This window comes from Arthrobacter celericrescens, from assembly GCF_003614925.1.
GTDB classification, from domain to species: Bacteria; Actinomycetota; Actinomycetes; order Actinomycetales; family Micrococcaceae; genus Arthrobacter; species Arthrobacter celericrescens.
Map to the genome: position 1 here is coordinate 1 of NZ_QYLP01000011.1, position 55,481 is coordinate 55,481.

The 55,481-nt window shown below is 68.0% G+C and carries 55 protein-coding genes and 3 tRNA genes (1 of these 58 running past the window's edge); 19 read left to right on the forward strand and 39 right to left on the reverse strand.

Going from position 1 to position 55,481, the window contains the following annotated elements; all coding sequences use genetic code 11:
- Nucleotides 1-98 precede the first annotated feature (98 nt).
- A complete protein-coding gene (locus tag D3654_RS00865; RefSeq protein WP_120519654.1) occupies nt 99-1,484 on the reverse strand; it encodes a pyridoxal phosphate-dependent decarboxylase family protein in 1,386 nt (461 codons plus the stop codon).
- 72 nt (nt 1,485-1,556) lie between these two features.
- Between D3654_RS00865 and D3654_RS00870 the strand changes: the two genes are divergently transcribed.
- The gene (locus D3654_RS00870) at nt 1,557-2,267 is read left to right on the forward strand and encodes an alpha/beta fold hydrolase (protein WP_120519655.1); all 711 of its coding nucleotides are present in this window, start codon (nt 1,557-1,559) and stop codon (nt 2,265-2,267) included.
- Nucleotides 2,268-2,281: 14 nt separating this feature from the next.
- On the opposite strand, the gene D3654_RS00875 is transcribed toward D3654_RS00870, so the two are convergent.
- Complete coding sequence (locus tag D3654_RS00875) at nt 2,282-3,073, reverse strand: sulfite exporter TauE/SafE family protein (RefSeq protein ID WP_120519656.1); 792 nt, start codon at nt 3,071-3,073, stop codon at nt 2,282-2,284.
- Entirely contained in the window at nt 3,070-4,881 is a 1,812-nt protein-coding gene (locus D3654_RS00880) for a proline--tRNA ligase (RefSeq protein WP_120519657.1), read from the reverse strand. The genes D3654_RS00875 and D3654_RS00880 overlap by 4 nt, the downstream gene beginning before the upstream one ends.
- A gap of 192 nt (nt 4,882-5,073) precedes the next feature.
- Between D3654_RS00880 and D3654_RS00885 the strand changes: the two genes are divergently transcribed.
- From D3654_RS00885 to D3654_RS00895, 3 genes are read left to right on the forward strand one after another with little or no spacing between them, the layout of a single operon-like run.
- Nucleotides 5,074-5,856, forward strand: a complete 783-nt coding sequence (locus tag D3654_RS00885) for an ABC transporter ATP-binding protein (RefSeq protein WP_120519733.1) — start codon at nt 5,074-5,076, stop codon at nt 5,854-5,856.
- An 11-nt stretch (nt 5,857-5,867) separates the two neighbouring features.
- Nucleotides 5,868-6,611, forward strand: coding sequence for an ABC transporter permease (locus D3654_RS00890; protein WP_120519734.1), 744 nt, complete (start codon nt 5,868-5,870; stop codon nt 6,609-6,611).
- Nucleotides 6,608-7,282: a TetR/AcrR family transcriptional regulator gene (locus D3654_RS00895; RefSeq protein ID WP_120519658.1), complete on the forward strand. Its 675-nt coding sequence runs from the start codon at nt 6,608-6,610 to the stop codon at nt 7,280-7,282. The genes D3654_RS00890 and D3654_RS00895 overlap by 4 nt, the downstream gene beginning before the upstream one ends.
- Before the next feature lie 61 nt (nt 7,283-7,343).
- Here the strand turns inward: D3654_RS00895 and D3654_RS00900 are convergent, their stop codons facing one another.
- From D3654_RS00900 to dxr, 6 genes are all read right to left on the reverse strand, one after another.
- Nucleotides 7,344-8,087, reverse strand: a complete 744-nt coding sequence (locus tag D3654_RS00900) for a hypothetical protein (protein WP_162943582.1) — start codon at nt 8,085-8,087, stop codon at nt 7,344-7,346.
- Between the two features lie 75 nt (nt 8,088-8,162).
- On the reverse strand, nt 8,163-9,047 hold the full coding sequence (locus D3654_RS00905) for a GNAT family N-acetyltransferase (protein ID WP_120519735.1): 885 nt from the start codon (nt 9,045-9,047) through the stop codon (nt 8,163-8,165).
- A complete protein-coding gene (gene ispG, locus D3654_RS00910) occupies nt 9,010-10,176 on the reverse strand; it encodes a flavodoxin-dependent (E)-4-hydroxy-3-methylbut-2-enyl-diphosphate synthase (protein ID WP_074589139.1) in 1,167 nt (388 codons plus the stop codon). The genes D3654_RS00905 and ispG overlap by 38 nt, the downstream gene beginning before the upstream one ends.
- Before the next feature lie 40 nt (nt 10,177-10,216).
- Nucleotides 10,217-10,510, reverse strand: a complete 294-nt coding sequence (locus tag D3654_RS00915; protein WP_120519660.1) for a YciI family protein — start codon at nt 10,508-10,510, stop codon at nt 10,217-10,219.
- Nucleotides 10,511-10,607: 97 nt separating this feature from the next.
- Entirely contained in the window at nt 10,608-11,939 is a 1,332-nt protein-coding gene (locus D3654_RS00920) for a M50 family metallopeptidase (protein ID WP_120519661.1), read from the reverse strand.
- Nucleotides 11,940-11,975: 36 nt separating this feature from the next.
- Nucleotides 11,976-13,160 (reverse strand): 1-deoxy-D-xylulose-5-phosphate reductoisomerase, encoded by a 1,185-nt coding sequence (gene dxr, locus D3654_RS00925; protein WP_120519662.1) that lies wholly within the window; start codon nt 13,158-13,160, stop codon nt 11,976-11,978.
- A 57-nt stretch (nt 13,161-13,217) separates the two neighbouring features.
- Here dxr and D3654_RS00930 point away from each other — a divergent pair, with 57 nt between their 5' ends.
- Nucleotides 13,218-14,675, forward strand: coding sequence for a lipase maturation factor family protein (locus tag D3654_RS00930; protein ID WP_120519663.1), 1,458 nt, complete (start codon nt 13,218-13,220; stop codon nt 14,673-14,675).
- 76 nt (nt 14,676-14,751) lie between these two features.
- On the opposite strand, the gene D3654_RS00935 is transcribed toward D3654_RS00930, so the two are convergent.
- From D3654_RS00935 to D3654_RS00965, 7 genes are read right to left on the reverse strand one after another with little or no spacing between them, the layout of a single operon-like run.
- Nucleotides 14,752-15,624: an HpcH/HpaI aldolase/citrate lyase family protein gene (locus D3654_RS00935; RefSeq protein WP_120519664.1), complete on the reverse strand. Its 873-nt coding sequence runs from the start codon at nt 15,622-15,624 to the stop codon at nt 14,752-14,754.
- A complete protein-coding gene (locus D3654_RS00940) occupies nt 15,611-16,141 on the reverse strand; it encodes a MaoC family dehydratase (protein WP_120519665.1) in 531 nt (176 codons plus the stop codon). The genes D3654_RS00935 and D3654_RS00940 overlap by 14 nt, the downstream gene beginning before the upstream one ends.
- Entirely contained in the window at nt 16,138-16,905 is a 768-nt protein-coding gene (locus tag D3654_RS00945) for a CoA transferase subunit B (RefSeq protein ID WP_120519666.1), read from the reverse strand. Before D3654_RS00945 ends, D3654_RS00940 begins: the two co-directional genes overlap by 4 nt.
- On the reverse strand, nt 16,902-17,687 hold the full coding sequence (locus D3654_RS00950) for a CoA transferase subunit A (RefSeq protein ID WP_120519667.1): 786 nt from the start codon (nt 17,685-17,687) through the stop codon (nt 16,902-16,904). The genes D3654_RS00945 and D3654_RS00950 overlap by 4 nt, the downstream gene beginning before the upstream one ends.
- A 36-nt stretch (nt 17,688-17,723) precedes the next feature.
- Entirely contained in the window at nt 17,724-18,887 is a 1,164-nt protein-coding gene (locus tag D3654_RS00955; protein ID WP_120519668.1) for an acyl-CoA dehydrogenase family protein, read from the reverse strand.
- Entirely contained in the window at nt 18,874-20,991 is a 2,118-nt protein-coding gene (locus D3654_RS00960) for an acetyl/propionyl/methylcrotonyl-CoA carboxylase subunit alpha (RefSeq protein ID WP_120519669.1), read from the reverse strand. Before D3654_RS00960 ends, D3654_RS00955 begins: the two co-directional genes overlap by 14 nt.
- Before the next feature lie 5 nt (nt 20,992-20,996).
- Entirely contained in the window at nt 20,997-22,604 is a 1,608-nt protein-coding gene (locus D3654_RS00965) for a carboxyl transferase domain-containing protein (RefSeq protein WP_120519736.1), read from the reverse strand.
- 222 nt (nt 22,605-22,826) lie between these two features.
- On the opposite strand from D3654_RS00965, the gene D3654_RS00970 reads away from it, so the two are divergent.
- Both D3654_RS00970 and D3654_RS00975 read left to right on the forward strand, forming a co-directional pair.
- Entirely contained in the window at nt 22,827-23,459 is a 633-nt protein-coding gene (locus tag D3654_RS00970; RefSeq protein ID WP_245413025.1) for an SACE_7040 family transcriptional regulator, read from the forward strand.
- 154 nt (nt 23,460-23,613) lie between these two features.
- The gene (locus D3654_RS00975; protein ID WP_162943583.1) at nt 23,614-24,816 is read left to right on the forward strand and encodes an MFS transporter; all 1,203 of its coding nucleotides are present in this window, start codon (nt 23,614-23,616) and stop codon (nt 24,814-24,816) included.
- Between the two features lie 38 nt (nt 24,817-24,854).
- On the opposite strand, the gene D3654_RS00980 is transcribed toward D3654_RS00975, so the two are convergent.
- Genes D3654_RS00980 through pdhA form a run of 3 tightly spaced genes read right to left on the reverse strand, consistent with a single transcriptional unit; the run spans nt 24,855 to nt 28,425 of the window.
- A complete protein-coding gene (locus tag D3654_RS00980) occupies nt 24,855-26,252 on the reverse strand; it encodes a dihydrolipoamide acetyltransferase family protein (RefSeq protein WP_120519672.1) in 1,398 nt (465 codons plus the stop codon).
- Nucleotides 26,249-27,259: an alpha-ketoacid dehydrogenase subunit beta gene (locus D3654_RS00985; RefSeq protein ID WP_120519673.1), complete on the reverse strand. Its 1,011-nt coding sequence runs from the start codon at nt 27,257-27,259 to the stop codon at nt 26,249-26,251. Before D3654_RS00985 ends, D3654_RS00980 begins: the two co-directional genes overlap by 4 nt.
- On the reverse strand, nt 27,259-28,425 hold the full coding sequence (gene pdhA, locus D3654_RS00990; protein ID WP_120519674.1) for a pyruvate dehydrogenase (acetyl-transferring) E1 component subunit alpha: 1,167 nt from the start codon (nt 28,423-28,425) through the stop codon (nt 27,259-27,261). Before pdhA ends, D3654_RS00985 begins: the two co-directional genes overlap by 1 nt.
- Nucleotides 28,426-28,619: 194 nt before the next feature.
- On the opposite strand from pdhA, the gene D3654_RS00995 reads away from it, so the two are divergent.
- Both D3654_RS00995 and D3654_RS20700 read left to right on the forward strand, forming a co-directional pair.
- On the forward strand, nt 28,620-29,087 hold the full coding sequence (locus D3654_RS00995; protein WP_120519675.1) for an Lrp/AsnC family transcriptional regulator: 468 nt from the start codon (nt 28,620-28,622) through the stop codon (nt 29,085-29,087).
- A gap of 150 nt (nt 29,088-29,237) precedes the next feature.
- Nucleotides 29,238-30,002: a hypothetical protein gene (locus tag D3654_RS20700; RefSeq protein ID WP_245413023.1), complete on the forward strand. Its 765-nt coding sequence runs from the start codon at nt 29,238-29,240 to the stop codon at nt 30,000-30,002.
- 77 nt (nt 30,003-30,079) lie between these two features.
- On the opposite strand, the gene D3654_RS01005 is transcribed toward D3654_RS20700, so the two are convergent.
- Both D3654_RS01005 and D3654_RS01010 read right to left on the reverse strand, forming a co-directional pair.
- Complete coding sequence (locus tag D3654_RS01005; RefSeq protein WP_120519738.1) at nt 30,080-31,702, reverse strand: solute symporter family protein; 1,623 nt, start codon at nt 31,700-31,702, stop codon at nt 30,080-30,082.
- Between the two features lie 5 nt (nt 31,703-31,707).
- On the reverse strand, nt 31,708-32,124 hold the full coding sequence (locus tag D3654_RS01010) for a DUF485 domain-containing protein (RefSeq protein WP_120519676.1): 417 nt from the start codon (nt 32,122-32,124) through the stop codon (nt 31,708-31,710).
- Between the two features lie 185 nt (nt 32,125-32,309).
- Between D3654_RS01010 and D3654_RS01015 the strand changes: the two genes are divergently transcribed.
- The 5 genes from D3654_RS01015 to D3654_RS01035 are packed head-to-tail and all read left to right on the forward strand — an operon-like array spanning nt 32,310 to nt 36,291.
- The gene (locus D3654_RS01015; protein ID WP_120519677.1) at nt 32,310-33,476 is read left to right on the forward strand and encodes a sensor histidine kinase; all 1,167 of its coding nucleotides are present in this window, start codon (nt 32,310-32,312) and stop codon (nt 33,474-33,476) included.
- Nucleotides 33,477-33,505: 29 nt separating this feature from the next.
- Entirely contained in the window at nt 33,506-34,225 is a 720-nt protein-coding gene (locus D3654_RS01020) for a LytR/AlgR family response regulator transcription factor (protein WP_120519678.1), read from the forward strand.
- Nucleotides 34,222-34,593 carry a DUF485 domain-containing protein gene (locus D3654_RS01025; RefSeq protein ID WP_120519679.1) on the forward strand — a complete coding sequence of 124 codons (372 nt, stop codon included), beginning with the start codon at nt 34,222-34,224 and terminating at the stop codon, nt 34,591-34,593. The genes D3654_RS01020 and D3654_RS01025 overlap by 4 nt, the downstream gene beginning before the upstream one ends.
- Entirely contained in the window at nt 34,590-36,053 is a 1,464-nt protein-coding gene (locus D3654_RS01030; RefSeq protein ID WP_120519680.1) for a sodium/solute symporter, read from the forward strand. Before D3654_RS01025 ends, D3654_RS01030 begins: the two co-directional genes overlap by 4 nt.
- Before the next feature lie 31 nt (nt 36,054-36,084).
- A complete protein-coding gene (locus D3654_RS01035) occupies nt 36,085-36,291 on the forward strand; it encodes a hypothetical protein (RefSeq protein WP_120519681.1) in 207 nt (68 codons plus the stop codon).
- A gap of 7 nt (nt 36,292-36,298) precedes the next feature.
- Here the strand turns inward: D3654_RS01035 and D3654_RS01040 are convergent, their stop codons facing one another.
- The 6 genes from D3654_RS01040 to rpsB all read right to left on the reverse strand — a co-directional run bounded on the left by D3654_RS01040 (nt 36,299) and on the right by rpsB (nt 41,173).
- Nucleotides 36,299-36,883: a DivIVA domain-containing protein gene (locus D3654_RS01040; protein ID WP_120519682.1), complete on the reverse strand. Its 585-nt coding sequence runs from the start codon at nt 36,881-36,883 to the stop codon at nt 36,299-36,301.
- 23 nt (nt 36,884-36,906) lie between these two features.
- The gene (locus tag D3654_RS01045; protein ID WP_120519683.1) at nt 36,907-37,830 is read right to left on the reverse strand and encodes a phosphatidate cytidylyltransferase; all 924 of its coding nucleotides are present in this window, start codon (nt 37,828-37,830) and stop codon (nt 36,907-36,909) included.
- Nucleotides 37,830-38,387 carry a ribosome recycling factor gene (frr, locus tag D3654_RS01050; RefSeq protein ID WP_120519684.1) on the reverse strand — a complete coding sequence of 186 codons (558 nt, stop codon included), beginning with the start codon at nt 38,385-38,387 and terminating at the stop codon, nt 37,830-37,832. Before frr ends, D3654_RS01045 begins: the two co-directional genes overlap by 1 nt.
- 113 nt (nt 38,388-38,500) lie before the next feature.
- Nucleotides 38,501-39,238, reverse strand: a complete 738-nt coding sequence (pyrH, locus tag D3654_RS01055; protein ID WP_120519685.1) for a UMP kinase — start codon at nt 39,236-39,238, stop codon at nt 38,501-38,503.
- 144 nt (nt 39,239-39,382) lie between these two features.
- Entirely contained in the window at nt 39,383-40,219 is an 837-nt protein-coding gene (gene tsf / locus D3654_RS01060; protein ID WP_120519686.1) for a translation elongation factor Ts, read from the reverse strand.
- A gap of 120 nt (nt 40,220-40,339) precedes the next feature.
- Nucleotides 40,340-41,173: a 30S ribosomal protein S2 gene (gene rpsB / locus D3654_RS01065; RefSeq protein ID WP_120519687.1), complete on the reverse strand. Its 834-nt coding sequence runs from the start codon at nt 41,171-41,173 to the stop codon at nt 40,340-40,342.
- A 408-nt stretch (nt 41,174-41,581) separates the two neighbouring features.
- On the opposite strand from rpsB, the gene D3654_RS01070 reads away from it, so the two are divergent.
- Nucleotides 41,582-42,103, forward strand: a complete 522-nt coding sequence (locus D3654_RS01070; protein ID WP_120519739.1) for a M23 family metallopeptidase — start codon at nt 41,582-41,584, stop codon at nt 42,101-42,103.
- 20 nt (nt 42,104-42,123) lie between these two features.
- Here the strand turns inward: D3654_RS01070 and D3654_RS01075 are convergent, their stop codons facing one another.
- The 6 genes from D3654_RS01075 to D3654_RS01100 all read right to left on the reverse strand — a co-directional run bounded on the left by D3654_RS01075 (nt 42,124) and on the right by D3654_RS01100 (nt 47,422).
- Nucleotides 42,124-43,317, reverse strand: coding sequence for an acyl-CoA dehydrogenase family protein (locus tag D3654_RS01075; RefSeq protein ID WP_120519688.1), 1,194 nt, complete (start codon nt 43,315-43,317; stop codon nt 42,124-42,126).
- Nucleotides 43,318-43,514: 197 nt separating this feature from the next.
- Nucleotides 43,515-43,588, reverse strand: a tRNA-Ile gene (locus D3654_RS01080).
- A gap of 117 nt (nt 43,589-43,705) precedes the next feature.
- Nucleotides 43,706-44,902: a glycosyltransferase gene (locus D3654_RS01085; RefSeq protein WP_120519689.1), complete on the reverse strand. Its 1,197-nt coding sequence runs from the start codon at nt 44,900-44,902 to the stop codon at nt 43,706-43,708.
- A gap of 103 nt (nt 44,903-45,005) precedes the next feature.
- Entirely contained in the window at nt 45,006-45,911 is a 906-nt protein-coding gene (locus tag D3654_RS01090; protein WP_120519690.1) for a DMT family transporter, read from the reverse strand.
- Complete coding sequence (locus D3654_RS01095) at nt 45,911-46,543, reverse strand: CDP-alcohol phosphatidyltransferase family protein (protein ID WP_120519691.1); 633 nt, start codon at nt 46,541-46,543, stop codon at nt 45,911-45,913. Before D3654_RS01095 ends, D3654_RS01090 begins: the two co-directional genes overlap by 1 nt.
- Nucleotides 46,544-46,585: 42 nt before the next feature.
- Nucleotides 46,586-47,422, reverse strand: coding sequence for a phage holin family protein (locus D3654_RS01100; RefSeq protein WP_120519692.1), 837 nt, complete (start codon nt 47,420-47,422; stop codon nt 46,586-46,588).
- A gap of 191 nt (nt 47,423-47,613) precedes the next feature.
- On the opposite strand from D3654_RS01100, the gene D3654_RS01105 reads away from it, so the two are divergent.
- From D3654_RS01105 to D3654_RS01115, 3 genes are all read left to right on the forward strand, one after another.
- Entirely contained in the window at nt 47,614-48,843 is a 1,230-nt protein-coding gene (locus tag D3654_RS01105) for a multidrug effflux MFS transporter (RefSeq protein ID WP_120519693.1), read from the forward strand.
- Nucleotides 48,844-48,907: 64 nt separating this feature from the next.
- Complete coding sequence (locus D3654_RS01110; protein ID WP_120519694.1) at nt 48,908-49,132, forward strand: hypothetical protein; 225 nt, start codon at nt 48,908-48,910, stop codon at nt 49,130-49,132.
- A gap of 68 nt (nt 49,133-49,200) precedes the next feature.
- Nucleotides 49,201-49,608, forward strand: a complete 408-nt coding sequence (locus tag D3654_RS01115; RefSeq protein ID WP_120519695.1) for a hypothetical protein — start codon at nt 49,201-49,203, stop codon at nt 49,606-49,608.
- A gap of 53 nt (nt 49,609-49,661) precedes the next feature.
- Here the strand turns inward: D3654_RS01115 and D3654_RS01120 are convergent.
- The 5 genes from D3654_RS01120 to dusB all read right to left on the reverse strand — a co-directional run bounded on the left by D3654_RS01120 (nt 49,662) and on the right by dusB (nt 54,564).
- Nucleotides 49,662-49,734, reverse strand: a tRNA-Asn gene (locus tag D3654_RS01120).
- Nucleotides 49,735-49,874: 140 nt separating this feature from the next.
- Nucleotides 49,875-49,947: transfer RNA gene (locus tag D3654_RS01125), tRNA-Asn, on the reverse strand.
- Between the two features lie 131 nt (nt 49,948-50,078).
- A complete protein-coding gene (gene dnaG / locus D3654_RS01130; RefSeq protein WP_120519696.1) occupies nt 50,079-52,007 on the reverse strand; it encodes a DNA primase in 1,929 nt (642 codons plus the stop codon).
- 24 nt (nt 52,008-52,031) lie between these two features.
- Nucleotides 52,032-53,342, reverse strand: coding sequence for a deoxyguanosinetriphosphate triphosphohydrolase (locus tag D3654_RS01135; protein ID WP_120519697.1), 1,311 nt, complete (start codon nt 53,340-53,342; stop codon nt 52,032-52,034).
- A gap of 40 nt (nt 53,343-53,382) precedes the next feature.
- Nucleotides 53,383-54,564, reverse strand: a complete 1,182-nt coding sequence (gene dusB / locus D3654_RS01140) for a tRNA dihydrouridine synthase DusB (protein WP_120519698.1) — start codon at nt 54,562-54,564, stop codon at nt 53,383-53,385.
- A gap of 170 nt (nt 54,565-54,734) precedes the next feature.
- Between dusB and D3654_RS01145 the strand changes: the two genes are divergently transcribed.
- A complete protein-coding gene (locus D3654_RS01145) occupies nt 54,735-55,337 on the forward strand; it encodes a dihydrofolate reductase family protein (protein WP_120519699.1) in 603 nt (200 codons plus the stop codon).
- 9 nt (nt 55,338-55,346) lie between these two features.
- Here D3654_RS01145 and D3654_RS01150 read toward each other — a convergent pair whose 3' ends face one another.
- A protein-coding gene (locus tag D3654_RS01150) for a YibE/F family protein (RefSeq protein ID WP_120519700.1) crosses the window boundary here: on the reverse strand, nt 55,347-55,481 show its final stretch. The gene runs 1,332 nt beyond the window's last position; 135 of the gene's 1,467 nt are visible here — the last part of the coding sequence; its start codon lies beyond the right edge, outside the window; the stop codon is at nt 55,347-55,349.

Consider the following 55,481-nt stretch of genomic DNA (forward strand, 5'->3'; position numbering starts at 1 on the left):
TACTACAACACTGAACGCATCCACGCCGCCATCAAGGACACCCCGATCACACGAGTGTCACCAACCTAATGGCCGAGTACAGCTAGCCGCGAGCCAGCCTACGCCGTCGCGGCCATCGCGTCCTTGATCGTCTCGACGGCGGTGTCCAGGTCGCTGCTGTCGGTGGACCAGTTGCTGACCGAGACCCTGAGGATGTCCCTGCCGTGCCAGCGGGAACCGGACATCCAGACCCGGCCGTCGGCCATGATGTAGTCGGTCACGGCCCGCGTGCGGGCGTCGTCTTCGAAGGCCAGGGACAGTTGCGTGTAGACGACGTCGTTGAGCACCTTGACGCCGGGCACGCCGGCGAGGCGGGCTGCCAATTCGCTCGCGCAGGCCGCGCGTCCGGCAACCAGGGCGCGGACGCCGTCGGCCCCCAGGGCGCGCAACGCGGCCCAGACCGGAACACCGCGGGCACGGCGCGACAGCTCCGGCGACTTTTCCATCGGGTCGCCCGGCCCGTGGCTGTCCTGCGGCAGGTACTCGGCGTGCATGCCGATGGCGGGACGCAGGGCGGCGACGTCGCGCACCACCACGATCCCGGCGTCGTAGGGGGCATTCAGGGTCTTGTGGGCGTCGGTCCCCCAGGAATCGGCCAAGGCCACGCCGTCCCACAGTGCCCGCAGTTCCGGGACGGCGGCCGCCCAGAGCCCGAACGCGCCGTCCACGTGCACCCAGGCACCGTGGTCCTTCGCGGCAGCGATGGCTTCGATGAATGGATCGAAGGCGCCGGTATGAATGTTCCCGGCCTGCAGGCACACGATCGCGGGCCCGCTGCCGGCTTCCAGCGCACGGCGCAGCGAAGGGGCCTCGATCCTGCCCTGGGCATCCGCGGGCACCACTTCGGGTGCGCCGAGGCCGAGGAAACGCAGCGCCATGTCCAGGCTCTCGTGGCGTTCGGCCCCGACCAGGACCCGCAACGCGGGGGCACCATTGAGGCCCTGCGCATTCACGTCCCAGCCGGCGGCCTCGAGCTGGCGCCAGCGGGCCGCCGCCAGCGCGGTGAAGTTGGCCATGCTCGCCCCGGTGGTGAAGCCGACGTCGGACCCCTCCGGGAGTCCGAGGAGTTCCAGCAGCCACTGGCCTGCGGCGTCTTCGATCCCGGCCGTCGCGGGCGACGCGAAACGCAGGCCTGTGTTCTGGTCCCAGGCGGAGACGAGCCAGTCGGCGGCCATGGCCGAGGGCAGGGTTCCGCCGATCACCCAGCCGAAGAAGCGGCCGGACTGCATGGCCATGAGGCCGGGTTCGGCGTTCCGGGCAAGGAAGTCGATGAGCTTCTCGGGGTCCATGCCTTCGGCGGGCAGCGGACCGCCGAACGCCGAGCTGACCTGTTCCGCCGTCAGCGAGGGCCTCACTGCCCGCGCCGGCAACGCTTCCAGCCATACCCGGGCGTGCTCCGCCGCTCGCCCAAGAACCCGCTCATATTCACCGGAATCGGCCCACATGGGAGCATGCTACGCCTGCGGGCCCCGGGAAAACATGGCTTCTTGTCGGTGGCCCGTCGTAGGGTACGGACCATGGAAATCATCCTTGTTCCCGGGTTCTGGTTGGATGCCTCGTCATGGTCGGAGGTGACCCCGCCGCTCGTCGACGCCGGCCATCGGGTCACGCCGTTGACCCTGCCGGGCCTTGAGTCTGTTGATGCCCCGCGCGCCGGAATCGGCCTGCGGGACCACATCGATGCGGTGACCGCTGTGGTGGACATGGCGGAGGATCCGGTGGTGCTGGTGGGCCACTCGGGCGGCGGCGCGATCATCCACGGCGTGCTCGATGCCCGTCCGGAGCGGGTGGCCCGGGCGATCTACGTGGACAGCGGACCGCTCGGCGAAGGCGGCGTCATCAACGACGAACTGCCCACGGAAGGCGACGACATCCCGCTGCCGGCATGGGACGTGTTCGACGACGCCGACCTCGTGGACCTGGACGCAGGGCTCCGCGAGATGTTCCGGAACCGTGCCATCCCGCAGCCCAAGGGCGTGGCCTGCGACAAGCAGCACCTGCAGGATGAGCGGCGGTACGGTGTTCCGGCCACGATCATCGCCTGTGAGTTCCCCTCCGCGATGCTCCACGAATGGATGGCGGCAGGTTCGCCGTTCACCGCAGAACTGGCCCTCATGAAGGACGTGAAGTACGTGGACCTGCCCACGGGCCATTGGCCGCAGTTCACCCGCCCGGCGGAACTCGGCGCGGCGATTCTCGCCGCCGTCGAAGGCAGTGCCGCCGGCTAACGCCGTGGTGCCGCCTAGGCCAGGTCCTGCCAGACGTCGATGCTGAGTTTGATGATCAGGGCGGCCACCACCAGCAGGAAGACCACGCGGACGAACTTGCTGCCCTTCTTCACGGCAGTCCGGGCGCCCAGGTAGCCGCCGGCCATGTTCGCCGCGCCGAGCAGCAGGCCGACGCCCCAGAGCAGGGAACCGTGCGGCAGGAAGAACAGCAGCGCGCCGGCGTTGGTGGCCATGTTGACGATCTTGGCCTTGGCACTGGCTTCGAGGAAGGCGTAGCCCATCGCGGAGACGAGGGCGATCACGAGGAAGGAGCCGGTGCCGGGGCCGATCAGTCCGTCGTAGAAGCCGATCACCGCGCCGATCAGGCAGGCCACCACGTAGTGCCGGTGGCCGTCGTGCCGGAGGGCGGTGAGCTCGCCGGCGTTGGGCCGGAGCGCGGTGAAGAGCGCGACGACGACGAGCGCCACCACGATGATCGGCTTGAACACCGAGGCGGGCAAGTTGGCGGCGAGCAGCGCCCCGCCGAAGCTTCCGGCCAGCGCGATTACGGCCATTGGCACGGCGGTCTTCAGGTCCGGGCCCACCCTGCGGTAATAGGTGGTGGCGCTGGTGGCGGTGCCGAAGATGGAGCCCATCTTGTTGGTGGCCAGCGCCTGGACCGGGGTGATGCCCGGGACCAGGAGGAGGGCGGGGAGCTGGATCAGTCCCCCGCCTCCCACCACGGCGTCAACCCATCCGGCGGCGAAACCGGCCACCACGATCATGACGAGCGTGGCGGCCTCGATCGATTCGAAGCCGGAAATCACTTCTGGCGGACGGCGTTGACCACGTAATCCACGGCCTTTTCGACGGCGATGTCCTCGGCCTCGCCGCTGCGGCGGTCCTTGATTTCCACCACGCCGTTCGCCAGGCCCTTGCCGACGGCCAGGATGGTGGGCACGCCCAGGAGCTCTGCGTCGCCGAACTTCACGCCGGGGGAAACCTTCGGGCGGTCGTCATAGATGACCTCGAGGCCAGCGGCCTCCAGTTCGGCGGACAGCTTCTCCGCGGCGGCGAAGATTTCCTCGCCGCGGCCGACGGCGACAACGTGGACGTCCGCGGGTGCCACGGAGCGCGGCCAGACGAGGCCGCGGTCATCGTTGTTGGATTCGGCCAGCGCGGCCACGGCGCGGGTGACGCCGACGCCGTAGGAGCCCATGGTCACCACGACCTGCTTGCCGTTCTGGTCCAGGACCTTCAGGTCGAGGGCTTCGGCGTACTTGCGGCCGAGCTGGAAGATGTGGCCCATCTCGATGCCGCGGGCCAGCTCCAGAGGGCCGCTGCCGTCCGGGGCGGGGTCGCCTGCACGCACCTCGGTGCATTCGATGACGCCATCCCAGGTGAAGTCGCGCCCGGCTACAAGGTCGTAGACGTGCTTTCCGGCCTGGTTGGCTCCGGTGATCCAGGCGGTGCCGCTGACAACGCGGGGATCAACGAGGTACAGGAGCTTGGTGGAGCTTTTGCTGCCCAGCAGGGGTTCGTCCAGCGTGAGGCCGGGGCCAAGGTAGCCCTTGACAATGAGGGGCTGCTTCTTGAGGTCGTCCTCGTTGGCCGCTTCCAGGCCGATCTCGCCGGCAACCGGCAGGAAGGCCCCGATATTGGCTTCGACGCGCTTGAGGTCCACGGCGCGGTCGCCGGGGACACCGATGACGACGAGCTGGCGCTCACCGGTGGGCAGGGTCACAGCGAGGACCACGTTCTTGAGCGTGTCAGCGGCAGTCCATTCGCCGCCGTCGGCCTCGCTGCGCGGGGCGAGCTCGTTCGATGCGGCGACCAGGGTTTCGATAGTCGGTGTGTCCGGGGTGTCCAGGACACGGGCCGTGGGGGCGTTGCTGAAGTCGATGGCCTCAGGGGCTACCGTGGTGACGGCTTCCACGTTTGCCGCGTAGCCGCCGGCGGAGCGCACGAAGGTGTCTTCGCCGATCTCCGTGGGGTGCAGGAATTCCTCGCTCTTGGACCCGCCCATGGCACCGGCGGTGGCGGTGACCGGGACGACCTCCAGGCCGAGGCGTTCGAAGATCTTCACGTACGCGGCGCGGTGCGCGGCGTAGCTGGCGTCCAGGCCGGCGTCGTCCACGTCGAAGGAGTAGGAGTCCTTCATGATGAACTCGCGGCCGCGGAGGAGTCCGGCGCGGGGGCGGGCCTCGTCGCGGTATTTGTTCTGGATCTGGTAGATGCTCAGGGGCAGGTCCTTGTACGAGGAGTACAGGTCCTTGACCAGGAGGGTGAACACTTCCTCGTGCGTGGGGGCAAGCAGGTAGTCGGCCTGCTTGCGGTCCTTGAGCCGGAAGATGCCCTCGCCGTATTCGGTCCAGCGGTTGGTGGCCTCGTAGGGTTCCTTGGGCAGCAGGGCCGGGAAGTGGACTTCCTGGGCGCCGATCGCGGCCATTTCCTCGCGGATGATCCGCTCCACCTTACGCAGCACGCTCAGGCCCAGCGGCAGCCAGGTGTAGATGCCCGGAGCGGCGCGGCGGATGTAGCCCGCACGGACCAGCAGCTTGTGGCTGGCCACCTCGGCGTCGACGGGATCTTCACGCAAGGTGCGCAGGAACAGCTGGGAGAGGCGAACGACCACGGGCAGAATCCGTTTCTGTGGCAAGGATGGCAAAAAGTACTGACTACTAATCTACCGGCTGGCCGCCTGCGTCTTTGCCGCGCGCTGCCGCCGCGGCCACCGCAGCAGGCACCATACGGGATCCATTGACGGTGGCCGGCGGCAGGTCTACCTTGAATTCATCAGGTGATGAATTCATTCCTGGAGGCTGCAATGCACCAGCACACAGCAGAACCCGCCGCCGTTGCCCCGGCCGTCCGGGCCAGTGGCCTGCACGTGAACCGCGGCCGGACCAAGATCCTGCGGGGCCTGGATTTCACCATCGACGCCGGCCGGATCACCGGCCTGCTCGGCCCCTCCGGCAGCGGCAAGACGACGCTCATGCGCGCCATTGTGGGGGCGCAGCGGCCGTCTTCCGGAACCGTGACCGTTCTCGGCAAGCCGGCCGGGGCCGCCGCCCTGCGGCACGAGGTCGGCTATGTCACCCAGTCCCCCAGCGTCTATCCGGACCTCAGCGTCGAAGCGAACGTCCGGTACTTCGGAGCCATGCATGGCGCGACGGCGGCCGACACCGCCGAGGCGATCGCCGCCGTCGGGCTGGAGGACTTCGCCCGGCAGCGGACCATAGACCTCTCCGGCGGCCAGCTGAGCCGCGTGTCCCTGGCCTGTGCCCTGGTCGCGCGCCCCAGCCTATTGGTCCTGGACGAACCCACCGTGGGCCTGGACCCGGTGCTCCGCGCGGAGCTCTGGGAGCGTTTCGCCACGATGGCGGCCGCCGGAACCACGCTGCTGGTCTCCAGCCACGTAATGGAGGAAGCCTCGCACTGTTCCTCGCTGCTGCTGCTGCGCGAAGGACTGCTGATGGCCAGCCTCACCCCGGCCGAACTCGGTGAACGCGGGCACAGCGTAGATCTCGAACAAGCGTTCCTGCACCTGATCCGGGAAGCGGAAGGCAAGCCCTCCCGCCGGAACCGCAACGAAAGCCAGGTGGCGTGATGAACCCCCGCATGATGCTGGCGACAAGCCGGCGGGTCCTGGACCAGCTCCGGCACGACCGGCGCAGCATCGCGCTGATCCTTGTGGTTCCGGCACTTCTGCTGACCGCCGTGTACTACCTCTACGAGAACGAGACCCTGCCGCCGGGGGTGCCGCGGACCTTCGACCGCGTGGGCCTGATGATGCTGGCGATCTTCCCCTTCGTGGTGATGTTCCTGGTCACCTCGATCACCATGCTGCGCGAACGGACGTCCGGGACGCTGGAGCGCCTGCTGACGACGCCGATCCACAAGGCGGACCTGCTGTTCGGCTACGCGATCGCGTTTTCGATCATGGCGGCGCTGCAGTCGCTCGTGGCCACGGCGGTGGCGTACTGGATTTTCGACCTGGACATCAAGGGCAGCCCCGGATACGTGGTGATGATCGCCGTCATCAACGCCGTGCTGGGGGTCGCGCTGGGCCTGCTCTGCTCGGCGTTCGCCCGGACAGAGTTCCAGGCCGTTCAGTTCATGCCCGTGGTGGTGGTTCCGCAGATCCTGCTGTGCGGCCTCTTCGTGGCGCGTGAGCGGATGAACGATGTGCTGGAGAACATCTCCAACGTGCTGCCGCTGACGTTCTCGGTGGAGGCGTTGAAGGAGATTGCGTCCAACAGCGAGGCCACCCGGCTCATGTGGGATGACGCGACGGTCATCGGGATCATCGTGGTCGGGGTCCTGGTGCTGGCCTCGCTGACCCTCCGGCGGCAGACCCGATGAACGGGCTTCCGTCCCTTCGCAGCTCCGCGGCGGCACAGCGCAGCTCCGGGGCGGCACAGCGCAGCTCAGTGCCGTCGTCCCGCCGGGGCCGCCGCAGTGGCACCAACGATTCGCGCGAGCTCATCCTGGCAACCGCGCGCAGGCTCTTCGCCGAGCACGGCTTCGACGGCACCAGCCTGCGCCAGGTGGCCCGCGAGGCCGGTGTGGATCCAGCGCTGGTGCACCACTTCTTCCGGGGCAAGGATGAGCTCTTCGCACTCAGCGTGGACCTTCCGGCCGATCCCGGGCAGGTCCTGGCCGGCGTCGAATCCCTCGACCCCGGCCAGCGCGCGGAGGAAATCGTGCGGGCAGTGCTCCGGCTGTGGGAGAGCCCGGCGCAGCACAGCCTGGTGGCGTTCCTGCGCGGCACGATCGGCTCCAAGGCCAAGACGGCCATGCTCCGCGAACTGGTGACCCGCACCATCCTGCAGCGGATCATGGCGGGGCTGCCGGGCACCCCGGAGGAACGCGCCCTGCGCGGGAATCTCGTGGCCACCCAGGTGATGGGCCTGATGCTGGTGCGTTATGTGGTCCGGCTGGAGCCCCTGGCGTCGGCGGAGCCGGACGACGTCGTCAAACTGGTTGCCCCGAACATCCGGCACTACCTCGCGGAGCCTTTGGAAGGTCCGTAAGGTGCGCAAGATGTCCGGGGCAGGGACCTCGGTGGCGGAACGACTACTTGATGAGTGACGACTACTTGATTTGGGCCGCGATGTCGTCGAGGGTCTGTGCGGCCTGCTTTGTCTCCAGGGCAACGTTGCCGGCACTGACGTAGATGCTGTTGATCACGACGCCACCCTTCATGGCCGTCACCATGACTTGCGTTATCTCGCCCATGCTCGTGGTACTGGTCGCCTTCACGGCGAAGGAACCCGGGGTTGCCGTGGCAACAGGGACCTCCACGACGGAAGACTCCGCCTTCCGGCCCGCCACTTCAATGACGACGTGACCGCATTTCTTGCTCTGTTCCTTGTTCTTGGCATAGAGGGCCGCGAGCTTCGCCTGATCCACGCCGGAGACGAGGCTCACTGTCTGGACCGGTGAGGCGCTGCCCGACGGCCTCGAGGTGGCAACCGCCATGCTTGCCCCTTGGGTTGCCTCGAAGCCGCCCGTGAGGGCGGCTCCGCCACACACTGCCGGGGTGACCTTGATCGACGTGAGCATCTTCTTGGCCGCGGCAATTCCCTGCTCGAGTTGCGCTGGCGGCATCGCGACGAACGGTGACCCTTCGGCGTTGTCGACACTTTCGAACAGCTCCGCGAGCTCGGCATTCGTGTACTTCTTGAACGCCACGGTGGGCGTGGGCGTCGGTGTGGGCGTCTGGCTTTGCGACGCTGCCGACGACGGATTGGAGGCCGGAGCCGGCGCCGAACAAGCGGAGACAGACAGTGCGGCGGCGGCCGAGATGGCCAGGACAATACGACGTGCGTTAGACAAGATCCCCCCAGAGGATGCGAACGGGCACGATGGACCCGCAGGTGGCTGCAGGTGGGCCGGAGTGCCTCCCTTGCATTAATAGAGCACAGTAGCGAACGTTCCCAGCTGCTGGAATCCCACCCGTTCATAACTTGCCCGCGCGCGCAGGTTGTAATGGTTCACGTAGAGGCTGGTGACGGGGGCCAGGGTCCGTGCAAGGAGGACGACGGCGGCCATGTAGCCGGCGCTCAGGCCCTGTCCGCGGATCGCGGGATTGAGCCACACGCCCTGCACCTGGCTCACCTCGGGGGTCACGGCGCCGAGCTCGGCCTTGAACAGCACCCGGCCGCCGTCGATGTGCACCAGGGAGTGTCCCTGCCGGATCAAGCCGGCCACCCGGCGGCTGTAGAAATCCTCGCCGCCCAGGAACGGCGAATAGCCCACTTCCTCTTCGAACATCGCCGCACAGGCGGGCAGGATGAGGTCGAAGTCGGCCATGTCGCCGAAGCCGAGCTGCGGGTTGGCCGGGACGGCCGGTTCCCCGGTGATCGCCATCAGCGGCTGGTCGGCACGCACCTCGTGGGCCAGGTGTCCGTGCGGCTCCAAGGCCTTGTGGAGCGCGAGCACCGTGCCGGCGGGGCCGAAAATCGACGCATAGCGGCGGCCCGCCCGGTGCACCGCCTCGGCGAGGTACGGGGCCAACCCGGGATCGAGCTGGACCGGGACCAGGTTCGCCCCGGCCCAACAGGCACCCAGGAGGGTGCCGCCGTCGAACACGCCGAAAATCCGGGCGCCCGCCGCCGTCGGCGAGGCACTCCCGTGCGAACCCAGCTGGGACAGAATGAACACATTCGCCACCGGGTCTTCCAGTGCAAGCGCGCGCAGCTGCGCCGTATCGGCGCCCTCCAGGATCCGGACGGTCAACCCGTCCGGTGCAGTCTCGTTACGAGACGCTAACCACGGGGCTACCCTTGACAGCATCTTCGCCATCGGCCTCCCCCATCTCTTCAGCGATACGCATGGCCTCTTCGATCAGTGTCTCAACAATTTCGCTTTCGGGAACAGTCTTGATGACCTCACCCTTCACAAAGATCTGGCCCTTGCCATTGCCGGACGCAACGCCGAGGTCGGCCTCACGGGCCTCGCCTGGGCCGTTCACGACGCAGCCCATCACGGCCACGCGCAGCGGAACTTCCATGCCCTCAAGGCCCGCGGTGACCTGCTCGGCGAGGGTGTAGACGTCCACCTGGGCACGTCCGCAGGACGGGCAGGAGACGATTTCCAGCTTGCGCGGGCGCAGGTTCAGGGACTGGAGGATCTGGTTGCCGACCTTGATTTCCTCCACCGGCGGGGCGGACAGGGACACCCGGATGGTGTCGCCGATGCCCTTGGAGAGCAGCGCACCGAAGGCCGTGGCGGACTTGATGGTGCCCTGGAACGCCGGGCCCGCCTCGGTGACGCCGAGGTGCAGCGGCCAGTCGCCCTTTTCGGCGAGCATCTCGTAGGCGGCCACCATCACCACGGGGTCGTTGTGCTTCACGGAGATCTTGAAGTCGTGGAAGCCGTGCTCCTCGAACAGGGAAGCCTCCCAGACGGCGGACTCGACCAGCGCCTCGGGCGTGGCCTTGCCGTACTTCTTCAGGATGCCCGGTTCCAGGGAGCCGGCGTTGACGCCGATCCGGATGGAGGTGCCGTGGTCCTTGGCGGCCCGCGCGATTTCCTTTACCTGGTCATCGAACTTGCGGATGTTGCCGGGGTTCACGCGCACCGCGGCACAACCGGCCTCGATCGCCGCGAAGACGTACTTCGGCTGGAAGTGGATGTCCGCGATCACCGGGATCTGGGACTTGCGGGCGATGATCGGCAGCGCCTCGGCGTCATCGGCCGAGGGGCAGGCCACGCGCACGATGTCGCAGCCGGCCGCCGTGAGTTCGGCGATCTGCTGCAGGGTGGCGTTGATGTCCGTGGTGGGCGTGGTGGTCATCGACTGCACGCTGATGGGCGAATCGGAGCCTACGCCCACGGACCCCACCTTGATCTGGCGCGTCTTGCGGCGCGGCGCAAGGACGGGTGGCGGGGCTGACGGCATTCCCAGGCTGACCGAGGTCACGTGGACTCCTTGGGTTGAGGTGGATCGGGAGGAGGGTTCGCTAGGAAGTGTGCGCGGCGAGCAGGCCGATCACGGGGTTCCACGCGCTGGTGCGGATGCTGGCCAGGCCCTGGGCAATGGCGAAGGGGTCCTGCTTGAGGATGCCGTTCAGTTCGCTTTCATCGGCGGCGTTGACCAGGATCAGGGCACCGGAGCCGTCGGCGTAGGGACCGGAAGCCAGCACGGTTCCCTGCTCGGCAAGTTCGGCGACCCAGGCGCGGTGGGCCGGGCGGTGCTCATCGCGCACTGCGGCGGACTCGACGTCGTAAACGTACTCAACAGCGAAAACAGTCATACCGCTACCCTATCGCCAAGGCCGCGCGGGCGAGGACTCGGGGCGGGTGGCATTCCGCACCCAAAGGCCCGCACAAAGGCCACGTGGTACGGGAAAATCAGCCAAAGAGATTCACCGGTTTGACGATATCCGCGTAGATCAGCAGGGCGCCCATCGCCATGAGCAGCGCGGCCACCACGTAGGTCAGGGGCAGCAGCTTGGCGATGTCGAAGGCGCCCGGGTCCGGTTTGCCAAACAGCTTCGCGATGCGGCGCCGCACGCCCTCGTACAGGGCGCCGGCGATGTGCCCGCCGTCCAGCGGCAGCAGCGGGATCAGGTTGAACACGGCCAGGGCGAAGTTCAGCCCGGCGAGCAGGCCCACCAACGTGGCCAGGCGCGCCTGCACGGGGACTTCCTCCATGGCTGCGACTTCGCCCGCCACCCGTCCGACGCCCACCACGCTGATGGGTCCGTTGGGGTCCCGCGGTTCGGAGCTGAAGGCCGCCTGCGCGACGCCGGCCACGCGGGCCGGGAGGTTGAGGATGACGCCGGAGATCTGCTTGATGTTCTCCCCGGCCATGGGCAGCACGCTCGACGCCGGTTGGGGCACCAGGGCGGTCTGCGAACCGATGCCGAGGAAGCCGACCTCCTGGTACAGGGGCTTGCCGTCGGCGCCTTTCGCCTGCCGGCCGTCGTCGCCGATGACCGGGCGGGAGGACAGGACGGGGGTGACCTGCGAGGTCATGGTGCGGCCGTCCCGCTCGACCGTGATGTCCACGGTGCGGCCCGCGGAGGCGCGGATCCGGGTGGACAACTCCGCCCAGGTGCCGGCGTCCTTGCCGTCGAAGGTGAGGATCGTGTCTCCCGGTTTGAGTCCGGCCTGGGCCGCGGGGGTCGGTTTGCAGGCCGCCGAGTCCGGATCGACCGTCTCGCCCTCCGTGACCTGGCACTTGGAAACGTCCGCCAGGGTGGTGGTGGGCGTGGAGATGCCGAAGCCCATAAGCAGCACTGCGGTGAGGGCCAGGCCGATGAGCATGTTCATGGCCGGGCCGCCCAGCATGACGATGATCTTCTTCCACACCGGCAGCTTGTAGAACACGCGGTTCTCGTCGCCCGGACCGACTTCCTCGTGCGCCGCGGAGCGGGCTTCGCTGGCCAGGGTCTGGAACATGCCCGTGCTGGAGGGCCGGACGCTGCCGTCGTCCTTGTTGGGCGGGTACATGCCGATCATCGCCACGTAGCCGCCCAACGGCAGGGCCTTGAAGCCGTACTCGGTCTCGCCCTTGCGCCGGGACCAGAGGGTGGGTCCGAAGCCGATCATGTACTTGGTGACGCGGACCTTGAAAAGCTTGGCCGGAAGCAGGTGCCCCACCTCGTGGAGCGCGATGGAGGCCGCGACGCCGAGGGCGACGAAGACGACTCCGAGGATGAAGAGAATGACGGGGCTCATGCCTGGTGGTGCTGCTTCCTACGTGGCTCGTGCGGGTTAGACCGTGCTGGTGGCTAAACGATCGTGGGTGCGTGTGCGTGCCCAGAGTTCAGCTTCCAGCACGGAGTCAAGTGTCAGCTCCGAGGAACCTGAATGCTCGCTGAGGACGGCCTCCACCGTGTCCACGATGTCCGTGAAGCGGATCCGTCCGGCGTGGAAGGCCTGCACGGCCTCCTCGTTGGCCGCGTTGAAGACCGCCGGGAAGGTGCTGCCCTGCTTCGCGGCGTCCTTGGCGAGGTCCACGGCCGGGAACGCCACGGTGTCCAGCGGTTCGAAGGTCCAACTGGTGGCCTGGCTCCAGTCGCAGGCCTTCGCAGCCTTCGGGACCCGGTCCGGCCAGCCCATTCCCAAGGCGATCGGCAGGCGCATGTCCGGGGGCGAGGCCTGGGCGATGATGGAGCCGTCCACGAACTGCACCATGGAATGCACCACGGACTGCGGGTGGACCACCACCTCGATCCGGTCCAGGGGGACGTCGAAGAGCAGGTGCGCCTCGATCACTTCGAGGCCCTTGTTGACCAGGGTGGCCGAGTTTGTGGTGACCATGAGGCCCATGTCCCAGGTAGGGTGGGCCAGGGCTTCGGCCGGAGTGACGCCGCGCAGGTGATCCCGGCTGAGCCCGCGGAACGGTCCCCCGGAGGCGGTGAGGATGAGCTTCTCCACCTCGGCGGCCGTGCCGGAGCGCAGGCACTGGGCCAGGGCGGAGTGCTCGGAATCGACCGGGACGATCTGGCCTTCGGCAGCAGCGGCCTTGACGAGGGCGCCGCCCACGATGAGGGATTCCTTGTTGGCCAGGGCCAGCGTCGCGCCGGATTTGAGTGCTGCCAGCGTCGGGGCCAAACCAATCGAGCCGGTGATGCCGTTGAGGACCACGTCCGCTTCCACCGCGGCGATCCTGCTGGACGCGTCCGGGCCGCTGAAGATTTCCGGCCGGTAGTTCCGCAGCCCCTCGGCGGCCGCGGCGGCGTCGATCAGTTCCTGCAGGGCGCGGGGGTCGCCGTCGGCGATTCCGACGGCGGCGGCGCGGGTGTGGACCGCCTGCTGCGCGAGGAGGGACAGGTTTCCGCCGCCCGCGCTCAGGGCCACGACCTCGAAAAGGTGCGGGGCGCCGTCGACGACGTCAATCGCCTGGGTGCCGATGGAACCGGTGGAGCCGAGGAGGACGATCTTGCGGGGCTTCATGGATCAAGTATCCCGCACCCCGTTGACCCTTTAGGGCACGGGCGTAGCGTTGGAGGCGTGGACTGGGTGTGGTTCCTGGAGGCGCCGGATTATGGGTTTGCCCGGCAGGTCCTGCAGCGCGGCACGGCGGCCCTGTTCTTCATCGCCTTCCTGTCCTCGTTCAACCAGTTCCCTGCGCTCTTGGGCGAGCACGGCCTGCTGCCCGTTCCGCGGTACATGGAACGGTCGCGGGACTACGGCCGGCCGAGCCTGTTCCGCTGGCGCTACTCGGACCGGCTGCTGCGCCTCGTCTGCGTTGCCGGAATGGTGCTGGCGCTGCTGCTGGTGGCCGGGCTGCCGCAGCTGGGGCCGCCGTGGGTCCCGCTAGTGGTGTTCCTGGCGTTGTGGCTGCTGTACATGTCGGTGGTCAACGTGGGCCAGACGTTCTACGGCTTCGGCTGGGAAATGCTGCTGCTGGAGCTCGGCTTCACCGTGGCGTTCCTGGGCTCGGAGGAGGTCCCGCCGCCACGGACCATCCTGCTCCTGCTGCTGTGGCTGCTGTTCCGGTTGGAGTTCGGTGCCGGCATGATCAAGATCCGCGGCGGCAGCGAATGGCGGGACCTCACCGCCCTGTACTACCACCACGAAACCCAGCCGATGCCCGGGCCCCTGAGCCGCCAGGCCCACCTGCTGCCGAAGCCAATGCACCGCATGGAGGTAGTCGGGAACCACTTCGCGCAGCTGGTGGTGCCGTTCTTTCTCTTCGCGCCGCAGCCGCTGGCGTCCGTGGCGGCCGGGATCGTGATCTTCACCCAGCTCTGGCTCGTGGCCAGCGGGAACTTCGCCTGGCTCAACTGGTCCGCGATCGTCCTGGCCGGCGGCGCGGTGAGTGATCCGGTGCTGCGGGCGGTCTTCGGGCTTCCGGAGCCGGCCGGCTCCCCCGCGGCCGGCTTGCAGTCCCCGGTGTGGTGGACCGCCGTCGTGCTCGCCGTGACGCTGCTGCTGCTGGTGCTCAGCTACCGGCCACTGCGCAACCTGCTCTCGAGCGGGCAGCTGATGAACGCCAGTTTCAACCGCTGGCAGCTGGTCAACACCTACGGGGCGTTTGGCACGGTGACGAAGCACCGCGTGGAGGTGGTGGTGGAGGGGACGCTCGACGCCGATCCGGACGGTACCGAGGGCTGGCGGGAGTACGGTTTCAAGGGCAAGCCGGGCGACCTCCGCCGCTTGCCGCGGCAGTGGGCGCCGTACCACCTGCGGCTGGACTGGCTCATGTGGTTCCTGCCGTTGCGCACCATCCACGAGCCGTGGTTCTATGCGTTCCTGCACAAACTGCTCGACGCCGACCCCGCGACGCTGCGCCTGCTGCGCCTGGACCCGTTCGACGGCGGACGGCCCCGCTGGGTGCGTGCCCGCACCTTCCTGTACCGCTTCGCGAGCCGGGCGGAGTTCCGGGAAAACGGCGAGCGCTGGGTGCGGCTGGAACTGTATGAGGCGATCCCGCCGCTGTCCCTGCCCCGATCCCCCGGGAAATGAGCGCGAACGTACAGTTGCGGCCCCAAAACCCGCGATTTCAGGGCCCCAAGTGTACGTTCGCGCTTGGGTTCGCGGCTTAGAAGGACTCCCCGGCCCGGCGGAGCGTGGCCTCGGCGTGGCGGAGGATGGGCCCGTCCACCATCTTGCCTTTGTGCTGGAACACGCCCGTGCCGGCGGCCGCCGCGGCGTCGAGCAGTTCCCGGGCCTCGGTGAGCGCCTCCGCCGAGGGGGCGTAGGCGCCTCGGACGGCGGCCACCTGGTTCGGGTGGATGCAGGCCTTGGCACCGAAGCCGCTGGCCACGGCATCCCCGGCTTCCGCGGCCAGTCCGTCGAGGTCGGGGATGTCCACGTACACGGCGTCGATCGCTTCCTTGCCGTGCGCCTTGGCGGCCAGCAGCACTGTGGAACGGGAGTGCACCGCCACGGCCCGGTAGCCGCCGTCGTCGTTCCTGCTTGAGGTGCCGCCCATGGAGGCGATCAGGTCCTCGGCGCCCCACATCAGGGCCACCACGTTCGGTTCGGCGGCGATCGCGGCGGCGTTCAGGATTCCCTTGGCCGTCTCGCACAGGGCGATCACCCGGTAGTCCGCGAGCGCGCGAAGCTGCCCGGCGGATTCGGCCTTGGCGAGCATCACAGTGCGGTACGGCGTGTGCGCCAGGCTGTGCAGGTCCTTGGCGAATTCGCTGCTGCCGGCCGGGTTGATGCGCACGATGGTGCGGCTGGGATCCAGCTCTGCCGCCTGCCCTTCGGCGGCCACGAGGGCCAGGATCGCTCCGCGTGCCCGCTGCTTCGCGTCCGGTGCCACGGCGTCTTCGAGGTCGAGGATGACGGCGTCGCTGCGTTCGGCCGCTTTGCCGAACCGTTCGGGACGGTCGGCGGGGCAGAAAAGGAGGGCCGGCCCCATGGTGAAGGGATCGCCGGGCGTGTGTGCAGGATCAGCTGCTGGCATGTGTTTCGTGAGCCTCCTTGGTCCACATCAGGCAGGAACGGGTGGCCAGTGCCACCACCACACCGTCCTGGTTCCGGCCGGTGTGCCGCATGGTCACCACGCCCTGGCCCGGCCGTGAGCCGGAGAGCCGTTTTTCGGTGACCACCGTTTCGGTGTACAGGGTATCGCCGTGGAAGAGCGGGTGCGGAAAGGAGACGTCGCCCAGGCCCAGCTGCGCCACGATGGTGCCCTGTGTCAGCTGCGGAACGGACTGCCCCACCACGGTGGCCAGGGTGAACATCGAGTTCACCAGCCGCTGCCCGAACGGCTGCCCGGCGCTCCAGGCGGCGTCCAGGTGCAGGGCCTGGGTGTTCATGGTCAGCGTGGTGAAGAGGACGTTGTCCGTTTCGGTGACGGTGCGGCCGGGCCGGTGCGCGTACACCACGCCTTCCTGGATCTCCTCGAAGTACAGGCCGCGCTGCAGGATGACCGCGGGTTCGTCTGCGGGCGCGCCGGAAACACCCGGATCGTCCGTCAAACCGTGAGCTCCTGGTCCTCTTCGAAGACCTGGGCACCGGTGGCCGCGGCCACGTCCTCCACGGTGACGTTGGGTGCCAGTTCCCGCAGCACCAGCCGCGGGCTCCCGCCCTCGTGCACGACGTCGATCACGGCCAGGTCGGTGATGATCCGGTTGACGCAGCCCTTGCCGGTGAGCGGCAGCGAGCAGTTCTCCACGATCTTGGGGTTTCCGTTGCGGTCCACGTGTTCCATCATCACGATGACCTTCTTGGCGCCGAACACCAGGTCCATGGCGCCGCCCATGCCCTTGACCATCTTGCCGGGGATCATCCAGTTGGCGAGGTCTCCATTCTGGGCCACCTCCATGGCGCCGAGCACGGCGACGTCCACGTGCCCGCCGCGGATCATTCCGAAGGACTGCGCGGAGTCGAAGAACGCCGCTCCCTTGTTGACGGTGACGGTTTCCTTGCCGGCGTTGATGAGGTCCGGGTCCACGGCGTCCTCGGCCGGGTAGGGCCCGACGCCCAGGATCCCGTTCTCCGAGTGCAGCACCACTTCGACACCGGCCGGGATGTAGTTGGGAATGAGAGTGGGCATGCCGATCCCGAGGTTGACGTACTGGCCGTTGCTCAGTTCCTGGGCGACGCGGGCCGCGAGTTCGTTGCGGGTCCAGCCCTTGGTGCCGGCGTCCTCCGCGGAATGCACGACGGCGGCCTCCCGGTATCCGTGGCGAACGGCTTCGGGGCGCGGGGGTGCGTCCGGTGAGGTGCTCTCGATGCTCATGCTCCTGCTCCTGCCTGCGGCGACGCTGTTTCCTTCAAAGACACGGTGCGTTTCTCGATCCGCTTCTCCCCGTCCGGGGCCAGGACCACCCGCTGCACGAAGATCCCCGGGACGTGGATGTGTTCGGGGTCCAGCTCGCCGGGTTCCACGAGTTCTTCGACCTCGGCGATGGTGATCCTGCCGGCCGTGGCGCACAGCGGGTTGAAGTTCATGGCCGTGGCGTGGAAGACGAGGTTGCCGTGCCGGTCGCCCTTCCAGGCGTGGACCAGGCCGAAGTCCGGGGTCAGGGACTCTTCGAGGACGTAGTCGGCCCCGTTGAAGGTGCGGACCTCCTTCGGCGAGGAGGCCAGCGCGATGTTCCCGCCGGCGTCGTACTTCTGCGGAAGCCCGCCTTCGGACACCTGGGTGCCGACGCCGGCCGCCGTGTAGAAGGCCGGGATGCCGGCGCCGCCGGCGCGCAGTTTCTCCGCGAGGGTGCCCTGCGGGGTGAGGACGACCTCAAGCTCCCCGGAGAGGTACTGGCGGGCGAATTCCTTGTTCTCGCCCACGTAGGAGCTGACCGTGCGGCGGATGCGGCCGTCCTTGAGGAGGATCCCCAAGCCCCAGTCGTCCACGCCGCAGTTGTTGCTGACGGTTTCGAGGTCCTTGGTGCCTTGTTGATGGAGCGCATCGATGAGGGCCACCGGGATGCCGCAGAGGCCGAAACCGCCGACGGCGAGCGAGGCACCGTCCGGGATGTCCTTCACCGCTTCCGCGGCGCTGGCAACAACTTTGTCGATCATCGGTGATCCTTCCTTCGCGGTTGGGGAAATCAGCGCTTAGAGGCCCAGTTCGCGGGCGATGAGCATCAACTGGACTTCCGTGGTGCCCTCCCCCACTTCCAGGATCTTGGAGTCGCGGTAGTGCCGCGCCACCGTGAACTCGTTGATGAAGCCATAGCCACCGAACACCTGGGTGGCGTCCCGCGCGTTGTCCATGGCTGCCTCGCCTGCGACCATCTTAGCGATGGCCGCTTCGGTCTTGAACGGCTTGCCGGCGAGCATCCGGGCGGCCGCGTCGTAGTACGCCAAGCGGGCCGTGTGGGCCCTTGCCTGCATGCGCGCGATCTTGAACTGGATGGCCTGGTACTTGCCGATGTGGTGGCCGAAGGCGCTGCGTTCCTTGGCGTACTTCACGGACAGGTCCACGCAGCCCTGGGCGGCGCCGGTGGCGAGGGCGGAGATCGCGATGCGCCCTTCGTCGAGGATGGAGAGGAAGTTCGCGTAGCCGCGGCCGCGTTCGCCCAGCAGGTTCGCCTCCGGCACACGGACGTCGGCCAGGGTGAGCGGGTGCGTGTCCGAGGCGTTCCACCCCACCTTGTTGTAGGCCTTCTCAGCCCTGAATCCGGGGGTGGCCGTGGGGACGAGGATGGTGGAGATTTCCTTCCTGGTGCTGCCGTCCTTGCGCTGCTGTTCACCGGTGACCGCGGTGACGGTGACGAGCCGGCTGATGTCGGTGCCGGAGTTGGTGATGAACTCCTTGTTGCCGTTGACCACCCACTGGCCGTCCTCGAGCCGGGCGTGGGTCTTGGTGCCGCCGGCATCCGAACCCGCCTCCGGTTCCGTGAGCCCGAAGCCGGCGAGCGCCTGTCCGGAGGCCAGCTGCGGCAGCCATTCCTCTTTCTGGGCCTGGGTGCCGAAGCGGTAGACGGGCATGGCGCCGAGGGACACCCCGGCCTCCAGGGTGATGGCGACGGACTGGTCCACGCGGCCCAGCTGCTCCAGGGCGAGCGAAAGGGCGAAATAGTCACCACCCATGCCGCCGAATTCCTCCGGGAAGGGCAGGCCGAAGAGGCCCATCTCCCCCATCTGCTTGACCACCTCGTAGGGGAAGCTGTGTTCTTCGTCGTGCTTCGTGGAGACCGGGGCCACCACTTCGTCGGCGAATTCCCTGACGGAATCGCTGAGGTCCTGGTATTCCTCGCTGAGATCAAAGCCGGCCATGGCGGAGTTCCTCGCCTTTCGGGGTGGTGTCGTGTTCTTCGTTCGGGTGGATGGTTGCGAGGACCTGGTCGGCCTTGACGAGGTCCCCTGTGCCTGCGGTCAGGTGGACGGTGCCGGCCAGTGCGGCCGTGAGTTGGTGTTCCATCTTCATCGCCTCGACGGACAGCAGCAGCTGCCCGGCCTCAACTGTGTCGCCGTCGCGCACCGAGACCGAGACCACGGTGCCGGGCATCGGCGAGCGCACCTCCGGATCGGCGGCGCCTTCCTCGCGCTGGATCGCGGCCAGGACCCGCTGGAGGCGGGTCTCCCGGTCGAGGACTTCGAGCCGGCAGGACCAGCCGCCGTCGCCGAGCCACAGCCCGCGCGCCCCGCCACCGGGACGCGCGGCGTCCAGCGCCGACACGTAATGGTGCGCGACGCCGTCGAGCACCAGCTCCGGGCCGCTGCCCACCTTGTGCGGCGCACCGCCGTCGAGCTGCGCCTGGTAGCCGTCGTCCTGCCGGAGCAGGGAAACGGTGGCAAGGCCCGTTTCGGAGGTTCCGGCGGGAAGGCCGAGGTGGATCCGGCGCGGGGCGGGGGCGCCGAGCCGCCAGCCGTCGCCGGCCTGCCAGGGTGAAGCGCCCGACGGCGGCGGGTCACCCGCGGCGGCCAGCAGCCCGGCGGCAAGCAGCTCGGTTTCGCCCGCCTGCCGGAACTGCATGCCCGGCAGCTTGCGTTCGATGAGCCCGGTGTCGAGCCGGCCGGCCCGGACGTCGGGGTCGTTGACGAGCAGGCGGAGGTATTCGACGTTCGTGTGCAGGCCAAGCAGGGTGTAGTTCCCCAGGGCGCGGTCGAGGGCATCCAGGGCCGCGTCCCGCCCGGGTCCCCAGGAGATGACCTTGGAGAGCATCGGGTCGTAGTCCCCAGTGACCGCCAGGCCGGGGAGCATGGCGGAGTCGATGCGCACGCGGGTCCCGGCGTCCCCGGGTCGGCCAGCGTCGCCGTGGCTGGTGCCTTCATCCAGCGCCAGTACCTCGCCCACGGATGGCAGGAAGTTCCGGGCCGGGTCCTCGGCGTAGACGCGGGCCTCCACGGCGTGTCCGTCCAGGACGACGTCGGACTGCGCCACGGTGAGGTCCTCGCCGGCGGCGATGCGCACCTGCCATTCGACGAGGTCGATTCCCGTGACCATTTCCGTCACCGGATGTTCCACCTGGAGCCGGGTGTTCATTTCCATGAAGTAGAAGTGCCCGGGGTCCTCGTCCGAGACCAGGAACTCGACGGTTCCGGCGCCGCTGTAGTTGACCGAGCGGGCGGCCTGGCAGGCGGCTTCGCCGATCCGCGCCCGGATCGCAACCCCGTCGGGCAAGGATTCGAGCAGCGGCGACGGGGCTTCCTCGATGACCTTCTGGTGGCGCCGCTGCAGGGAGCATTCCCGCTCGCCAAGGTGGATGACGTTACCGGCGTGGTCCGCGAGGACCTGGACTTCGATGTGCCGCGGCGTCCGGACCAGGCGTTCCAGGAAGAGCGTGTCGTCGCCGAATGCGGCGGCCGCGACCCGGCGGGCCGTAGCGAGCGCGGCCGGCATCTCCTCGGCGCTCTCCACCACGTGCATGCCTTTGCCGCCGCCGCCGGCCGAGGGCTTGATGAGCAGCGGGAAGCCCACGGATGGTGCCGCGGCGATCAGTTCGGCGTCGCCCAGGCCGGGCTCGGCGATCCCGGGAACGCAGGGCACGCCGTAGCCCGCCACCTGGTTCTTGGCTCGGATCTTGTCCCCCATGAGTTCGATCGCGTCCGTGGGCGGGCCGATGAAGGCGATCCCGTGGGAGCCCAAGGCCCGGGCGAATTCGGCGTTTTCGGCCAGGAAGCCGTAGCCGGGGTGGACGGCCTGCGCGCCGCTCTGCAGGCAGGCATCGATGATGGCGTCGATGTTCAGGTAGCTGTCGGCGGCGCTCGCCGTCCCGATCCGGACGGCGGTGTCCGCTTCGCGCACGTGGCGGGCTCCGGCGTCGGCGTCCGAGTAGACGGCCACGGAACGGATCCCCATGGCCTTGAGCGTCCGGAGGACACGGCAGGCGATTTCGCCGCGGTTGGCGACCAGGACGGTGTCAAAGAGTTGTGCCATCGGGCTCACATCCTGAACAGGCCGAAAGAGGTTTCCGGCAGGGCCTGGCGGGAGACGACGTCGAGCGCGAGGCCCAGGACGCGGCGGGTGTCCGCGGGGTCGATGATGCCGTCGTCCCACAGCCGGGCGGTGGAATAGTAGGGGCTGCCCTGTTCCTCGTACTGCTGCCGGATGGGCGTTTTGAAAGCTTCTTCCTCCTCCGTGGACCAGTCCTGCCCGGCGGCCTCGAACTGTTCCCGCTTGACGGTGGCGAGGACGCTGGAGGCTTGGTTGCCGCCCATCACGGAGATCCGGGCGGCGGGCCACATCCACAGGAAGCGCGGACCGTAGGCGCGGCCGCACATCGAATAGTTGCCGGCCCCGAAGGAACCGCCGATCACCACGGTCAGCTTGGGCACCCTGGCGGTGGCGACGGCGGTGACCATCTTGGCGCCGTTCTTGGCGATTCCGCCCTGCTCGTAGTCCTTGCCCACCATGAACCCGGAAAGGTTCTGCAGGAACACCAGGGGGATGCCGCGCTGGTCGCACAGTTCGATGAAGTGCGCGCCCTTGAGGGCGGATTCACTGAACAGGACGCCGTTGTTGGCGACGATGCCCACGGGGTGGCCGTGCAGCCGGGCGAATCCCGTGACCAGGGTGGCGCCGTACTCCTTCTTGAATTCGTGGAAGCGCGAGCCGTCCACCAGGCGGGCGATGACCTCTCGGACGTCATAGGACTCGTTGACGTCCACCGGCACCACGCCGTAGAGGCCGGCGGGATCGACGGCGGGCTCCACCGGGGTTTCGACGTCCCATACCGGTTCCTGGGGCCGGGGCAGGGTGGCCACGATGTCCCGGACGATCTGCAGGGCGTGCTCGTCGTTTTCGGCGAGGTGGTCGCTGACGCCGGAGATCTTCGCGTGCACGTCCCCGCCGCCCAACTCCTCCGCGGTGACGATCTCCCCGATGGCGGCCTTCACGAGCGGCGGGCCGCCCAGGAAGATGGTGCCCTGGTTCCGCACAATCACTGTTTCGTCGCTCATGGCCGGAACGTAGGCCCCGCCTGCGGTGCAGGAACCCATGACGGCCGCGATCTGCGGGATTTTCGCCGCCGACATCCGGGCCTGGTTGAAGAAGATCCGGCCGAAGTGCTCCTTGTCCGGGAACACCTCGTCCTGGCGCGGCAGGAACGCCCCGCCGGAGTCCACCAGGTAGATGCAGGGAAGCCGGTTTTCGAGCGCGATTTCCTGGGCCCGCAGGTGCTTCTTGACGGTCATCGGGTAGTACGTGCCACCCTTGACGGTTGCGTCGTTGGAGATGACCAGCACCTGGCGGCCGTGCACCAGGCCGATTCCGGCGATCACCCCGGCGCCCGGCGAGTCGTCGTTGTACATCCCGTTGGCCGCAAGGGGCGCGATTTCAAGGAAGGGGCTTCCGTCATCCAGCAGTTGCCCGACGCGGTCCCGGGGCAGCAGCTTGCCGCGGGCCACATGGCGCTCGCGCGATTTCCCGGGCCCGCCGAGCGCCGCCGCGGCGAGCCGTTCCTTCAGTTCCTCCACGAGGGAGTGCTGGGCCCGGGCGTTGGCTTCGAAGCCCGCATTCCTGGCGTCAGCGCGGCTGACGAGTGTCTCCATCGACATGCTTCCCATCCCGGCCGGAACCCCGGCCAACGGCAGCTTCAGTTACGACTTCAGTTAATGACAAATAACTGAAATTTAGCTTAGTCTCTATTAACTGTGATGTCCACCACCGCCCCGGTGGAGCACGCTGCACAAGGAGGATCCGTGGCCGCAACCCACGACGCCCCGCACGAGGATGAAGGCCGGGCGCCGGCGGATGCCGCCGTCGTTCCTCCCGTGGCGGCGGCGCCGCCCACCCTCCGTAGCCAGGCGAAGGAAACCCGGCGCAAGGCACTGCTCTCCGCCGCGGCGGCCCTTTTCGCCGAGAACGGCTTCAGCCGGGTCTCCCTTGAGGACCTCGGCGCGGCGGCGGGCGTCAGCGGGCCTGCCGTCTACCGGCATTTCCCCGGGAAGCAGGCGGTGCTTGCCGAACTGCTGCTGAGCGTGAGCCGCGGACTGCTCGACGGCGGCCGGGCGGTCGCCGCCGAAGCCTCCGATCCCGCGGCAGCCCTGCGCGGCCTGGTGGAGTTCCACGTCGACTTCGCTTTGAGCAACCCGGACGTCATCCGCGTGCAGGACCGGGACCTGGACAGCCTGTCCGACGCCGACCGGACCGAAGTGCGCGCCTTGCAGCGCAGCTACGTGGAACTGTGGGTGGGCGTGCTGGGCGAGGTGCACCGTGACACAGCCGGGAGGGACGCCGGGAGCAGTGACACCGACGCCGCCGAACTGCGCGTCCGTGCGCACGCCGTCTTCGGCCTGATCAACTCCACCCCCCACTCGGTGCGCAGCCACGGCCGCCGGATCGCGGCGAAGACCGCACGGCCCCTCCTGGAACAGATGGCGTTGGCGGCGCTGACGGTCCGCTGACCGTCCGCTGACCGCAACGATTGCTGCGTAATCGTCGTTTTGGGGCCTCATAACGACGATTACCCAGCAGTCGATGCCCGTTGAAGGGGGCACAAGCAGTACCTTCCTCACGGGCAGGCGACAGGGAAAGCTGGGAGGAACCCGAAAGGACCCCATGACCGCGCAGACAACCCTTCCCGCAGGAAAACCGACGAAGACCGGCTTCGTCGCCGCCACGGCCTCCTTCGTCACGGTCTTCGCGGCGGGGTCCACAGCCATACCGCTTTTTGGCAGCTACCGCGCCCAGGACGGGATCACGGACACCCAACTGTCCCTTGTGGCAGCCGGATACTTCGTCTGCGCCGTGTCCGCGCTGTTGTTCCTGGGCCGCCTGTCCAACCACCTCGGCCGCAAGCCGGTATCCATCGCCGCCCTGCTGCTCGCAGCCGCCGGCTGCCTGGTGCTTACCACGGTGGACGGTTTCTGGCCGCTGTTCGCCGGGCGGGTCCTGCAGGGCCTGGCCGCGGGCCTCGCCTCAAGCGCCCTCGCAGCCCTCGCCGTCGACACCGCACCCGCCCGGCCCAAATGGCTCGTGGCAGCAGTGACCACCACGGCCGCCACGGTCGGCCTGTCCTTCGGGGTCTTCGCTGCCGGCGCGCTCGTGCAGTTCGCCCCGGCACCGCGGCAGGCCAGCTACATCGCCTTCGCCGCTGCCCTTTGCCTCTGCGCGCTGGGAGTCGGGCTGGCACCCGAGACCGTCACCCGCCGTCGCGGGGCCCTCGCGTCCCTTCGGCCCGAGGTGCGCGTCCCCGCCGCGGCACGGCCGTTCCTGCCGATGGCCGCGTGCGTTTTTGTCTCGACCTGGGCGGTGGGTGGGTTCTTCAACGCCTTCGGCCCCTCCGTGGCGGTCGACTACCTGGGCTCCCGGGCACCCCTCGTGGCCGCCGCGGTGTTCGCCTCCTACATGGCGCCGGGCGTGCTGGCCGGACCGCTCTCCGGACGGACGACGTCAGCCTCCGCCCAGCGGCTGGGCATGGCGCTTTTCGCCGCGGCGGCGCTGGGCTTGGCGGCCTCGACGGCGCTGGGTTCCGCGGCGTTGTTCATCGGATGCGGCGTGCTCGGCGGGCTCGGGGCGGGGCTGGCGATGAACGGCAGCATGGCGTTGCTGCTCGGCCCCACGAGCCTGCATGAGCGGGCAGGCCTGCTGTCCCTGGTCTACGCCGTCTCCTACACGGGATCAGCCGTGCCCGCCCTCGTGGCAGGCCAGCTCGTCCGGGGGCTCTCCCTGTTCGCCGTCACGTGCGGCTATGCCCTGTTGGCCCTGCTCGCCTGCGTTGCGGTGCTCCTGGGAAGACGTACACCACAAGACAAACACTGACGGCCCGCCGTCTCCGGCGGGCCGTCAGTGAGTTACGCCTAGACCATCGTCAGGACCATTCCCGGGTCCGAGAGGATCGCGCCCACATCGGCCAGGAAGCGCGAGCCTTGTTCGCCGTCCACCAGGCGGTGGTCGAAGGACAGGCTGAGCGACATGACCTGGCGGACGGCGAGCTCATCGTTGTGCACCCACGGGGCCTTCCGCACCGCCCCCAGCGCCACGATGGCGGCCTCCCCCGGGTTGAGGATCGGTGTGCCGGCGTCGATGCCGAACACCCCGATGTTGGTGATCGAGATGGTGCCGCCGGCGAGCTCCGCGGGGGTGGTCTTCCCGGCACGTGCGGTCTCCGTGAGCTCCGACAGGGCCGCCGACAGCTCCAGCAGGCCCATCGCGTCGGCGTCCTTGATGTTCGGCACGGTCAGCCCGCGCGGCGTCGCGGCGGCGATGCCCAGGTTGACGTAGTTGAACTGGACGATCTCCTGCGCCGCGTCGTCCCAGCGCGAGTTGAGCGTGGGGTTCCGCTTCAAGGCGATCAGCACCGCCTTCGCCGCGAGCGTGAGCGGGGTCAGCTTGTAGCCCTGGAACGTCCGGCTGGCCTTGAGCCGCTCCAGCAGTTCCATGGCGGCAGTGACGTCCACGGTAAGGAACTCGGTGACGTGGGGCGCGGTGAAGGCGCTTTGCACCATGGCCGCCGCGGTGTACTTGCGGACACCCTTGATCGGGGTGCGGGTTTCGCGGCCGGCAGTGGCGGGAACGCCCGCTGAGGCGGGGGCCGCAGCGCCCTCGGCGAAGTGCTGAACGTCTTCGCGCGTGATGAGGCCGCCGGCGCCGCTTCCGCTGAGCTGCGTCAGGTCGACGCCGAGGTCCCGTGCCAGTTTCCGTACCGGCGGAGTGGAGCGCGGCCGTTCGGACGGGCGTTCGGACTCGACGACGGCGGCAGGCGCATTCGCCGCGGCAGGAACCGCCGCACGGACTGGCACAGTGGCTGCTGCTGGCGCAGCGGCAGCAGCCGGGAGGTTGCGCTGGCGGCGCGTCGGGTGCCCGCCCTGCTCGACGGCGGCGCCGTACCCGACGAGGGTGGCCTCGCGCTTCGGCGCGGGCGGCGCAGCTGGTGCGGCCGACGCATCATCGGCGTTCCCGGCAGCAGCGGCAGGCGCGGCCGCTCCGGAGGGCGCGGCACCGGCGTCGTCCACTTCGAAGGAAACGATCGGCTTGCCGACCTCGACCACACTGCCCGGCTGTTCATGCAGGGCGGCCACCGTCCCGGCGAACGGCGAGGGCAATTCCACCACGGCCTTGGCGGTCTCCACCTCGGCGATCACCTGGTTCAGTTCCACGGTGTCCCCCACAGCGACCTTCCAGCTGAGGATTTCGGACTCCGTGAGGCCTTCGCCGAGATCCGGCAGTCGGAATTCCTTGATCATGGCAGCGCTCATCCTTCCAGTCCGCTCAGGGAGTTCGGCCGGCCGAGGGCACGGTCCACGCCGTCCAGGATCCGGTCCAGGTCCGGCAGGTGGTGCATTTCGAGCTTGGAATACGGGTAGGGCACGTCGAAGCCCGTGATCCGGACCGGCGCGGCTTCGAGGTAGTTGAAGCAGCGTCCGGTGATGCTGGCCGCGATTTCCGCGCCGAGTCCGCCGGACTGCGCGGCCTCGTGGGTGATGACCAGCCGGCCGGTCTTCCGGACGGACGCCTCAACGGTGCGGTAGTCGACGGGCGCCAGCGAGCGGAGGTCGATGACCTCGATGGACACGCCTTCATCGGCGGCGGCCAGGGCGGCGTCGAGCGCTGTCTTCACGAGGGGGCCGTAGGCCACCAGGGTGACGTCGCTGCCGCCGGCGGCCACGCGTGCACTGCCCATCGGCAGGGCATTGCCCAGCGCCGCGGCTTCGTCCACCTCGCCCTTGTCGTGGTAGCGGCGCTTGGGCTCGAAGTAGAGCACGGGGTCGTCCGAGGCGATGGCCTGCTGGATCATCGTGTAGGCGTCCTGCGGGTTGGACACGCTGACAACGCGCAGCCCCGAGGTGTGGGTGAAGTAGGCCTCCGGGGATTCGGAGTGGTGTTCGGGCGAACCGATGCCGCCGCCGAACGGGACCCGGATGGTGATCGGCATTTTCACGTTGCCCTGGGTGCGGTAGTGCATCTTGGCCACCTGGCTGACGATCTGGTCGAAGGCCGGGTAGATGAAGCCGTCGAATTGGATTTCGCAGACGGGCCGGTAGCCGCGGTAGGCCAGGCCGACGGCGGTGCCGATGATGCCGGATTCGGCCAGCGGGGTGTCCACCACGCGGTGCGTGCCGAAGTCCTTCTGCAACCCGTCGGTGACGCGGAAGACACCGCCCAGCTTGCCGATGTCCTCGCCCATCAGGACCACCTTGGGGTCGTTGTCGAGGGCCTTGCGCAGCCCGGCGTTGATGGCGCGGGCAAATGTCAGCTGGCTCATCAGAGGGCACCTTCCTGGACGGATCCGCTGAAGCTTTCGAGGTAACGGCTGTAGTGGTCCTTCTGGCGCTCGATCCAGGAATTCTCCTCACTGTAGACGTGCTTGAAGACGTCCAGCGGCGCGGGCTCGGGCATGTTGATGGTGCCGCTCCGGAGTTCCGCTGCGACGGCGTCAGCCTTGGCCTTGACGCGGTCCTCCAGTTCTTCGCCCAGCAGCCCCTTGCGGTCCAGCAGCGCCTTGAGCCGGGCGATGGGGTCCTTCGCGGCCCAGTCCTCGAGTTCGTTGGGGTCGCGGTAGCGCGTGGGGTCGTCCGCCGTCGTGTGCGGTCCCATGCGGTAGGTGAGCGCCTCGATGAAGGTGGGCCCGCCGCCCTTCCTGGCACGGTCGAGGGCGATCCGGGTGGCGGACAGCACTGCGAGCACGTCGTTGCCGTCCACGCGCATCGAGGGAATGCCGAAGCCCGAGGCGCGGTCGGCCAGCTGCACATGCGACTGCAGGAGCACAGGTTCGGAGATGGCCCAGTGGTTGTTCTGGCAGATGAACACCACGGGTGCCTGGAAGCTGGCGGCGAAGACCATGGCTTCGTTGACGTCGCCTTCGCTGGTGGCGCCGTCGCCGAAGTAGGCCACCGCCACGGAATCGGCGCCGTCGTCCTGGATGCCCATGGCGTAGCCGGTGGCGTGCAGGGACTGCGAGCCGATCATGATCTGCTGCGTGGCGATGTTGTAGCGGTACGGATCCCAGCCGAAGAGGGCGTTGCCGCGCCAGGCCCGCACGAGGTCCGGGACGGCCACGCCGCGGCAGTAGGCCACGCCGTTGTCGCGGTAGGTGGGGAAGACGAAGTCGTCGCTGCGCAGGGCACGGCCCGAGCCGATCTGGGTCGCCTCCTGGCCCAGCATCGGGGGCCAGAGGGCCAGCTCGCCCTGGCGCTGGAGCGCCGTGGCCTCCGCGTCGATCCGGCGGATGACCACCATGTCTTCGTAAAGCGAGCCCAGCTGCTCGTCGCTGACGTCGCTGATCCAAAGGTCGAATTCCGGATGGCTGATGCGCTCCCCGGAGGGGGTCAGCAACTGGACCAGGTCTCCCCCGGTCCGGCGTGGATTCTTCACACTGTTCGCGGGTTCCGGTGCCTGGTTGGCTCCCCGGCCGGCGTCGTCGGTCAACACGGCTGCTCGCACCTTTCGGCTCGTTCCATGCCGTTGCCGCAAGGACTTTTGGCCCCGCAAGCAGCAGCTGTCCGGGCCTCATCGCCCGGATAACTGTGACCCTACTCACAATGCTCATTGGGTACAACCACCGCCACGGATTCTGAGCATTATGCCCTGTCGTGGACCCTGTCACCGTGCTAATGTTGCGCACTATGCAAGCTTTGGATGGCACGGACACCCGCCTGCTTTCGGCCATGGCGAAGGACCCGCGGGGCACCGTGGTGGCCTTGGCGCAAAAGCTCGGCCTGTCCAGGAACACGGTCCAGGCACGGATGGCGCAGCTTGAAAAGAAGCACGCCTTCCTGTCCTTCGAACGGCGGATCAACCCGGCGGCCCTGGGCTACCCGCTGCTGGCCTTCATTTCCGTGCACGTGCAGCAGCAGAAACTCGGCCAGCTGGCCGTGGAGTTGGCCGGGATCCCGGAGATCCTCGAGGGCTACGGCCTCACCGGTTCCGCGGACCTGCTCCTGCGGGTGGTGGCCCTGGACGCCGAGGACCTCTTCCGCATCAACGGCAAGATCCTGGGCTGCGACGGCGTGGAGCGGACGGACACCGCCCTGGCGATGCAGGAGATGATCCCCTACCGGATGCAGCCGCTGCTGAAGAAGAGCGGCGGCTGACCGGGGCGCTTGGCAGCAGCCCGGGTCCCTTTACTTGCTCCGCCGCCGGGACATGCGATTTGATTCAAGCGGACGTCTTGGGGCCGGCCCGCGGTGCCAAGCATGCGTTCCAGGCGTTGGCGGCGCAGGCGGCCGGAAAGGCGACCCATCGTGACCACTCCCCAGGATCCGCACGGCCAGGATCCGCACACGCCCGACTGGACCTCCCGGCCCGTTCCCCCGCCGCCGCCCGCTCCCCCGCACATCGGGCGGGAGGGCCAAGACGGTCAGGAGGGCCAGGTGCCGCCGGCGCCCGGCCCGGAATTTGGTGCACCGCAGTACGGCCCGCCTCAGTACGGAACCCCGCCGCAGCACGGGCAGGCGGGACAGCCGCCCTACGGGCAGCCGCAGTACGGGCAAGCACCTTACGGCCAGCCACCGTACGCCCAGCCATCTTACGACGGCGGCCAGTACGGGCAGCCGTTCGGCCAGCCCGACGCCCCCGCGCCGAAGAGCCGCAAGGTGCTGTGGATCGTGCTCGGAGCTGTCGGTGCCGTGGTGATCGTGGCGGTGGTCGGCGTCGTGCTGTTGGTCAACCTGGTGGGCAATGCCACCGGCAAGGTCAAGAGCCAGGCCGAGGAATTCACCAACCTGCTGCTCGAGCGCCGGAACGACGAGGCCTACGACCGCTTCCTGACCGACGCGCTGAAGGAGGACCTGCCCAGGGCCAACTTCATCCGCGGCATCAACGGGCTTGAGCTCAGCGATTCGTGCAAGGCCAGCTACAACTCGATCAACGCGGAGTCCAGGAACGGCGTCAACCACGCCGAGATCACCGGAACACTGGATTGCGACGGACGCACGATTGACCTCAAGTACGGATTCGTGGGCAACGAGGGGAAGATGGACGCCATCCGGATCAGGCCCCGGAACTGAAGCCCGGAGCCCAAACGGCGAAGCCTTCCTGCAACTGGCTGCAGGAAGGCTTCGCTGTTACGGAAGGTATCGGGTTCCTAGTGCTCCACGGCCTTCTCGGCCCCGACGCCGGTGAGCGAACGGACTTCCATCTCCGCCTGCTTGGCCGGGTCCTCGCCGCGCTTGTCGAGCACGGTGCCCAGCCAGCCCAGGAAGAAGGCGAGCGGGATGGACACGATGCCCGGGTTGCTCAGCGGGAAGATGGCGAAGTTCGCGCCCTGGATCATGGAGGTCTTGGCCCCGGACACCACGGGCGAGAGGGCGATCAGGATGATCGCCGAGGCGAGCCCGCCGTACATGCTCCAGACCGCGCCCTGGGTGGTGAACTTCCGCCAGAACAGCGAGTAGACGATCGTGGGCAGGTTGGCCGAGGCCGCCACAGCGAACGCGAGCGCCACCAGGAAGGCCACGTTCTGGCCGTTGGCGAAAATGCCGCCCAAGATGGCGAGGACGCCAATGACCACCACGGTCCGCCGCGCCACCTTCACCTCGGTGCCGGCGTCGGCCTTGCCCTTGGCGATCACGTTCGCGTAGATGTCGTGGGCGAAGGAGGCCGCCGCGGTGATCGTCAGCCCGGCCACCACCGCGAGGATCGTGGCGAAGGCGACGGCCGATATGAAGCCCAGCAGCAGCGGCCCGCCGAGGTGGAAGGCCAGGAGCGGCGCGGCCGAGTTGACGCCGCCGGGAGCCGCCTTGATGGTGTCTGCGCCGACGAGCGCGGCGGCGCCGTAGCCGAGCACCAGGGTGAACAGGTAGAACAGGCCGATCAGCCAGATGGACCACACCACGGACTTGCGGGCTTCCTTGGCGGTGGGCACCGTGTAGAAGCGCATCAGCACGTGCGGCAGGGCTGCGGTGCCCAGGACCAGGGCCAGGCCGAGGGACATGAAGTCCAGCTTGGACGTTTCGCTCTTGCCGTACTGCAGGCCTGGGTTCAGGATGTTCGGGTTGTTCGCGGCCTCGGCGGCCGAGCCGAGCAGGTTCGAGAGGTTGAAGCCGTAGATGGACAGCACCCAGAGGGTCATGACGGCGGCGCCGCAGATCAGGAGCACGGCCTTGATGATCTGCACCCAGGTGGTGCCCTTCATGCCGCCGATCAGCACGTACATGATCATGAGGGCGCCGACGACGATGATCACCAGTGCCTGTCCGCCCCAGTCGCTGATGCCCAGCAGGAGGGAGATCAGGCTGCCAGCGCCGGCCATCTGGGCGAGCAGGTAGAAGAAGCAGACAGCGAGGGTGGACAGGGCCGCGGCGATCCGGACGGGGCGCTGCCGCAGCCGGAACGAAAGCACGTCGGCCATGGTGAACTTGCCGGTGTTGCGCAGCAGTTCGGCCACCAGGAGCAGCGCCACGAGCCAGGCCACCAGGAAGCCGATGGAGTACAGGAAGCCGTCGTAGCCGTTGATGGCGATCGCGCCGGTGATGCCGAGGAACGACGCCGCCGACAGGTAGTCGCCGGCGATCGCCGTTCCGTTCTGCGAACCGGTGAAGGAGCGGCCGGCCGCGTAGTAGTCCGCTGCCGTCTTGTTGTTCCGGCTGGCCCGGAACACGATCACCATGGTGACCAGGACAAACAGGGCGAAGATTCCCATGTTCAGCAGGGTGGTGTCCTTGAGCGCGGCCACATTGACCATCGGAGCCGCACTGCTCACAGCCATGCCGCTCATCGCTGCGCCCCCTTGGCTGCCTGGCCGGTGCCGGCTGCCTGGCCGGCGCCGACTACGCGGCCGCGGCTGTCGAATTCGTGCCCTTCGATTTCGCCGCGGATCCCGGCGGCGATGGGGTCCAGTTTGCGGTTGGAGTAGCTCACGTACCAGGCGGTGATGCCGAAGGTGGTGGCGAACTGGAGCAGCCCGAGCACCAGGCCCACGTTGATGTTGCCCCATAGCTTGATGGACATGAATCCCACGGCATAGTCGGCCAGCAGCACGTAGCCGAAGTACCAGAGCAGGAAGGCCACGGCCATCGGGAAGACGAAGCTGCGGTGCCGCCTGCGCAGTTCGCGGAATTGTTCTGTTTGCTGCACTTGCTGGAAATCCACGGACTGCGTTGCGTCCGCCGGCTGGGCCTCATTACCCATGGTTTCCTCCTGGTTGAAGTGTCCACAGCGGCATCCGCCCTTGGTGCCGTGTGATTGGAATCACTATTCAACGCAGGCTTCCGGGTGGGAAAGGCATACGCGCCCCGGCGTCGCCCAGCGGGCCTGTCGGTGCGGTGAACGGCAGCCCGCGGAGCCGGTGAGCGGCGGTTCGCTACTCTTGCTCCATGCCCGATTCCCCGCTCCTCACCGCCGCAGCGATCGCCGTCATCGTCCTGGCGGTGGCGGCCGCCGTCGGCGTCGGACTGATGGTGGTCCGCTCCTTCCGGGACCTCGGCACGGACGCCGAGCGGGCCACCTACCAGACCCTGCACGCGGCGTCCCGCGCGGGCGCGCAGCTGCGCGCGGGGCTGCAGCCGGCAGGCGCGGCCAAGGCCAGCAAGCAGCTGCGCCTGCTGCTGGGCTGCGACGCCCTGGCGATCACGGACCTGGACACCGTGCTGGCCTGGGACGGCATCGCCGAAGAGCTGAAACCGCAGTTGATGGCGCTCGCGGCCCCGGTGCTCGCGGACGGGCGCACGGCCCTGCTCGCGGCGTCACCCTCGCTGAAGGCCGTCATCGCGCCGATCCGGACGGACAACCGGGTGGCCGGCTGCGTCGCCGCCTTCGCGCCGCACGCGGGCGCCGGGCTGGTCCGGGCCACCGGCGAACTGGCGGGCTGGGTCGCCACCCAGGTGGAACTGGCCGAGCTGGACGCTTCCCGCACCCTCCTGATGGAGGCTGAAGTCCGGGCACTGCGGGCACAGATCAGCCCGCACTTCATCTACAACTCGCTCAACGCCATCGCCTCGTTCATCAACACGGACCCGGCCCGGGCGCGCGAACTGGTGGTGGAGTTCGCCGATTTCACGCGCTACTCCTTCCGGCGGCACGGGGACTTCACCACCTTGGCCGAGGAACTGCGCAGCATCGACCGCTACCTGCTCCTCGAACGGGCCCGCTTCGGCGAACGCGTCCAGGTCAGCCTGCAGATCGCCCCCGAGGTCCTGAGCACGGTGATTCCCTTCCTGAGCCTGCAGCCGCTAGTGGAGAACGCGGTCCGTCACGGCCTGGAGGCCAAGGAGGGCCCGGGGCAAATCACCATCCGTGCCTACGATTCCGGTGCGGACGCCGAAGTCACGGTGGAGGACGACGGCGTGGGCATGGACCCGGAGCACCTCCGTTCCGTGCTGGCCGGCCACGCCGACGGCGAACACGTCGGCCTGCGCAACGTCGATGCCCGGCTGCGGCAGGTGTACGGGGACGACCACGGCCTGGTCATCGAAACCGCTCCCGGCGAAGGCACCCTGATCACCCTCCGGGTGCCCAAGTCCCAGCCCGGGCACGATGCCTGAGGGCTGGCGGCAAAGGTTAAGCTGCTGTCATGATCAACGTCCTCGTCGCCGACGACGAGCTGCCCGCCGTCGAAGAACTCGCCTTCCTGCTGGGCCGGGATGAGCGCGTGGGCACCATCCACCGCGCATCGTCCGGTTCCGAAGCCCTGCGGGTCCTGGAGAACGAGTCCGTCGACGTCGCCTTCCTGGACATCCACATGCCGGCGCTCTCGGGGCTGGACATCGCCCGTGCGATCTCGCGGATTCCCGTGCCGCCCGCCGTCGTCTTCGTCACCGCGGACGAAGACTGCGCGCTGGAGGCTTTCGAACTGGCCGCCGTCGACTACCTGCTCAAGCCGGTGCGCGCCGAAAGGCTCGCCCGCTCCCTTGGCCGGGTCAGCGAGCTCATCCGGGACGGCAGCCCGGCCCCGGAGATGATCACCGTGGACCAGGGCGGCACCACCCGGATGATCCGCCGGGACGACGTCAGCTACGTCCAGGCCCAGGGCGACTACGCCCGCCTCCACACGGCCGAGGCCAGCTACCTGATCCGGGTTCCGCTGAGCGACCTCGAACAGCAGTGGGCCGGGGCCGGATTCATCCGGATCCACCGTTCGTACCTGATCTCCCTCAACCACGTGGAGCACCTGAAACTCGGCGCGGTGCACCCGTCCGTGACGGTGGCCCGCGCCGAACTGCCGATCAGCCGCAGGCACCTGCCCTCCGTGCGGGACAAGCTGGGGACCACCCGGATACGGCCGCAGGGATGACCAGGGTCCGGGTCACCGCGCCGCAATCCGCCGGACGGCGTCCTGCCGGCCTGCTACCCAGCGGTTCCGTCAGCCGCGACGCCGCGGTGGATTCCGACGTCGGACGCCTGTACGTCCGTTCGCTGATCCGCTCCCAACTGCGCCTGGCGATCGCCGTCGCGGCAGGCTTCTTGCTGGTGCTCGCCGCCTGCGGGCTGATGGTCGCCTTGGTCCCGGAAATCGCCGTCCTGCGCCTCCTCGGCGTTCCCTTGAACTGGCTGCTGCTGGGCGCCGGACTGTATCCGGTGATCGGCCTGGCGGCCTGGCTCTACAACCGCTCCGCGGCCCGGAACGAGGCCCGCTACCGCGAGCTGGTGGACGAACGGTGAATCCCCCGGTCGGCCTGGCGGCGTTCCTGCTGGTGGTGGTCGCGACGGCGGCCGTCGGCTTCTACGGCCTGCGGATTTCGCGGACCACCAGCGATTTCTACGTCGCTTCCCGGACCGTCCCGCCGTGGTGGAACGCCTCGGCAATCGGCGGCGAGTACCTCTCCGCGGCCAGCTTCCTTGGCGTTGCCGGGCTGATCCTGCTCTCCGGGACGGACGCATTGTGGTTCCCGGTGGGCTACACCGCCGGCTACCTGATGCTGCTGCTGTTCGTGGCCGCACCCCTGCGCCGCTCCGGGGCGTACACGATCCCGGACTTCACCGAGGCCCGGCTGGAATCCACGGCGGTGCGGCGGGTGACCAGCCTGGTGGTGATCGCCGTCGGCTGGCTCTACATCGTGCCGCAGCTGCACGGCGCCGGGCTCACCATCCGGATCAGCACCGGGCTGCCGTCCTGGGTGGGCGCGGTGGCCGTGGTCCTGGTGGTGTTCCTCAGCGTCGCGGCCGGCGGGATGCGCTCCATCACGTTCGTCCAGGCCTTCCAGTACTGGCTCAAGCTCACGGCCCTCGCCGTTCCGGTGGTCTTCGTGCTGCTGCACCAGGGCGGGGGCGCGGCCGTGCCGGTCCCGGAGGCCATCAACCCCACGGGGCTGCCCGCCGCCGGGCCATACCAGACGGTGTCCCTGCTGCTCGCCCTGCTGTTCGGCACGCTCGGACTGCCCCACGTCCTGGTGCGTTTCTACACGAATCCGGACGGCCGCTCGGCCCGCCGGACCACCCTGATCGTGCTGGGGCTGCTGTCCGTGTTCTACCTCTTCCCCACCGCAGCCGGCCTGCTCGGCCGCATGTACGCGCCCGGCCTGGCCCGCGACGGCCGCTCCGACGCGCTCGTGCTGCTACTGCCGGGCGAGCTGGTGGGCGGGACCGCCGGCGACGTCCTCTCGGCCCTGGTGGTCGCGGGCGCCTTCGCCGCGTTCCTTTCCACCACCTCCGGGCTGGTGGTGTCGCTGGCCGGGGTCATCAGCCAGGACCTGCTGGGCGGCAGCGTCCGCGGCTTCCGGATCGGGGCGCTGCTGGCCGCCGTCGTCCCTATGGCGTTCGCCCTGGTGACGGACTCACTGGGACTGGCTGGAAGCGTCGGCCTGGTGTTCGCGTTCACGGCGTCCACGATCTGCCCGGTGCTGCTCCTGGGCATCTGGTGGCGCGGGCTGAGCGACGCCGGGGCCATCGCCGGGATGCTGACCGGTGCCGTGCTGTGCGGGGGCGCAATGGTGGCCGGCACACTGCTCGGCGGAGCGACCGCCCCGGGCTGGCTGGCGCAGCCGGCGGCCTGGACGGTTCCCGCCGCCTTCGCCGTCATGGTCCTGGTTTCGCTGGCCACCAAGGAGCGCATTCCCGGATCGGTGGCGCGGGTGATGACCCGCCTGCATGTGCCGGAACGGCCGCTCTCTAGCGAGCGCTGAAGGTATCGCGCAGGGCCGCCGGAAGGTGTTCATGGGCACCGTCAATGCGGCCCTCATCGGACTGCTGGTGGGTTCTGCGTTGCTGGTGGCAGGGCTTGCCGCCCCGTTTGCCGTCGCCGTTGCGGTCCTGGCAGGCTTGGCGTTCTTCCTGGCGTCGCTGCTGCGGGGCAAGCGGCGCTACGACAGCGTCTGGAGGAACAACAGACCCATCCATCCGACTCCGGGAGCAGCCGGATAGGCGGTGCCTAGTCGATCGCGGCCATCAGTTCGACCACGCGGTCCAGGAAGGCATCGACCTGTGCCTCGTCGTAGCCGGCGGGCCCCTTGGCCGCACGGAAGGCAGCCCGGCGGACGCTGTCCACGCTGAGCGGCTGGTCCTGTTCCAGATAGCCGATCAGCTGATCGCAGAGGGCGTCGACGTCGGCGATATCGTAACTGCGGACGCGCTTCTTCTCGGGGCGCCGGAAGCGCTGGCCGGCCGGGCGGTGCAGCCGGGCCCGCAGCACGCCGGAGAGTTTGCCGATCTGGCGCAGCCAGCCGTCCTCGCCCTCGGCCTCGATGAGTTCGTCGCGTTCACGGCGGGCGAAGGCGTCCTCGAGCCGGTCGAGGGCGGCGTCCACCGCCGCGGCGTCGTAGCCGCCCTTCACCGGGTCGAACGACGCGGAGCGCACATCGCTGCTGCCCGTCTTCACCTCGGCATGGGCCGGGCTCTCGAAGGAGACCCGCGCCCGCTGGAAGAACTGGTCCACCTGCTTGGCGTTGTAGCCATACTTGTTGCGTTCCACGCGCTCAAACGCCGCAGGAATCTGCCGACGAACGTCCACTGCCACTGTCTTCCCTCCGGATTGTGTTGTCAGGCGCCGCTCAGCAACGCGAAAAGAATGAAGGCCACCGGCGCGGCAAAGACGATCGAATCGAGCCGGTCCATCACTCCGCCGTGCCCGGGCAGGATGCTGCTCATGTCCTTGACGCCGAGTTCACGCTTGACCATCGATTCGGCCAGGTCCCCGGCGGTGGCGGCGGCGACCATGCCGACGGCGAGCACCACGCCCACCCACCAGGGCCGGTCCAGCAGGAAGATGCTGGCCAGGACGCCGATCAGCATGGCCCCGGCCACCGATCCTGCGAAGCCTTCCCAGCTCTTCTTCGGGCTGATCTTCGGCGCCATCGGATGCCTGCCGAACAGGGCACCCACCAGGTAGCCGAAGGTGTCGTTGGAAACCACCAGGAGCAGCATGACGGCGATCTGCCACGCGCCGGGCGGAACCTGCCCGCCGGGCCAGAAGCCCGCCGTCGTCGCCCCTCCGGTGGAGTGCAGCGGGAGGATCGCGAAGCTGATCAGGAACGGCACCCACGAGAGGGTGAAGACACCGGCGAAGATGCTGCGGGGCGCCCCGGCGGCGCTCTCCAGGGAGCGCCACAGCAGCACCGCCCCGCAGCTGAGCAGGAAGGCGAACAGCAGGCTTTCCAGGCCGCCGAAGTAGGCGGCCAGGGGCATGGCCACCGTGCCTGTCATGACCGGGATGATCGGCAGCAGGGTGCCGCCGTTGGCGTCCATCGCGCGGAAGATTTCCCAGACGCCCAGCACCGCGAACGCGGTGGTGACCAGCACGAAGCCCAGCGGCAGGACAAGGAGCCCGCCCAGGACCACCACCAACAGGAAAAGCCCGACGCCGATGGCCGCCGGAAGGTTCCGGCCGGCCTTCGGCGTCGGGTTGCCGCTTTTCCGCCTGGCGCGGGTGGTTCCGTGCACGGGCGCGGGCTCAGCCTGGCTCATCAGACCTCGAGGAGCTCGGCTTCCTTGCGCTTGAGCAACTCGTCGATGCTCTCCACATGGGCCTTGGTCAGGGCGTCGAGTTCCTTTTCGCCGCGGGCACCTTCGTCTTCGCCGGCTTCGCCGTCCTTGACGAGCTTGTCCAGGGAGTCCTTGGCCTTGCGGCGGATGCTGCGGATGGAAACCTTGGCGTCCTCACCCTTGCCCTTGACGATCTTGACGTATTCCTTGCGGCGTTCCTGGGTCAGCTCGGGGATGACCACGCGGATCACGTTGCCGTCGTTGGACGGGTTGGCGCCCACCTCCGAATCGCTGAGGGCCCTCTCGATGTCGCGCAGGGCGGTCTTGTCGTACGGGGTGATCAGGATGGTACGGGCGTCCGGCACGGCAAAGGACGCCAGCTGCTGCAGCGGGGTCGGCGTGCCGTAGTACTCCACGATCACCTTGCTGTAGAGGGCCGGGTTGGCGCGACCGGTACGGACCGACGCGAAGTCCTCCTTGGCTACCTCGACCGCCTTGTCCATCTTCTCGCCGGCTTCGAGCAAGGTTTCTTCGATCACGGTTTCTCCTCAGAAATAGTCCGCCCCGTTTCACCAGGGCAGCGCACGCGGTTGGTGCACACAGTAAAGTCCGCCACGTGGGGCGGAGGGTCCTAGAAGTATCCTAGCCGCTGCTAGGGAGTGACGAGGGTACCGAGCTTTTCGCCCAGGATCGCGCGGGTGACGTTGCCTTCGCCTTCCATGCCGAAGACCACCATGGAGAGCTTGTTGTCCTTGCACATGGTCATCGCGGTCTGGTCCATGACGCGGATGTCGCGGCGCAGGGCGTCGTCGTAGCTGAGCGTCTCCAGCTTTTCGGCGGAGGGGTCCTTCTTGGGGTCGGCGGTGTAGACGCCGTCCACTCCGCTCTTGGCCATCAGCACGACGTCGGCACGCACCTCGAGTGCGCGCTGCGCGGCGACGGTGTCAGTGGAGAAGTACGGCAGGCCGGCGCCGGCGCCGAAGATGACCACGCGGTCCTTTTCCATGTGGCGGATGGCACGGCGCGGGATGTAGGCCTCGGCAACCTGTGCCATCGAGATCGCGGACTGGACGCGGGTGTCCACGCCGGCCTGCTCCAGGAAGTCCTGCAGGGCCAGGCTGTTCATCACGGTGCCGAGCATGCCCATGTAGTCGGCGCGGGAGCGGTCCATGCCGCTCTGGGAGAGTTCGGCGCCTCGGAAGAAGTTGCCGCCACCGACCACGACGGCGATTTCCACCTGGGAGACGGCGGCCGCGATCTGCTTGGCGATGGAGCGGATGGTTTCCGGGTCCACACCGAGCTTGCCGCCGCCGAAGACCTCGCCGGACAGCTTCAGGAGCACGCGGCGCTTGGTCTTTTCGGGCCGGATTGCTGTGTTCTCGGATTCCATGATGCCTTCCCGTTGGTGGACTCTGGCTAGATTATCTTGCTGGGTGCCGGGGCAGAAAGACGCCCGGCGGAGCGCATGCGGCACTCCCGTGGCCGCATGCAAAAGGGGCGGCCACCGAAGTGACCACCCCTTTGTTGCGTGCGACTAGTTGCCGACGCGGAAACGTGCGACGGCGGTTGCCTTGACGCCGGCCTCTTCGAGGACCTGGGCAACGGTCTTCTTGGAATCCTTGGCGAATGCCTGGTCCAGGAGGACTTCACCCTTGTAGAAGCCGGTAACGCGGCCTTCCACGATCTTCGGCAGGGCAGCTTCGGGCTTGCCTTCGGCCTTGGCGGTCTCTTCGGCAATGCGGCGCTCGGACTCGACCAGCTCAGCAGGAACATCTTCGCGGGTGAGGTAGTTCGGAGCCATGGCGGCAACGTGGACGGCGACGTCGTGGGCGGCGGTGGCAGCGGCTTCGCCTTCGCCCTCGACCGCGAACAGCACGCCGACCTGGGCCGGGAGGTCCTTGGAGGTCTTGTGCAGGTAAGCGTCGACCGTGGCGCCTTCGATGCGGGCGATGCGGCGGACGGCAACCTTCTCACCGAGAACGGCGCCTTCTTCGACGACGACCTCGGACAGCGGCTTGCCGTCGACGTCGACCGCCAGGAGGGTCTCGAGGTCGGCAGCGCCGGACTCGACGGCCACGGCCAGGACCTTGTCGGCCAGCTGGATGAACTTGTCAGCCTTGGCGACGAAGTCGGTCTCGCAGTTGACTTCGACCATCACGCCGACGTTGCCGGTGACCTTGGCGGCAACCAGGCCTTCGGCAGTGGCGCGGCCTTCACGCTTGGTAGCGCCCTTGAGGCCCTTGATGCGGATGATCTCGATGGCCTTCTCGGCGTCGCCGTTGGCCTCGTCAAGAGCCTTCTTGACATCCATCATGCCGGCGCCGGTGCGCTCGCGCAGGGCCTTGATGTCTGCAGCAGTGTAGTTCGCCATGTGAACCCCTCTGTCTAGAAATTTATGTGTTTACGGACTGACAGGACGGCAGCCCGCCTGGCGGGCCGCCATCCTGTCAGTAGCTCCCGCTGCCGTTGGGGGCTGCGGGAAAGTCCGGATTTACTTTGCTTCTTCGCCTGCGGCGGCGTCGGCAGCCGGTGCTTCCTCGGCAGCTGCGGCTTCGGCCTTGCTGCCTTCGAGGAGCTCGCGCTCCCACTCAGCCAGCGGCTCTTCCGGAGCTTCCGTGGTGCCGGTTGCGCGCTGGTTACGGGCGATCAAACCCTCAGCAACGGCGTCGGCAACAACGCGGGTCAGCAGGTTCACGGAGCGGATGGCGTCGTCGTTGCCCGGGATCGGGAAGTCGACTTCGTCGGGGTCGCAGTTGGTGTCCAGGATGGCAACAACCGGGATGTTCAGCTTCTTGGCTTCGTCAACCGCGAGGTGTTCCTTCTTGGTGTCGACAACCCAGAGGACCGAGGGGGCCTTGGTCAGGTTGCGGATACCGCCGAGGTTGGCCTCGAGCTTGGTCAGTTCACGACGGAGGAGCAGGAGCTCCTTCTTGGTGTAACCGGAGCCGGCGACGTCCTCGAAGTTGATCTCTTCGAGTTCCTTCATGCGCTGGATACGCTTGGCAACCGTGGAGAAGTTGGTGAGCATACCGCCCAGCCAACGCTGGTTGACGTAGGGCTGGCCGACGCGGGTGGCCTGCTCGGCGATTGCTTCCTGGGCCTGCTTCTTGGTGCCAACGAACAGCACGGTGCCGCCGTGGGCAACGGTGGCCTTGACGAACTCGAAGGCGCGGTCGATGTAGGACAGCGACTGCTGCAGGTCGATGATGTAGATGCCGTTGCGCTCGGTGAAGATGAAGCGCTTCATCTTCGGGTTCCAACGACGGGTCTGGTGTCCAAAGTGGACGCCGCTGTCAAGCAGCTGGCGCATGGTTACGACGGGCATGCCGACGCTCCTTCCGGCAGGTCATTCATGAGAGAGCCTCGCGGGCTGCTCTTACCCTGCCAATAGTTGACGGTTGTTAGCGGACCCGGACGGGTCCTACTCCTGGCATCCCTTGCACCCCTCATCCGCTCGAAGAACGGACCGCAAGGGGCACAATCCTCCACAGCAAGGATCCATCGGGATCTGGATGTGGAGGGCTGGATGCGCGTAGTCAATTTGAGGCCCCCGCGCGGCTGAATGAGCCACGCTTCTGAAACAGCCTGAGGGCACGCCAAACTGCAGTCACAAGTGTACTACAGCAGCCGCCATGTCCTGCGCGCCTGCGGGCCACCGCCAAGGCGACCCGGTTTTCCACATAGCCGGGTGCGGGGCTTCCCGGACGCCGGCCCGAACCGGAGGCTGGACTGCATGAAAACCGGCCACTTCCTGACCACCTTGCTGCTCGTCACGGCCCTTGCCGGACCTGCCGGCGCCGCCCCCGCGCCGCAACCTTCGGAAAGCACCGCCCGCCCGTCCTGGAGCTGGCCGCTCTCCCCCAGGCCCGCCGTCGTGCGGCCCTTTGATCCGCCGCCGGAACCGTGGCTGAGCGGGCACCGCGGCGCGGACCTGCAAGCAGCGGCCGACGGCGCTCCCGTCACCTCGCCTGCCGACGGCGTGGTGTCCTTCGTGGGCGTGGTGGTGGACCGTCCGGTGATCACGGTGGACCACGGCGGCGGACTGCGCAGCAGCTTCGAACCGGTGCGCAGCACGCTTCACCAGGGCGATCCGGTGACGCAAGGCCAGGAGCTCGGCGTCCTCGAGCCCGGCCACTGCGGGCAGCTGCCGTGCGTGCACTGGGGCGTGCGTCGCGGCGAGGAGTACGTCGATCCCCTGCCCTTCATCATGGACCTGCGGCCGTCGGTCCTGCTGCCGCTCGAAGGTCCGCCGTAATCGGAGCTGGGTGGGACGCGCTAGACGATCGCTGAGATTCCGGTGATGGCGCGCCCGGTCACCAGGGTGTTGATCTCGTGGGTGCCTTCGTAGGAGTAGATGGCCTCGGCGTCGGCGAAGATCTTGGCCATTTCATAGTCGGTGACGATTCCGTTGCCGCCCAGGAGGCTGCGGCCGAGGGCCACGCTCTCGCGCATGCGGTCCGTGGTGAAGGCCTTCGCGAGGGCGGACTGTTCATCCTTGGCCTGGCCGGCGTCTTCGAGCTGGGCCAGTCGCACCATCATCCCCATGGAGCTGACCGCATTGCCGAGGATCTGCACCAGCTGCTGCTGGACCAGCTGGAACGACGCGAGGGGGCGGCCGAACTGGATCCGTTCGACGGCGTAGCGGCGGGCGACGTCGAAGGCCGCCAGTTGCTGGCCCACGGCCTGCCAGGCCACGGCAAGCCGGGTGACCTTGAGGACTTTGTTGGTGTCGCGGAAGCTGTTGCCGTTGGCGAGCTTGAAGAAGTCCGGCACCACCACGTTGTCGAGGACGATGTCGGCGTTCTGGACGGTGCGCAGGGAGATCTTGTTTTCGATCTTGCTGGCCGAGTAACCCGGGAGGGAGGTGTCAACGAGGAAGGCCTTCACCTGGTTGTCGGCCAAATCGCGGGCGTAGATGACCACCCAGTCGGAGAAGGTGGCGTTGCCGATCCAGCGCTTGGCGCCGTTGAGGATCCAGGTGTCGCCGTCGCGCAGGGCGGTGGTGCGGGTGCCGCCTGCCACGTCGGAGCCGCCCAGGGGCTCTGTCAGGCCGAAGGCGCCGATCTTCTTCATGGAGTAGATGTCCGGCAGCCAGGCGTCCTGCTGTTCCTGGGAAGCCAGCGCTTCGATCGAGCCGGTGAACAGGCCGTCGTGGACTCCCATGAACGTGGCGATGGAGGTGTCGGCGCGGGTGACTTCGGCGTGCACCAGTCCGGCGAAGAGGTTCGAGAAGCCTTGCCGGCGGACCGGGCTGACCAGGTCGATCTCCGCCAGCCTGGGGATCAGCTCCATGGGGAACTCGCCGCGGTTCCAGCAGTCCACGGCGATCGGCTTGACCTCGCGGGCCAGGAACTCCCGGATCTCGGCGAGCCGGTCCCGTTCCTTGTCGGTGAGCAGCTGCTCGAAACCGTAGAAGTCACCGTCGGCGTAGGGAAGGTTTTCCGGATCGATGGCAGTCGTCGTGGACATGCAGGTTCCTCCATTGGTGCGGCGAGAGGCGCACGGGGCCGCGGGCGGCGAAGTGCTACCGGTAAGTAGGTTACTCATCAGTAACATACCGCATGGAGGCGGACCCTTCAATGGCTGCCCCCGGCCTGGTGCTTCGGCCCGGCCGTTAGGACAAAAGAACCCCCGGAAATCCGAAGGGATTTCCGGGGGTTCGCTTGTAGGGCTACTCGGACTTGAACCGAGGACCTTAGGATTATGAGTCCCGCGCTCTAACCAGCTGAGCTATAGCCCCGTGACGGCCGCAATCCTGCTGGTATCAGCAGCCTTCCGGCCGAAAGCACTCTAGCAATACTAGTGGCTGGCACGCGTGCATTGCGCGCATGCCGGTGCCAGGCGGGGCGCGCGGGCCTTAGAGCGCCTTGTCCTCGTAGGACGCTCCGCGGTAGAGGTCCTCGAAGGTCTGAAGGGTTCCTTGGATGCTGTGCGGCTCCACCATTTCGCGGCTCGCCTTGCCCATCACGGCCCGCTCGTCCTTGGACATCCGCACCAGTTCGGTGATGCGGGATGCCAGTTCGCTGCTGTCGCCGGGCGTGAACAGGTAGCCGTTCTCGCCGTCGCGGACCAGGTGCGGGAGGGCCATCGCGTTGGCCAGCAGCACCGGGGTGGAGGCAGACATCGCCTCGAGGGTGACCAAGGACTGGAGTTCCGCCGTGCCGGGCATGCAGAAGATGTCCGCCTGGATGTAGGCCTTGCGGAGGTCTTCGTCGCTGGCCAGGCCCAGGAACTTCACGCGGTCCTGCAGCCCGAGGCGGGCCACCTGGGCTTCGAGGGCCGGGCGCACCTCTCCCCCGCCGACGATCTCCAGGTGCACCTTGAGTTCGGACGGGGTCTTGGCGACGGCGTCAATCAGCACATCCACGTGCTTTTCCTCGGCGAGGCGGCCGGCGAACAGCACCGTCGGGTGTTCGTGCGGCTCGATGACTTCGCCCGGCTGCAGTTCGTAAGCGGCGGAGTCGATGCCGTTGGACAGGGGCAGCACCTTGTGGAGGAAGGCGTGCTGGTGCATCGCCTTGGCGGCCAGCGGGGTGGGCGTGGTGACCACGTCGGCCTGGCCCATGACCTTGCCCATGTCCTTCCACGAGATGCGGCCGATGATGTTCTTGAACCACTGCGGGAACGGGAGGAACGGGTTCAGGTTCTCGGGCATGAAGTGGTTGGTGGCCACGATGCGGACGCCACGCTTCACGGCCTCGTACAGGACATGCTCGCCGATCATGTAGTGGCTCTGGATGTGCACCACGTCCGGCTGCACCTTGTCGAACAGCAGGCTGATTTCCTTCTTGATCTCCCACGGGAAGCAGATCCGGAAGTATTCATGGGTGGGGACGCTGTGCGAGCGGAGACGGTGCACGGTGGCTTCGTCACGGAATTCCGTGAAGCTCTTCCCCTTGTCCTGGCGGCAGGCCAGGACGTGGACGTTGTGGCCGCGCTCGTTCATGCCCTTGGCCAGCCGGTACCCGAACTGTGCTGCACCGTTGACGTGCGGCGGGTAGGTGTCCGCCGCAATCAGGATGGTGAGGGGTTTGGTGTTGCCGGGATTGGTCACGTGGAGAACTCCTGTTTGTCACGGTGTGAACACCACGGGAAGCTGTGCCTCGCGGTGCCTTCGCCGCCTGCCCGCATGTGGCGGAGCAATCGCGAAGCTTGCCCTAGGCTTTCCGCGCGGAGGCCGCTTTGGCGTCCCGTTTCCGCTTGGTGACTTCCGGATGGTGCCGGCTCAAGGCAATAACCCCCACGATAGCAAGGAGAGCAGCCGCAGCCATGGCGATTGCCATCACGGCGTGGACATCGGGACGAAGCTCACCAAGAATCGTGATCCCGATGGCGATCCCCACGATCGGGTCGATGACGGTCAGCCCGGCGATGACGAGGTCCGGCGGGCCGCTGGAATAGGCGCTCTGGACGAACCAGGAGCCCAGGCCGCCCGCAGCGGCGATCGCCACCACGGAGTACGGCGAGACGTTCAGCAGGAACATCCCGTTGGGGTCCAGCAGGTGCTTGCCGATGATCCGGGTCAGCACCGCCACGAAGCCGAACAGCACACCGGCGCCCAGGATGTAGACGAAGGCGCTCATGCGGTGCTTGAACAGCACGGCCAGCGTGCCGAACAGCCCCACGGCCAGTGCCAGCAGCAGCACGATGGTCAGTTCGTCCTCGCCGCTGACGTGGTGGTTTTCCTGGGTGACGTTAACCGCCAGGAGCACGAACAGCGCGGAGCCCGTGACGCAGGCCGTGATCGCCACCACCGTGGCGCGGTTGATGCTCAGCCCCTGGTCCTTGGCGTTGACCACGGTGGTGATCACCAGCGCGATGGCGCCGATCGGCTGGACCACCGTCAAAGGGGCCGTGACCAGGGCGATCGCGTTCAGGGCCATGCCCGCACACAGCAGCAGGAGACCAAGCACCCAGCGCGGGTTGCGCAGCAAGCGCAGGAAACCATTGGAACTCAAGGCGAGCCCGCCGGTGTCGGCCTTGACGGCACTGCCCTGGCGCTGCGCCCCGAAGGCCATGCAGAACGCGCTGAGCACAGCGAGAAGAACGGCGAACCAGACCATCAGCTGCGACCGCCGTCGTCCGTGGGGTGCTCCCGCAGGTCCCGTCCCTTGCGGCGGATCGCCCAGAAGTAGTTCCAGGCCGCGACCCAGTGGCCCGCCAGGCCCAGGCCCAGGCAGATCCACGCCAGCACGAAGCTGGCGCCGGCGAGCGGGAAGGACAGCTTGGACAGCAGCAGCAGGGGCGTGCCCAGGAGCAGCAAGGCGGTGCGGATCTTCCCGATCCGGCTCACTGGGAGATCGGGGTGGCTGCGGAAATAGAACAGGGAGACTGCGCCGAGGATCGCGTCAGGGACCACGAGCGCCGCGAGATACCACCAATCAACGACGCCGGCGATCACCAGCGTGACGGCGACGGCGATGAGGGCCAGGCGGTCGGCTGCGGGATCGAGGACACGGCCGAGGCGGGAGGTCTGGTTGAAGCGGCGGGCAACGTAGCCGTCGATCCAGTCGGTGCTGCCCATGATGGCAAGGACGAGCACAGCGTAGCCGTATTCGTGGGCACCGAGGACCAGCCAGACGAACACCGGAACGCCCATGAAGCGGAGCACGGTCAGGAAGTTGGGAACGGTGAAGACCAGATCGTGGTCGATCTGCGGCTGGCCCGGACGGGCACCGGCGCCGATGAACTTCATCTGTCCCCTTGAGTCCTGTTGCCTGGCGTGTTGATGGTGTGCTTACTTCCTGAAGAGCCTCCGCAGCCCGACGGCGAGCACCGCGGCGGAGGCGAGGAAGGCCACGATTTCCTTCCAGCGGCCCGCGACGCGCTCAGGCAGGCCGTCCGGGAGCCGGTTGCCGAGGTCCCCGGCGAGTTTCCGGCCGTCGTCGAGCTTTTCCTGGGCGAGATCCTGGAAGAACTTGCCCTGGGTCTTGAAGTCCAGTTCGGAGCCGAGCTGGTCGCGGACACCGGCCAGGTGTTCGCGGCGCTGCTGCAGGCGGCGCAGCAGCTCGTCCTTGTCCGGTGCGGGAGGTTCGTCCCGGTGGCGGGCCTCCTCCTTGGCCGCGGCTTCTTCCTTGGCCTTCCGTTTGGCTTCTTCCTTGGCAGCCTTCGCGGCCTTGTATGCCTCGGAGTCCGGGTCAAGGATGCTCGCGTCGAAGTCAGAGCCTTCCGTGAGGACGCCAAGATCGTGCTTGAGTCCGCGGATGGTTTCGGCCGGCAGCAGCGGCTGCGCCTTCTTGAATTCGGTCAAGGCCACGAGCCCGCCGATCGCGATGAGCAGCAGGAACCCGGCGGAGACCACGAGGGCGGCAAGCCACCCCGGCATGACGGTTGCGAGGCCGAGGATGGCAGCCACCACGAGGGCGATGACCAGCAGCAGGGCGAAGACGAGGGCCACGCCCACGAAGGCGCCGGCCACGCCCAGCTTGACGCCCTTGTCCTTGAGCTCAAGTTTCGCGAGCCGGACTTCGTCGTTGATCTGCCGGGGCACTAGCCGGCCCGCGAGCTTGAGGGTCCTCGGCAGCGCCCCGATTCCCGGGCCCATCCCGGGCGTGCCCCTGTGACGTCCGCTCATCAGTTCCCCGCCTTACTGCTTCTCTACGTATCCGTCGGCGGCGCCAAGTCCGAACCCCCTACTCAGCACCTGCCCACAAAACTACCATTCAGCGTTCTTCCGGTTTTCCGCCTGTTTCCCGGCGTGCCCCTGTGCCCTGAGGAATCTGCGGCAAGGCCTATCAGAGATATGACCTTTGGCACATAGGATTGGTGTTCGTGACGACTCCCCCTGCCCCCGGTGACGCCCTCAGCCGACGCGAAAAACTCCTGTACATCCTCCTCTTGGGCGCCCTCACTGCGCTTGGCCCGTTCACCGTGGACCTGTACTTGCCTGCGTTCCCGGCGTTGGAGCAGCATTTCGCGGTGTCCGCGGCCGCCATCCAGCTGACCCTGGCGGGCACCACGGTGGGTTTCGCCATTGGGCAGCTTGTCGTCGGACCCTTCAGTGACAAGTTCGGCCGGCGGATGCCGCTGATCCTGGCAACAGCGCTTCACATCGCGTCGTCCCTCGGCGCGGCCCTGTCCACAGACATCGGCGCTTTGTCCCTGTTCCGCGTCCTCATGGGCATCGGCGCTGCCGGCGGCGGAGTGGTGGCCATGGCGATGGTCCGGGACCTCTTCCACGGCTACGCCATGGTGCGGATGTTCTCCCGCATGTCCCTGGTGAACGGGCTGGCGCCCATCCTGGCGCCGATCATCGGTTCCCAGCTGCTGCTGGTGATGCCGTGGCCTGGCATCTTCTACTTCCTGGCCGGCTACGGCGCCCTGGTGATCATCGCCGCGATCTTCCTGATCCGGGAAACCTACCCGCCCGAGCTCCGCAGCCAGGGCGGCACGACGGCGGCCCAGCGCTACCGCGCGGTCTTCGGCGACCGGATCTTCGTGGGCATGCTCCTGGTGGGCGGCTTCAACTTCGGCGGGCTCTTCGCCTACCTCTCGGCCTCGACCTTCCTGTTCCAGCAGGTCTACTCCTTTTCGCCGCAGGAATACGGCCTGCTATTCGGCGTCAACTCGCTGGGAATCGTGGCCGGCGTCCAGATCAGCTCCCGCGTAATCAAGCACGTCGCACCGCAGTGGATCATGGCCTGGGCGACGGCGTGGCTGCTGCTCATGTCGCTGCTGATCGTCGCGTTCGACATGCTCCACCTCGGCCTGTGGGGCGTGATCGTCCCGCTGTGGTTCTACATCCTGGCCACGGGTTTCATGTTCCCCTGCGTCCAGGTGGTGGCGCTGGCCAACCATGGGGCGCAGGCAGGCACCGCCGCTTCGCTGCTGGGCGCCTCGAACTTCATGATGGCGGGGATCGTCCCGCCGGTGGTGGGTGTGCTCGGCGTGGCGTCGGCCACCCCGATGGGCGCCGTCCAGGCCGTGTGCGTGTGCTGTTCGGTCCTGGCCTTGTGGCTGGTGGTCCGGCCGCGCACGGTGCCCTCAATTCATTAGCGTCCGTCGATCCACTAGCGCGGATCCAATGAGCCCGCGATCCATCAACGCCTAGGCTGGACCCATGGCCCGCACTCCTTCCGGCAACGGCCCGCACCGCAACGGACCCCACCGCAAGCGCCCGCACCGCAACGGGCGCGGCCTCTTCGTGGGCGCGGTGATCGGCGGCGTCGCCGGCTTCTTCCTGGGACGGAACCTCGGCAACCCGGTGTTCGGCGCCCTGCTGGGCGCCGTGATCGTGGCCGCACTGATGTACCGGATCAACCCGGGACCCTGGAAACGGGACTGAACCGGCCGCTGCGTTAACGGCCCCGGCTGGCCCTGTTGTGCTCCGGGGCCCGGCGATAAAGTTGAGGTGTGCCCCGTTGGCAGGAAACACACCCCGTTCCGGCGCCCTGGCAGCGGCAGGACAACGGAATCCTGCCTCTGTGGTGGGACCGCCTGTGTTCCGTGACGAGTCCGCAGTCGGCGGCCCTGTACGCCGCGGGACTCTTCACCGAAGACCGGCGGCGGCCGATCGCCCAGTGGTTCAATCCGGATACCGGAGCGGCCCTCCTGGTGGCCCCCGAAACGTCCCCCGAATGGCCCGTGCAGCGCTTCGGGATCTTCTACGCCCCTCCGGGCAGCGGCTTCACGCGCGTGCATTCCTCGCCGCACGAGTGGCATCCGCGCGAACCACGCACTCCCCCGACGGAAGACGAAGCGTTCCGAGCCGCCGTCGACGAGGCCGCCAGGTTCCTGCAAGTGGAAATGGACTTCGTCTAGGACTGCAAAACAAAAGGGCCCGTGCCGCGTTTCCGCGGTACGGGCCCTGTGCGCTCCTCCGACTGGACTTGAACCAGTAACCCTTCGATTAACAGTCGAATGCTCTGCCAATTGAGCTACGGAGGAATGAAGCGGTTATGACTTTAGCAAAGGTCGGGCCGGTTCGCGAAATCGGCGCCGAACGGCGGCCCCGCTTCCGGAAAATACCCTCCCGGGGTATAAAAAATGCCCCCGTTCCGGGGATTCCGGAACGGGGGCATCGGGAGCTCCTCCGACTGGACTTGAACCAGTAACCCTTCGATTAACAGTCGAATGCTCTGCCAATTGAGCTACGGAGGAATGAAGCGGTTATGACTTTAGCAAAGGCCCGCCGGGAAACGAAATCGAGGCCCGGACGCCNAGCGGTTATGACTTTAGCAAAGGCCCGCCGGGAAACGAAATCGAGGCCCGGACGCCACCCATGAACGGGCTCATTGCTCCGCCCGGAGCGCCCTGCGCTGCATCTCGAGTTCCATGAGTTCGCGGTTGAGCTGCTGGAACTCCTCCGGGTTGGCGCCGGAGTCGAGGCGCTGCAGGCGGCCCATCTTGTCCGCCTTGATGCGGGTGATCTGCAGTTCGAAGAGGCGCGCCAGGATGTCGCGGCAATAGCGCTGCATGGCTTCGGGGGTGCTGGCGGGCAGCGGCACGACGGCGAGCTCCGAGACGAGGCCGCGCAGGGGCTCCGGCATCTCCTGCCGCACGGCTTCCACCCAGGCCACCGGATCGGCGGCGCGAGCCAGCCCCGCGGCCCGGATGGCGTCGTGCACGGCCGCGTACGCGGGCGTAGCGAAGCGGGACATCTCGAAGCGGTCCCAGGCGGGCCCGGCCAGCACGGAGGGGTCCTGAAGTACCACTTCGAGCGACTGGCGTTCCATGGCCGCCACTGGGTCGCGCGGGTCCGGGCGATGGAAGCCTGCCCCGGCGTCCGACGACGGCATGGAGCCTCCAGCGGGGGCTCCCGGTCCCTGCGGGGTCCCGGATCCCTGGGAGGCACCCGGGCCGCCTGCGCCACCCTGGGCGGCCTGTGCGGCGGCCCGCTTCTGCGCGCCGCCGACGGCGCGGCTGACGTCCTCGATGGGCATGCCCAGCCAGCCGGCAAGCTCCCGGACGTACGCCGGGCGCAGGCCGGAGTCACGGATCTGGGCGACGACGGGTGCGGCCTCCCGCAGGGCGGCGACCCGGCCCTCCACGGTCTCCAGGTTGTGCCTGCGCAGCGAGGCGCGGATGGCGAATTCGAAGAGGGGCTTCCGGCTGCCGATGAGGTCCCGCACCGCCGCGTCGCCGCGGAGCTGGCGCAGGTCGCACGGGTCCGCACCGGTGGGTTCCACCGCCACGTAGGTCTGGGCGACGAAACGCTGGTCCTCCTCAAAGGCGCGCAACGCCGCTTTCTGGCCCGCGGCGTCGCCGTCGAAGGTGAAGATGACCTCTCCCCCGCTGCCGTCGTCGGAGAGCAGGCGCCGGGCGATCTTGATGTGGTCGGCACCGAACGCGGTGCCGCAAGTGGCCACCGCGGTGCCGATGCCGGACAGGTGGCACGCCATCACGTCCGTGTAGCCCTCGACAACCACCAGCTGGCGGTCCTTGGCGATGTTCCGCTTGGCGAGGTCGATCCCGTAAAGCACCTGGGATTTCCGGTAGAGCGTGGTCTCGGGCGTGTTCAGGTACTTGGGGCCCTGGTCGTCCTCGTAGAGCTTACGGGCGCCGAAGCCGATCGTGTCCCCGGCGATGTCGCGGATGGGCCAGATGAGCCGGCCGCGGAAGCGGTCGTAGATGCCGCGGTTGCCTTCGGAGAACATGCCCGTGAGCTTGAGTTCGGCATCCGTGAAGCCGCGGCCGCGCAGGTGCTTGAGCAGCGAATCCCAGCCTTGCGGGGCGTAGCCGACGCCGAACTGTTCCGCGGCGGCACGGTCGAAGCCGCGGCCGTGCAGGAAGTTCCGTCCCTCCGCCGCGCCCGGGGTCAGGAGCAGCGCGCGGAAGAACTCGTCGGCGATCTTGTGGGCGTCCAGCAGCCGCTGCCGCTTGCCGACTTCCTCGCGGCTCGGCCCGGTGCCGCCGTCTTCGTAGCGCAGTTCGTAGCCGATGCGGGCGGCCAGTTTCTCCACGGCCTCGTGGAAGGAGCTGTGGTCCATTTTCTGGACGAAGGAGATGACGTCCCCGTCCTCGCCGCAGCCGAAGCAGTGGTAGCGGCCCACCTGGGGGCGGACGGTGAAGGAGGGCGAGCGCTCGTCGTGGAAGGGGCACAGGCCCTTGTAGGTTCCCAGGCCCGCGCCTTTGAGGGTCACGTAGCCGTCGACGACTTCCTTGATGTCCGTGCGCTGGCGTACCTCGTCGATATCCTCACGTTTGATCAGCCCAGCCACCGAACCATCCTAGTCCGAGTGGACTCACCACAGCGACGGCAGGCTGCCCACCAGGCGTTCGTACATCGCCAGGGCGGAGGCGTCCGTGAGGGACGCCACCTGGTCGACGACGACGCGGAGCCGGGCGGCGTCGTCGACGGCGTCACGCCAGTCCGCGGCGAACATCGGCTCCAGGTGCCGGTCGCCGCTGGCGTTCAGCACGCCCACCAGGGCGTGCAGGACTTCCCGCTGCCGCTCGTAGACGGGCTGGCGGTGGTCCGTGGAGATCACGAAGGTGGTGGCGAGGCCCTTCATGACGGCGATTTCGGTGACGGTCTCTTCCGGCACCATCAGCTCGGCGCTGAAGCGGGTAAGCCGGTCCGGGCCGAAATGCAGCCGGGTGGTTTCCAGGGCGCTCTGGCAGAACCGGCCGATCAGCTGGCTGGTCATGTTCTTCAGCGCCGCCATCGACTTGCGGCTGCCGTCCGCCTCGCGCACCCAGACGCTGGTGGCTTCGAGGCGGGCCAGGGCGGCGTCGATCTCGGCCGGTTCGTTGTGCGGCAGGTACCACTGGCGGGTGTAGCCCACCACGCGGGCCCGGTGGTCCGGGTTGTCGAGCCATTTCAGCTGGAAGTGGCCGGCTACGATCGCGTCCTCGACGTCGTGCACCGAGTAGGAGATGTCGTCGGCGAGGTCCATGACCTGTGCTTCGATGCACGAGCGGTTGCCGGGGGCGCCTTCGCGCAGCCAGGCGAAGATGGGCAGATCGTCCTCATAGGCGCCGAACTTGCTGGTGCGGTGGCCATGGATGACGGGGGCGTCGGCGGCGGACCAGGGGTATTTCGACGCCGCGTCCAGGCTGGCGCGTGTGAGGTTCAGGCCCGCGGGTTCGCCGCCCGGGGTGAGGACCTTGGGTTCCAGCCGGGTCAGCAGGCGCAGGGTCTGTGCGTTGCCTTCGAAGCCGCCAATGGCGTGGGCGAGTTCGTTGAGCGCGGATTCCCCGTTGTGGCCGAACGGCGGGTGGCCGAGGTCATGGCTGAGGCAGGCGGTGTCCACGACGTCCGGGTCGCAGCCCAAGGCCCGGCCGAGCTCGCGGCCCACCTGGGCGACCTCGAGGCTGTGGGTCAGGCGGGTCCGCACGAAGTCGTCGGTGTCCGGGGCCACCACCTGGGTCTTCGCCCCGAGCCGGCGCAGCGCGGAGGAATGCAGCACCCGGGCGCGGTCCCGCTCGAAATCCGAACGGTAGTTGCTCTTCCTGGGTTCCTGGACCCAGCGGGCGGAATCGGCCTCGCTGTAGCCCGGAATGACCGGCGCGGACTCGCTCCGGCTGGTGGCGGACAGTGCTTCGGTTCCCATGTGGCCTAGTCTTCCACGACCGGGCCCGGGTAGATGACGCCTAGCCGCCGGAAACGTCGAGTTCCGCCGCGGCGATGTCGCGGCTTTGCTCTTCGTTCAGGGCGCGGCTGAGCAGCCAGTCCTTGGGCAGGGCCGGCGTCTTGGGCGATCCGGCCCGGCCGCGGGGTCCTTCGGAATCGACGCCCGGGTACGGCAGCTCCATGTCCAGTTCGTCCAGCAGGCCGCGCAGCACCTCAAGGGTGGGCACGGTGGCCAGCTTGGCGCGCAGTTCCCCGCCCACCACGTAGCCCTTGAAGTACCAGGCCATGTGCTTGCGGATTTCGCGGAGGGCCTTGTATTCGTCCCCGCCGAAGGTCTCTATCATCAGCTCGGCGTGCCGGTAGACACCCTCGGCCACCTGACGCAGTCCGGGGCGGTGCCGGTGGTCGCTGCCTTCGAAGGCCGCCTGGAGGTCGCCGAACAACCACGGCCGGCCCTGGCAGCCGCGGCCCACCACCACGCCGTCGATGCCGGTTTCGCGGACCATGCGGACGGCGTCCTCGGCGGACCAGATGTCGCCGTTGCCGAGCACCGGGATGTCCGGCAAGGCCTCGCGCAGCCTGGCGATCGAGGACCAGTCGGCCTGGCCGGAGTAGAACTGGGAGGCGGTGCGGCCATGCAGCGCGACGGCGGCAACACCGGAATCGCGGGCGATCCGGCCGGCGTCGAGGTACGTCAGGTGGTCCTCGTCGATGCCCTTGCGCATCTTGATGGTCAGCGGGATGTCCCCCTTGGACGCCTCGCGCACGGCGGTCTGCACGATCGCGGTGAACAGGTCGATCTTCCAGGGCAGGGCGGAGCCGCCGCCGCGGCGGGTGACCTTCGGGACCGGGCAGCCGAAGTTGAGGTCGATGTGGTCCGCGCGGTCTTCCTCGACCAGCATGCGCACGGCGGCCCCGACCGTCCCGGGGTCCACGCCGTAAAGCTGCACGGAGCGGACCTTCTCGTCGTCGTCGTGCGAGATGATGCGCAGCGACTCAGGCGTCCGCTCCACCAGCGCGCGGGAGGTGACCATCTCCGCAACGTAAAGCCCGCCGCCGTATTCGCGGCACAGCCGGCGGAACGCGGAGTTGGTGATGCCGGCCATGGGGGCCAGGATCACAGGCGTGTCCACGGTGATGTTGCCCAGCTGCAGGGGCGGCAGCTCGAGCTTCGGCGAAGGAGGGGTTGCTACAACAGTCACCCGTCCATTGTCTCAAAGCCGGGCAAATCAGCTCCGGCCCGTCCGGAGGCCCTGCGAAAGCCGGGCGGCGGAGCCCCTGGGCCGCGTTGCTGAACCTGATCGGACAGTTCGGGGTGATACTGATCGAGGGCGCGAAGCGCTGTTGCACATCGAGGTAGGAGGAGTACCTGATGGGACTTGTGTTCGCCGACATGTCCGTATCTGTTGATGGCTACGTCACCGGTCCCAACGACAGCCGCGAGAATCCATTCGGCGACGGTGCGCAGGATCTGCATGCCTGGCTCCGTCCCACCGCGAGCGACGACGACCGCGCTGTTGTGGAGGAGACCGTCGACCGGGTGGGTGCCATCGTCATGGGCCGCCGCTCGTTCGAGAAGAACGAAGGCGACGGCGGCTGGGGCGATGCCGGTCCGATGGGCGACATCCCGTGCTTCGTCGTCACCCACCACGCACCACACAGGCCCTATCCTCCAGTGTTTACCTTCGTCATCGATGGCGTGATGAGTGCCATCCGGCAGGCCCGGCAAGCAGCCGGCGACAAGGACGTGCACCTCTTCGGCGCGACCGTCATGCAGCAGGCGCTCCCTCTGGGCCTCGTGGACGAGATCCACCTCCACGTGATGCCGGTTCTCGTCGGTGGCGGCACCTCGCTGTTCGGCAGCCTGGACTCCCCAGTGGGGCTGGAGCGCATTGATGCAGTAGTCACGCCGGCGGCGACGCATCTGACGTTCCGTGTGCTCGGCAAGGACACTCCTAAGGACCAGGAGATTTAGCAACACACCCTAGCGGCGCCCGTCGGTTCCCCGGCGCTCCGCGTCGCGGCGTTCGGCTTCCTTGCGTTCCGCCTCGCGGCGGGCGCGGCGGGTTTCGACGACGGCGGCCAACTCCCCGGTGTCGAGCGAGGCGTAGTCCTCCAC

Coding starts and splice junctions, on each gene's coding strand:
- D3654_RS00865 (WP_120519654.1), bottom strand. CDS start 1,484: ATGTGGGCCGATTCCGGTGAATATGAGCGGGTTCTTGGGCGAGCGGCG.
- D3654_RS00870 (WP_120519655.1), top strand. CDS start 1,557: ATGGAAATCATCCTTGTTCCCGGGTTCTGGTTGGATGCCTCGTCATGG.
- D3654_RS00885 (WP_120519733.1), top strand. CDS start 5,074: ATGCACCAGCACACAGCAGAACCCGCCGCCGTTGCCCCGGCCGTCCGG.
- D3654_RS00890 (WP_120519734.1), top strand. CDS start 5,868: ATGATGCTGGCGACAAGCCGGCGGGTCCTGGACCAGCTCCGGCACGAC.
- D3654_RS00895 (WP_120519658.1), top strand. CDS start 6,608: ATGAACGGGCTTCCGTCCCTTCGCAGCTCCGCGGCGGCACAGCGCAGC.
- D3654_RS00905 (WP_120519735.1), bottom strand. CDS start 9,047: ATGCTGTCAAGGGTAGCCCCGTGGTTAGCGTCTCGTAACGAGACTGCA.
- D3654_RS00915 (WP_120519660.1), bottom strand. CDS start 10,510: ATGACTGTTTTCGCTGTTGAGTACGTTTACGACGTCGAGTCCGCCGCA.
- D3654_RS00920 (WP_120519661.1), bottom strand. CDS start 11,939: ATGAGCCCCGTCATTCTCTTCATCCTCGGAGTCGTCTTCGTCGCCCTC.
- dxr (WP_120519662.1), bottom strand. CDS start 13,160: ATGAAGCCCCGCAAGATCGTCCTCCTCGGCTCCACCGGTTCCATCGGC.
- D3654_RS00935 (WP_120519664.1), bottom strand. CDS start 15,624: ATGCCAGCAGCTGATCCTGCACACACGCCCGGCGATCCCTTCACCATG.
- D3654_RS00945 (WP_120519666.1), bottom strand. CDS start 16,905: ATGAGCATCGAGAGCACCTCACCGGACGCACCCCCGCGCCCCGAAGCC.
- D3654_RS00950 (WP_120519667.1), bottom strand. CDS start 17,687: ATGATCGACAAAGTTGTTGCCAGCGCCGCGGAAGCGGTGAAGGACATC.
- D3654_RS00955 (WP_120519668.1), bottom strand. CDS start 18,887: ATGGCCGGCTTTGATCTCAGCGAGGAATACCAGGACCTCAGCGATTCC.
- D3654_RS00960 (WP_120519669.1), bottom strand. CDS start 20,991: ATGGCACAACTCTTTGACACCGTCCTGGTCGCCAACCGCGGCGAAATC.
- D3654_RS00965 (WP_120519736.1), bottom strand. CDS start 22,604: ATGGAGACACTCGTCAGCCGCGCTGACGCCAGGAATGCGGGCTTCGAA.
- D3654_RS00975 (WP_162943583.1), top strand. CDS start 23,614: ATGACCGCGCAGACAACCCTTCCCGCAGGAAAACCGACGAAGACCGGC.
- D3654_RS00980 (WP_120519672.1), bottom strand. CDS start 26,252: ATGAGCGCTGCCATGATCAAGGAATTCCGACTGCCGGATCTCGGCGAA.
- D3654_RS00985 (WP_120519673.1), bottom strand. CDS start 27,259: ATGAGCCAGCTGACATTTGCCCGCGCCATCAACGCCGGGCTGCGCAAG.
- D3654_RS00995 (WP_120519675.1), top strand. CDS start 28,620: ATGCAAGCTTTGGATGGCACGGACACCCGCCTGCTTTCGGCCATGGCG.
- D3654_RS01005 (WP_120519738.1), bottom strand. CDS start 31,702: ATGGCTGTGAGCAGTGCGGCTCCGATGGTCAATGTGGCCGCGCTCAAG.
- D3654_RS01010 (WP_120519676.1), bottom strand. CDS start 32,124: ATGGGTAATGAGGCCCAGCCGGCGGACGCAACGCAGTCCGTGGATTTC.
- D3654_RS01015 (WP_120519677.1), top strand. CDS start 32,310: ATGCCCGATTCCCCGCTCCTCACCGCCGCAGCGATCGCCGTCATCGTC.
- D3654_RS01020 (WP_120519678.1), top strand. CDS start 33,506: ATGATCAACGTCCTCGTCGCCGACGACGAGCTGCCCGCCGTCGAAGAA.
- D3654_RS01025 (WP_120519679.1), top strand. CDS start 34,222: ATGACCAGGGTCCGGGTCACCGCGCCGCAATCCGCCGGACGGCGTCCT.
- D3654_RS01035 (WP_120519681.1), top strand. CDS start 36,085: ATGGGCACCGTCAATGCGGCCCTCATCGGACTGCTGGTGGGTTCTGCG.
- D3654_RS01045 (WP_120519683.1), bottom strand. CDS start 37,830: ATGAGCCAGGCTGAGCCCGCGCCCGTGCACGGAACCACCCGCGCCAGG.
- pyrH (WP_120519685.1), bottom strand. CDS start 39,238: ATGGAATCCGAGAACACAGCAATCCGGCCCGAAAAGACCAAGCGCCGC.
- tsf (WP_120519686.1), bottom strand. CDS start 40,219: ATGGCGAACTACACTGCTGCAGACATCAAGGCCCTGCGCGAGCGCACC.
- rpsB (WP_120519687.1), bottom strand. CDS start 41,173: ATGCCCGTCGTAACCATGCGCCAGCTGCTTGACAGCGGCGTCCACTTT.
- D3654_RS01070 (WP_120519739.1), top strand. CDS start 41,582: ATGAAAACCGGCCACTTCCTGACCACCTTGCTGCTCGTCACGGCCCTT.
- D3654_RS01075 (WP_120519688.1), bottom strand. CDS start 43,317: ATGTCCACGACGACTGCCATCGATCCGGAAAACCTTCCCTACGCCGAC.
- D3654_RS01090 (WP_120519690.1), bottom strand. CDS start 45,911: ATGGTCTGGTTCGCCGTTCTTCTCGCTGTGCTCAGCGCGTTCTGCATG.
- D3654_RS01095 (WP_120519691.1), bottom strand. CDS start 46,543: ATGAAGTTCATCGGCGCCGGTGCCCGTCCGGGCCAGCCGCAGATCGAC.
- D3654_RS01100 (WP_120519692.1), bottom strand. CDS start 47,422: ATGAGCGGACGTCACAGGGGCACGCCCGGGATGGGCCCGGGAATCGGG.
- D3654_RS01110 (WP_120519694.1), top strand. CDS start 48,908: ATGGCCCGCACTCCTTCCGGCAACGGCCCGCACCGCAACGGACCCCAC.
- D3654_RS01135 (WP_120519697.1), bottom strand. CDS start 53,342: ATGGGAACCGAAGCACTGTCCGCCACCAGCCGGAGCGAGTCCGCGCCG.
- D3654_RS01145 (WP_120519699.1), top strand. CDS start 54,735: ATGGGACTTGTGTTCGCCGACATGTCCGTATCTGTTGATGGCTACGTC.